This window comes from Prochlorococcus sp. MIT2304 (assembly GCF_059772405.1).
The window spans coordinates 950,795-1,006,923 of record NZ_CM186286.1 but is presented as its reverse complement, the minus strand read 5'-3'; the positions used below and the strand labels follow the sequence as shown (position 1 = coordinate 1,006,923).

Sequence of the window (56,129 nt, the reverse complement as noted above, 5' to 3'; positions counted from 1 at the left end):
GAGAACTATTAGAAAATAAGGGAATTGCTGTAAGTGTTCGTGCAAGTAGAGGTAGGGATCAAGATGCGGCATGTGGACAATTAAGACGGCAATCAATCAATCAATCAAATAAAAATCAATTAAGTAAATAAAAATAGATTAGTTCTCAGTTCTTATGACATTTATTGATTGGTTTATTTTATTTTTATATTTAATTTTTTCCTTGATATTAGGAATTTACTTCTCATTAAAAAATCGTAACGAAGCAGATTACTTTGTTGCTGGTCGTCGCCTAAGTGGCTTGCTTGCAGGTATGTCTATGGCTGCTACAACATTTTCAATTGATACACCTCTCTATGTTGCTGGACTGGTTGGGACAAGAGGCTTGGCAGGAAATTGGGAATGGTGGAGCTTCGGTCTAGCACATGTTGCCATGACAGTGATATTCGCTCCTCTTTGGAGGCGTAGCGGGGTATTGACTGATGCAGCCTTCACTGAACTACGGTATGGGGGGAAGGCAGCAGCTTGCTTAAGAGGAATAAAAGCTTTTTTACTATCTGTTCCAATCAATTGTATTGGAATTGGTTATGCCTTTTTGGCAATGCGCAAGGTTGCTGAAGCATTGGGAGTAGTAGATGGACATGTTGTATTTGGGGGATTTACTGACACGATGATTTTAATGATTTGTGTTGCTTTATTTTTACTTGTTTATACTGTTTTGGGTGGACTTTTGGCAGTAGTAATTAATGATTTTGTACAACTAGTATTAGCTCTTCTTGGCGCTTTTGCTGTTTCCTATGTAGCACTTGATGCTTCAGGTGGCATGACGGATTTGTTGATAAAGTTAAAAGCATTAAATCGACCTGAGCTGCTTTCTGTATTCCCGTGGACATTTAATAAAGATGGTTTCAATTGGCTAGATAGTTCAGGAATAAGCGTTACTACTTTTTTCGCTTTTATTTCTTTGCAGTGGTGGAGTTTTAGGCGTAGTGATGGTGGTGGCGAGTTTATTCAACGTCTATTGGCTACTAAAGATGAAAAGCAAGCAACTTTGGCTGGAGTAGTATTTTTAATTATTAATTATCTTATTCGTAGTTGGCTTTGGATCTTAGTAGGATTGGCTGGTTTGGTCCTCTTGCCTTATCAAACTGACTGGGAATTAATTTATCCCAATCTCGCAATAAAATATTTGCCTCCTGTTGGACTTGGATTAGTTGTGGTTTCATTGGTTGCTGCATTTATGAGTACCGTAAGCACTTCAATTAATTGGGGGGCAAGTTATCTTTCTCATGATCTGTATAAAAGATTTTTAAGGCCATCAGCTGGTCCCAGAGAAATGATTCTCATGGGACAACTCGCAAGTATTTTGTTGCTTCTAGTTGGAATCGCCACCGCCTTCTTTAGTAACAGCATTGGTTCAATGTTTAGACTTGTAATCGCGATAGGTACAGGCCCAGGTGCTGTGCTGGTCCTTAGATGGTTTTGGTGGCGAGTTAATGCTCAAGCAGAACTTTCGGCAATGCTTGGTGGTTTCTTTATAGGGGTAATTACCTCTATTTCGCCTTATTTCATGATTGATGATTTTGGGGTAAGACTTATGGTTAATACTGCAGTCACAGCTGTAATTTGGTTGGTTACTTTATTTTGTACTGAGCCAGAGTCAGAGGAGACACTTAACACGTTTGTGAAGCAGGTGAAACCGCCAGGTCCTGGTTGGAAAAAAATAAGAAATAAATTGAATATTGATCCGGTTGACTCTTTTTTCATTCTTGGCTCGAGATTCATCCTAGGCTCAGGAATTCTCTATGGTGGCTTGATATGTATTGGGTCTTTCTTGTTACATCAAGAAAGCCATGGTTGGATTGCGCTTCTGATTGCAGTCAGTTGTGTATTTTTAATGAAGAAAACAAGACTAATAACTCAATAAATTGACCCTTCATAGCCAAATGGACAAAATTTAGAGCAGAATGAATATCTAATTCATTTGCAACTTTGGGTTTTTTACGCACAACGCTTTTCCCTATTTTGATTGTTGCGCTTTTTGGTATCGCTTTGTTTGCAGTCAGTGCGCGGATATGGCTGCCTGGGGATATGCTTGCACCAGCACCAATTAATTAAACTTGCTCTTCCTATGTCAGAGCTATGAATGATGCAAATCAAAAATTAAGTAATGAAGGGTTGGCTAATTTAGCCATAGACCCTGATCTCTTGGCTAGAGAATTAGCAGCTCAGATAGCGGGAGATCCTTTAGATGAAATCGAACTTGATAAAACCGATGATGATCTAGTTAATTCATCAAAAGAATGTGATCTTGCGTTGAAATGGCTTCAATCTGGAAATGAAGAAAGACTTCAAGGTCTAAGAGTCTTTTGTGAACATAGAGATTCCAGAGCTCTCCCACTTTTGGTGCCTTTACTTGACGAACCATCTCCAGTTGTGAGGATGAGCGCTGTTTATGCTTTAGGCAGAAATCCTTGTCCACAGGCTATCCACCTTCTTTTGCATTTATTGCGTTTTGACAGTAATGCTTATGTGCGAAAAGCTACTGCTTGGAGTCTTGGAAATTACTCAGATGCCCCTGTTCTTGAACCTTTGGTTAATGCATTAAAACAAGATGTCGCTGCCGTTCGATTGTGGGCATCAAGTTCTTTAGCGGAGGTTGGACTCAATTCATTAGAGAGCTCCTTGCCAGCGGCTAAGCAATTACTTGAAAGTTTGCAAATTGATGGTGAACCCATAGTTAGAAGCAACTGTATTTGGTCTCTTGGTCGTCTTTACAGCATTTTGAGTGAGGAAATCAAAATCCACGTAGAAGAGGCTTTCATTTCTGTTTTATTGAATGATCGTGAGCCCTCTGTTAGGTATGAAGCAAGGATAGCTTTGGAACAATTGGATAATCCGGAGGTACAAATAAAACTAAAATCATTAATTGATGATGGTCAATTGGTTTGATTATTTGTTTAGAATCACATCTTTATAATATCTAACTCGCTTTTTAGGTGTTTTTTCTATATCATCAGTGACTTAAAGCTCTTTAATATGTCTTTACGCACTTTGCGATTTAAGATTCGACAAGATGGACGGGTTGAAGAAACCGTCGAAGGAATCGTTGGTGAAGGATGTATTGATTTAACAGAAAAGCTTGAAGCTGCACTTGGCAGTGTTGAACAGAGAAAACCCACCTCTGAGGCTTTTCTTCAAAAAAGGGTTCAAAAACAGACAATTCCAGCCGAAATTAACTGATGTCACATTTCAGCACTGTAAAAACACAACTTCGCAAGAAAGAGTTTTTAAAACAGGCTCTAATTGATTTGGGCTACTTACCTCAAGAAGGTGAAAATCTCGTAAGAGGTTATAGAGGTCAAACTGTAAAAGCGGAAATGACTATAGAAATGAATACAGGAGGAGATATTGGCTTTCGGTGGAATGAAGGTTCCAAATCATATGAACTCGTGACTGATTTGGATCTTTGGAAGCAATCCATACCAGTTGAAAGATTTTTAGCTCAAGTGACTCAAAGATATGCTTTAAACACTGTTCTACAGACAACCTCTCAAGAGGGATTTCAAATTTCCGAGCAAAAACAAAATTTAGATGGTTCTATTGAACTAGTTGTTACTCGCTGGGATTCTTAGAGTTGTATTTGAAAATTGACTTTTGATCCTAGCCCAGCTTTTGAAACTAGGTCTAATGAATATCAGCAATCTGGTGATATTCATAAAACCAATGCTGCCTTCGAAGCTGCTAGTAGCCAAGATTTCAAGCTAAATGGTAGAGATCCTGTATTAGGTGGAAAGTTAAAAGAAAAAGCTGTATGGGTTGATGAAAGGAAATGCATTGGCTGTACCTATTGCAGCTCAGTTGCTACGAACACTTTCGCAATGGAGCCTGAGCAAGGCAGAGCTAGGGCGTTTAGACAAGATGGAGATAGTGAGGAATTAATTCAAGAAGCAATAGATACCTGTCCTGTCGATTGCATAGATTGGGTTTCTTTTGAAGACTTAGTTAAATTGGAAGAAGTTATAAAAAATCATCATTTTAGGAATTTAGGTTTACCACCCAGTACTTGATTTTTAAGTTTAGAAGTGGCACGAATTAAAGATACTAAAAACAATTCAATACCTAGCAGAAGATTTGGGCGTACAGAGATTCAGATGCCAGTCTTATCTCTTGGAGGAATGCGCTTTCAACAAAGCTGGAAGGATTTAGACCCCAATGAGATTAAGAATCAACAACAAGATATCTTGCAAAAAACTATTAAGCATGCATCTCAAAAAGGTATGCACCACATAGAAACTGCTCGTCATTATGGAACATCAGAACGCCAGATAGGTTGGGCTTTCGGTCAAATTGATGACCCAAAAAGAATTGTGCAGACAAAAATACCACCCAACAATAATCCTTCGATATTTGAGAAAGAACTTGAGTTAAGTATGAGTAGATTAGGTTCTAAGAAAATTGATTTATTAGCTATTCATGGTATCAATCTGCCTGAGCACTTAGACATGACTATTCGTCCTAATGGATGTCTAGAGATTGTTCGTCGTTGGCAAAAAAATGGTCTTGTTGGTCATGTTGGCTTCTCAACTCATGCAAATGTTGACCTGATAATTAAAACAATTGAAACAGGACTTTTTGATTATGTTAACTTGCATTGGTATTTTATTCGTCGGGAAAACGAAAGAGCATTACAAGTTGCGAATGCCAATGATATGGGAGTTTTTATTATCAGTCCTACTGACAAGGGAGGCCATTTACATACACCTTCATTGAAACTTATAAATTTATGTAGTCCTTTGCATCCAATAGAATTTAATGATTTGTTTTGCTTGAGTGATAAAAGAGTTCATACATTAAGTGTTGGAGCGTCAAAGCCTGAAGATCTTGATATTCATTTAAGTGCTATTTCTAAAATGGATACCATGCATGCGGTGATCAATAACATACAAAAGCGTCTAATAGATGCCTCATGTGATTCGCTTGGAGAGTCATGGTTGACTACTTGGCATATAGGGTTGCCTAGTTGGGATCAAACGCCAGGAGAGATTAATATACCTATTTTATTGTGGTTAAATAATCTATTAGAGGCTTGGGATATGGAAAGCTTTGCTAAAGATCGTTATAGGCTTCTAGGCAGAGGAGGACATTGGTTCCCAGGCTCAAATGCAGATTGCTTGGATTGTGAAGTAAGCGAGAATGACTTGCAAAAAGTTTTGATTAATAGTCCATGGAGCTCTGAAATACCTTTTTTACTAAGGAAATTGAGAGATAGATTGGGGGGGGAAAGAAGAGATAGATTATGGGGTATTTAGTAACCTAAAGGCTGTTTTGTTGGTTTTCCAATTGATCTTGGATATTGATTAGGACATTTATTAATAGAACTAATTCTAATAATATTCCTAATACCACGATTGTTAGGGAGAACGAATTTATGTGTTTGTTGAATCTTTGCATGTAGTTCAGTTAAAGCTTTTTTTAGCATTAGTTGCTCTGTTGCACTCCAACCTCCTCTGAATATGAGCGCCTGGCCTGTCGAATTTAAAAAAGGCACTAGATATTCTGCTACTACATTTGCAGAAGCAACTGCTCTAGCAATTGCATAGTCAAAATTACTTCGAAGGAATGGATCTCTACCTGCCACCTCAGCCCGCTCAGTTACAACTGTTATCCGTGAATTCAATCCAATTTCTTTAGATACTTCTTTTAAAAAAGTCGTTTTTTTACTTGAAGAATCTAAAAGAGTAATATTTGAATTTGGCATTGCTATAGCTATAGCTAAACCAGGGAATCCACAACCTGAACCAACATCAACATATTTATGAGTGAGCTCTGGGTATTGCAGCTCTTCATGAAGTGGTAACAAGCTATCACATACTTGTGCAGTCCAGAAATCATCTCCATCGACTAAACGAGTAAGATTGGTCTTCTCATTCCATTCTTTAAGTAACTCCTGCAAAAGGATAAATTGAGATAATTGTTTTTCACTTGGAACCCATTTAAGCTTATTCCATATCACATGATGATTTGCTTTTTTGTTGTTTTTATCAGTAGACATTTTGAATTGTTTTTTGAAATAGTCAGCCTTGAGATATTTAGATAAAATCTATACATTATTAGATCATATTTTCTTTAGTTGAATCCTTCTCCTAATTGTTACGAACTGCTTGGTGTCTCTCCCTCTGCTAATAACGCAGAGCTCAGACAAGCCTTCCGTCAATTAAGTAAGCGTCTTCACCCGGATACGACATCTTTGCCACGGGATGAAGCGACACGGCAATTTCAAAATGTTTGCGAGGCTTATGATTTATTAAGCGACCCTGTCCTAAGGGCAAATTATGATTTATTTATAGAGCAAGAGAATAATCTTATAAGTCAGAAAAAAGAATCTTCTTTAAGAAATACACAACCCGTGCAATTTTCTAAATCGATAGGGGTAAGGCGACCGTTATCAGGTGGAGAATTGTTCTCACTACTTTTATTAATTACATCTATTTTCGTTAGCCTGGCTTTAGGTGTGTTTATTGCTTTCTCAAAAGGTGGAAACTTGAATTTTATTCCAAGTTGGTTAATGTGATATTCAATTTTTAGTAATAAGTTTATAACTAAGTGCTTTGAATCCTTATGAAAAAATCTTAGGGTAGAGAATTTAAGCCCTCTTGGATTCCAAAATAGCATTTCTCTAGCTCTTCATCTGTAATACATAGTGGTGGCATTAGATAAACTACATCTCCTAATGGCCTGATGAACACGCCAACTTTGAATGCACTTGCTTTGATCATTTTTCCAACTGAACTTAAATACCCTTTTTTACCATTTACTTTAATATTAAAAGCTGCAATGGTTCCTGTAATCCTTGGATACTCAATCCTCGGATCATTAACTATTTTTTGTAGATGTGGTAGGTGACGTGACTCAAAATCTATATATTTTTTTGGGGATCTTTCTAAAAGATCTAAGCTGGCATTGGCCGCTGCGCAGCCTAATGGGTTGGCCGTGAAACTATGACCGTGCCAGAAAGTTTTCTTGGGATCTGCCCCAAGAAATCCTTCTGAAATCCTTTTGCTGGACATTGTTACTCCCATTGGAAGGAATCCACCGGTTAATCCCTTGGAGAGCGAAATAAGGTCTGGCTTTAATCCTGCTCTTTGAAAAGCAAATAGTTCTCCACACCTTCCAAAGCCAGTTAATACTTCATCGGCAATAAGTAAAGAATTAGCCTGGCGAATTTTTTTTTCAACTTCTACTAAAAATTCTGAACGAACCATTCGCATCCCTCCAGCACCTTGCACTAATGGCTCAAGAATTACCGCAATAGTTGGTGTCTTCAAAAGATGATCAAGAGTCGCTAAAGCCTCCTTTTCTCTTCTCTCAAAATCTTCATCGCCCCACCATGTCTCAGGCCAAGGGGCTCGGCTAACTGGGAATAACATCTGATCAAAAGGCTCGCTAAATATATTTCGTTCGCCTACTGCCATTGCTCCAAATGTATCTCCATGGTAGGCACCTTCGAATGCAATGATTTGAGACCTATTATCACCTTTGTTTTTCCACCATTGTCGAGCCATTTTTAAAGCTACTTCTACGGCGGTAGATCCATTATCTGAGAAGAATAACTTTTCTAGACCTGTTAATTTACTTAGCCGATCAGCTAACAGCTCAGCTTGAGGATGAGTAAAATCTGCAAAGATAATTTGTTCTAGTTGCTTTGCTTGAGTTGCGATGGCTTTGGCAATATATTCATTCGCATGACCATGCAGAGTGACCCACCAGCTACTTATGCCATCGATTATCGGAGCTTTGTCTTTAGGAAATAAAAGGGCGCCTTTAGCTTTTTCAACTAATAATTGAGGCTTAGAGGATGTGAGTTGTGTGAATGGTGGCCATATATGAGGATTCTGAATAGTTTGATTTGAATTTTCTTTCTCATTCATCAAATTTAGTTTTCCCTCTTGTTTCATTTAACTTGATCGAAGTCAAAATAATCTTTTGAATAAAGAAAAATAAAAATTTAATTTCGAATGTATTTCTTAAGCTTTTGATCTAAATTCTGGTTATTCCATTCTTGTGAAAGTACTTTTGCGTTGACTTCGTCAAAGACAGGAAGACTTGCAAGAATTTGAGTATCTCCAAATTGCTCAAGAGTCTTCGGATTGTCTTTGTGTGGAGGGCCGTTTAAGACTATTCCTAATATATCTACATTTCTATGTTTCAAGGCTTCTAGACTTAATAAGGTGTGATTGAGAGTACCAAGACCGGTCCTGGCTACAAGAATTACAGGAGCTCCCCAAACCTTTAATTGGTCTATTTGTAGCCAATCTCGATTTAAGGGAACCATTAAGCCACCCGCTGTCTCGATGATTATTAATTCATCTAAGTCTGGTAATTTCAAATTGCTTGGTTCAATAAAACTAGACTCTTGTTCGGCAGCCCAATGAGGAGAGACAGGAGCCTTGAATTTATATCTTTCCGAAAGATAGCGGTTAGGTTCAAGGTTTAAGAGATTTCGAACTGTTGTGGTGTCTGTACCCTCTTCTGTCCCACTTTGAATGGGTTTCCAGTAGATACCTTTAAGACCTTGGACGAAAAAACTACTAACGATTGTTTTACCTACATCTGTATCAGTACCACAAATAATAATTTTTTTTGAGAAACTACTCATCGCTTTATTAATAAAAACTGAATTGACCAACTAAGGCTTAATTGCTTATCCTCGTGGGCAATTGGCCAAAAAGACAACAGATGTCGCCAATCTGAAACACTTAATTGTTTCTTTTGACTACTTTGTGCCCCAACCTTGATCATAGGTTTTAATAAGGAGGTCGCGGTATTCGCCGTTTGTGTGATAACTTCAATTTTATTATATATAATACTTTTTTTCGTAACGACTCTGATTAGTGAGTCGTATGATGGTAAATCAAGAGCCGTACATGTTAAATTTGCCTTTTCTGCAGCTTCATACCATTCTGGAAAACTTCCCTTGATTGGAATTGCTAAAGCAATCCATCCATCCAAGCTTAGAGCATTCAACCATTCCTTAAGTTTATTTTGTGGATTATCAAGCCAATGTAAAACAAAACTTGAAGCTAATAAATTTGGTTTTTTGGACCACTTCGGTAACCCATTATTTAAATCCCAAAGTTGTTTAACACTCTTTTCTGAATGTTGATCAAGCATCTTTTTAGAATTATCCAATCTCACTACATGTTGGTTTGGATGTAGATCTTCTAATGACTTGGCGAGTAGTCCAGTGCCAGAACCAAGGTCAACCCAAAGGCCATGTTTAATAGAATGATTAGAACAAATTTTTGCAAGTTTTAAAGCAGTCCTTTTTTGAATTGATGCTGATTCGTTATAACTTAATGCAGCTTCGTTAAAGTTTTTATTAACTTGGCTAGACCATGTTTTTTGCATGATCAAATTCTAACCAGTGTTTGACTTTTTTGATATTTTTTATTTTTGTAATGGAATGCCCTTCGTCTTTAAGATTGATTGTTTTGGGTACGTCCTCTAAGTGGCTTTTTAAATCTTCAGCTAGCTTTTGTTTTGTTTGATTAGTTAAAATATAGTCTTGCTCGCTGTTAACAATGAGTACTTGGGAAGAATTATTTAAGCCATTTGGGAGAGAATCTGAATTTATAAGAAGTTTTAAATCATTTTTTAGTCTCAACCTCCCTGAATGGGATATATGAAGGAGCTTTGATTCTGATGACTCAAGATCAATGTAATTAGGTTTATAAGCTTTTATTTGGAATTTTCTTAACATGGCATCTTCATTAGGCGAATCAATTGCATTCATCATCCTATTGAGGGCCAGTTTTATAGGGCGATTCTCTTTGCCACTTGGAATAAAACGACTAAAACTATTGATTAATACAACATGAGTGGCCGAGTGTAAGATATTTTTATCTATCAAATGTGAACCAAGTGAGTGACATATAGCAACTCTTTTAAGTTCGACATGATTTGAGTTGTGATTCCATTTAGATGTATGAGGACTTATATCTTTATAACCGCGTTCAGAAGTTTGCCATTCCCAATCACAACTTTTAAATATCTTTTCCCAATTTGACCATTGATGACTATCACCAGCCCAGCCATGCATAGCAATTATTTCTTTCATTTATTTTTAAGAATTTCTACAAGTCTTTCGAAGGCCTGAACGGGAGTATTTCTCCTGATCACCAACCTGAGTCTGGATTCACCTTCTGGGACAGTTGGTGGACGGATCGCAACAGCTAGAAGGCCTCGTGCCTCAAGTCTCTTCTGATAATCCATTGCTAATTCGTCCGAACCTAAAATTATTGAGATAATTGGACCTTCCCCAACAGGCCGTTGCCACCCAATTTGAGACAATCTGTCCCGTAAAGCTATTGATTTCTTTTTCAGTTCGCTACCCCAACTAGGGTTACTTTCAATTAAATTTAATGCGGCTAAAGCACTTGCACAAAGTGGAGGAGCTAAAGCGGTTGTATAGCGAAATGCCCCACAGTTTTGTATCAAATTTTCTCCTGTCATCTTGTCTGTTGCTAAAAATGCCCCCCCACTTCCAAAAGCTTTACCGAAGGTCCCACTGATAATTGATATTGAGTCTTTGACTCCAAAAGATTCTCCTTTTCCTTCAGGGCCCATAATGCCAAAAGCATGAGCTTCGTCTATAAATAACTTTGAATCATACTTAATGCATAGCTTTGAAATTTCTTTTATGGGGGCTGTTGTACCCTCCATACTAAAAAGGCTTTCTGTAATTACTAAAGGTTTTTTTTGAGGATTTCTTTGCCTAGATTTTTTTAAAAGTCTTTCTAGTTCAGATAAATTATTGTGCTTGAATCTAATGAGCTTTGCTCCACTCGCTTTGACTCCAACGAGCAGGGAATGATGTATCAGACGATCGCAAATCACAGGAGTGTGGCGATCAGCAAGTGCTAAGACCGCAGCTAGATTTGCTTGGAAACCACTCGGGTAAAGCAGGACAATCTCACGATCAAGCCATTCGGCGAGCTTTGTTTCAAGTTTTTGATGAATATTTCTACTACCAGTAATAAATCTTGATCCCCCTGAGCCAACACCATCAGTTTCTAAGGTTTGTCTGGCGGCCTCAATTAATAATGGGTGTCTTGAAAGATCTAGATAATCATTACTTGCTAGGTCAATTAAGGTGATTTGATTTTTATTTTCATCTACACCAATCAATTCTGATGATCTTTGCCCTGGGATCCAAATCCTGAGTTTACGAATTCTAGAGTTAGGGATTTCATGCATATTTTTTTGTTTTCAGTGGTTAAAGATTTGGGAACTGGCTTAAGATTATTTCTTTGGTTTCTTAATTTTATTATGTATCCACGTCAAAAATCATGTGGGCTTAGAATAATCCTCTAGGATTTAATAATGACTTCATCAGAAAGAGATACGTCTGAGAACGAAATCCTCCAAAACAATTTAAATCCAAAGGAAATCTTTCCTTTTGCGTTGGATGAGTTTCAACTTAAAGCAATTGATTCACTCAATCAAGGGCATTCAGTAGTTGTCAGTGCACCTACAGGATCAGGAAAGACATTAATAGGAGAGTATGCAATTTATAGAGCTATTTCAAATGGGAATAAGGTGTTTTACACGACTCCCTTAAAAGCTTTATCTAACCAAAAACTAAGAGACTTTCGAAATCAATTTGGTTCAAGCAATGTGGGCCTTTTAACAGGTGATTTAAGCCTGAATAGAGAGGCTTCCATCCTTGTGATGACTACTGAAATTTTTAGAAATATGCTTTACGCAGCAGCAGACAGAAATGATGACCCTCTAATGGATATAGAAACTGTTGTCCTTGATGAATGTCATTACATGAATGATGCTCATAGAGGAACTGTGTGGGAGGAATCAATTATTCATTGTCCTAAATCCGTTCAATTTGTTGGTCTATCGGCAACAGTCGCAAATGCTGGCCAATTAACCGATTGGATTGAGCAAGTACATGGACCCACAGATTTAATATCTAGTGATTTAAGGCCAGTTCCTCTGGAGTTCAATTTTTGCAGCGCTAAAGGACTTCACCCATTACTGAACGATAAAGGAACTGGTTTACATCCAAATTGTAAGATTTGGCGTCCAATAAAAACACATAAGAGGAGAGGACGCTTATCCAAGCCTATTCAACCTGAATCTCCTTCAATTGGCTTTGTGATATCGAAGTTGGCTGAGAGAAATATGTTACCCGCTATTTATTTCATTTTTAGTCGTCGTGGTTGTGATAAAGCTGTGAAAACAATTGCCAACACCTGTTTAGTTAATCAAGAAGAAAGGAATTCAATTCAAGATCGATTTGAAAAATATTCAATTTTAAATTCAGAAGGGCTCAGAGATGATCTACATATCAGAGCTTTATTTAATGGAATCGCCTCTCATCATGCGGGAGTTCTTCCTGCATGGAAGGAATTGATTGAGGAATTATTTCAAGAAGGATTGATTAAGGTTGTTTTTGCAACTGAAACATTAGCCGCAGGAATCAATATGCCTGCAAGAACTACAATTATATCTACTTTATCGAAGAGATCAGATAATGGACATCGTCAATTGATGGGGAGTGAGTTTTTGCAAATGGCTGGTCGAGCAGGAAGAAGAGGTCTTGATTCTAGAGGCTATGTTGTTACTGTACAAACTAGATTTGAAGGTGTACGAGAAGCTGGACAATTGGCAATCAGTCCAGCGGACCCCCTGATTAGTCAATTCACGCCCAGCTATGGCATGGTTCTGAATTTATTACAGCGTTATGATTTAGATAAATCAAAAGAATTGATAGAAAGAAGCTTTAGTAGATACTTAGCTAGCTTAGACTTAGTTCAAGAGGAAGAAGAGCTTTCTAGATTAAAAGATGACTTAAAAGAATATAAAACCTTTTCCGAAGATATACCATGGTCAGCTTTTGAAAGATATGAAAAAATAAAAAGTCATTTAAAAGAAGAAAGAAGACTATTAAAAATTCTTCAAAAACAATCTGCCGAGACTTTATCTGATGAATTAAATTTAGCATTAGAATTTGCAAATAATGGAACTCTGATAAGTCTAAAAACTTCGCAGCTAAAAGGTAAAGTAATACCTGCTGTGATTATTAAAAAATTACAAAAAGTAGATAGACCATCTCAATTGCTCTGCTTAACAGATGAAAATATTTGGATACTGATCTCTTGTAAGGATGTCGTTAGTCTTCATGCTGACCTTACATGCTTAGACGTATCAAATATTATACCTCCTGAAATTAGTAGACTAGGTGAAAAACTTCATGGCGATAAGATAAGTAACGAAATATCATTAATGATATCAAATTTGGCCAAGAAAAATAACATGAGAATTGCGCAATATGATCTTGCTAGTGAAGTTTTGTCTCAAGCTCAATTAGTTAGCTCTCTAGAAGATGAATTGTTGATTCAGCCAGCCCATCGATGGGGAGATAAAAAAAAATTAAAGAAGCATAGGCGTAAAATGAATGAATTAGAGATTGAAATTCATGAACGTGAGCAGATACTTTATGACAGGTCGAATCGTCACTGGGAAACTTTTTTATCACTGATTAAAGTATTAAACCACTTCGGATGCTTGGATGATTTAAGTCCTACTGAAATAGGTAGAGGTATTGGATCCTTAAGAGGGGAAAATGAATTGTGGTTAGGTTTGGTTTTGATGAGTGGACATCTTGACGAATTGACTCCGATTGAATTAGCCGGAGTGATTCAGTCAATTGTGACAGAAGTTAATCGTCCTGATTTATGGACTGGATTTATTCCAAGTGCAGTTGCAGATGAAGCTTTTAATGATTTATCAAATATACGAAGAGAATTATTTAGAGTACAAGAACGTTTTGGTATTGAAGTTCCAATTCTATGGAGTTCAGAATTAATGGGTTTAGTAGAGGCATGGGCAAGAGGAAGTACTTGGACGGATTTAATTTCAAATACTTCTTTAGATGAGGGAGATGTTGTAAGAATTCTAAGAAGAACAAATGATTTGCTTTCACAGATTCCCTATTGCGAGGCTGTGAGTAGGCAACTTAGGAATAATGCTAGAGCAGCTATAAAACTAATGGATAGATTTCCAGTTTGTGAAGCTGAAGATATTAATCAATCTAAAGAAAAAAATCATGAGGTTATTAATCCGGCAACTGAAAGAAAAAATTGAGATTAGAAATTTATTTTTTCAATCATTCCCAATCATAAATTTTGGATTAATGAGATTATCAAATTCTTCTGGATCGATATGGTTTAGTTGACTTGAGGCTTCTCTTAAACTGAGATTCTTTTCATGTGCTAATTGGGCAATTTGACTTGCTTTTTCGTATCCGATTGATGGAGCTAATGCAGTGACAAGCATTAAAGAATTATCTAGATATTGCTTGATTTTTGGTTCATTTGCTTGAAGGCCCTCAATCATATTTTCTCTGCAACTTTTACATGCGGTTTGAATAAGATTAATACTTTTTAAAATGTTGTATCCAATTAGTGGTTTATAAACGTTCATTTGTAGATGTCCACCACTTCCTGCTATGGAGACTGAGACATCCATACCAATTATTTGTGTACATACCATTGCCATAGCTTCGCATTGAGTAGGATTGATTTTCCCTGGCATTATTGAGCTGCCAGGCTCATTGGCGGGTAGCTGTAGCTCTGATAATCCAGCTCTTGGTCCACAAGATAAAAGTCGCAGATCATTAACGATTTTGAGAAAAGTTACGGCTAATAATTTTAGTTGGGACATTATATTTACAAGGCCATCATGACTAGCCATGATGGCGAATTTATTAGCTGCGGTTTCAAAGGGTAAATTTGTTTTTCTAGAGATATCAAGAGCAATGAGATTATCGAAATTCTCTGGAGCATTTATTCCTGTTCCAATAGCAGTTCCTCCCAGTGGAAGTGAATAAAGTTCTTCTAGGTTGATTTCAATGCGTCCTAATGCAGTCTCTAACTGACTTGACCATGCGGAAACTTCTTGTCCAAGAGTCAGGGGTACTGCATCTTGAAGATGAGTACGTCCTATTTTTATAAGATCCTTCCATTCGTGACTTTTTTGATGAAACAAATCTATGAGCTTTTTTAATTCGGGTATTAAGGCCTTTTTCAAATTAAGTATTGTGGCTATCTGTATAGCTGCTGGGAAAACGTCATTAGTAGATTGAGAGCGATTGACATGATCATTAGGATGAAGTGGATCATGACTACCTAAAGGCTTATTTAAACGTTTTGAAGCTATGTTGCTAATTACCTCATTTACGTTCATATTCGTTTGGGTACCACTTCCTGTTTGCCATATTTTTAAAGGAAATTGATCATTGTATTTACCTTCAATAATTTCCAAACTTGCTTCGGTGATCAATTGTGCGATTTCTGTATCAATAAGACCTAAATGATTGTTTACACGAGCAGCAGAGGCTTTTATTTGAGCAATTGCATGAATGATTTCAAGAGGTACGATTTCATCGCCAATAGCAAAATTTAATATTGATCGTTGAGTTTGAGCTCCCCATAGCGCATTTTCTGGAACAGAAATCGAACCTAGACTATCTTTTTCAAGTCGTTTCATATTAGACATAGCTGTTGGTTTGAAAATTTAAATTTCCTGGGAATAAAAATTATAGCTATTGATTTTAGTTGAATCTATAGCTATAGTTATTGTTTAGTCTACTAATAAATATTAATTGATTTAGATTTAGCATTTACATTTATATTCCAAGTCTATCCCAGATAACCTTCAAATTCGATTGATGTAATTCAGTTGAGAAGCATTCAGACAGTTTAGTGAGAGAGAGAATATTCATTACCTCTGGATCATTCTCAAGGTTATTTTTGAAATTACCTTCAGGTTGATTCCATGCGGAATGAGCATGTTTTTGTACTAATCGATAAGAATCTTCGCGACTCATTCCATTCTCAACTAGTGCCAAAAGAACTCTTTGACTAAAAACTACTCCTCCATAAATGTTTAAATTATTCAGCATATTCTTCGGGTAAATACCAAGCCCTTTAATAATCGCTGTCATTTCAGTGATCATAAAATGAAGTGTAATAGACGTGTCAGGCAACATTAATCTTTCATTGGAACTGTGGCTAATGTCCCTTTCATGCCATAGAGCTACATTTTCGAGAGCTGCAACTACATAACTTCTTAAAACTCTTGAAAGACCGCTGACTCTCTCACTCCTTATGGGATTTCTTTTGTGAGGCATAGCAGAGCTTCCTTTTTGACCTTTGGCAAAGTTTTCCTCTACCTCAAGGACATCTGTTCTTTGAAGGTTTCTAATTTCTGTAGAAAAACGATCTAATGATGATCCAATCAAAGCAAGAGTTTGTACATAATTAGCATGCCTATCCCTTGAGATCACTTGAGTACTAGCTGTATCAAAATGAAGTCCTAAAAGTTCACAAGTAATTTTTTCTATTTCGGGATCGGTGTTCGCATAAGTTCCCATGGCACCACTGATTTGGCCAACGGAGATATCTTCCTCGAGACTGTTAAGCCTTTCTTTGTTTCTCAGAGTTTCTGCTAGCCATCCTGCAAGCTTAAATCCAAAAGTAATAGGTTCTCCATGAATTGCATGAGAACGGCCAATCATTACGGTACTCTTGTGTTCTCTTGCTAAATCTCTGATAGCGTCCTCAAGCAATAAAAGCTCTTTTTTTAAAAGTTTTACTGATGACTTTAATTGAAGTGCTAGTCCTGTATCTAGGACATCGCTACTTGTCATCCCAACATGTATGTATCGACCTGCATCCCCAACATATTCATTCACATTCGTTAGAAAAGCAATTACGTCATGTCGAACTTCGGCTTCTATTTCGAGTATTCGCTCGGGTGTGAATTTTGCCTTTGATCGAATGGTTTGCATTGCATTAAGTGGGATTTTCCCTAGTTTGCAATTAGCCTCACATGCGGCTATTTCAACATCAAGCCAAGTTTGGTATTTGGCTTGTTCAGACCAAATACTTCCCATCTCTGGGTTTGTGTAACGCTCAATCAAAGTGCTACAAAGTTAAAGGTTACTTTAATTTAGGTCGTCAAGGTCAAGCTGACTTGAGTCTATTGTGTTCAACTTCCCAATGCACATATCTTCCCCAAGCCTGCTGTCTTACCCTGCATCTACCCCCTTTGCAGTCAATTACTTGGAAGGGAGGCAAGTCATTAGGTTGATTTGCAAATTTTGCAAAACTTCCTGGAGGCAAAAGATCAAGTACTTCTCCAGCTTGCTTCTTTGGGTTTAGATGAAAATGACCATGGCTAGATAGCTCATTTTGATTGGTGGGATGCATGAGCTTTTTAGACAAAAACTTTGGTCAATTGAATAGATTCTCTATTGAAAACGAGGATTATTACGACTTCTGCGGTTTTTGTTCCGTTTCCTGTTTGTTTTTGTAAACAAATGACTAAAAAATCGCGATTAGATCTTCACTTGCTGACTAAAGGATTAGCTAAATCTCGTCAAGAGGCGCAGAGGCTCATCAGAGCTGGCAAAGTTAGAACAATTAATGGACAAATTCTTGATAAGCCAGGCCATGAAGTTTTAAAAGATCTTCAGATAGAAATTACTCAGCCTTTGAAGTATGTATCTCGTGGAGGTGAAAAGTTGTCTGCAGCCTTTGATCAATTTCCTCTTAATATTAAAAATCGAGTTTGTCTAGATGCTGGGATTTCCACTGGTGGTTTTACAGATTGTCTTTTGCAATTAGGGGCAGCAAAGGTTTATGGAGTTGATGTTGGCTATGGTCAAACTGCATGGAGTATTAGAAATGATCCAAGAGTGGTCCTGTTGGAACGCACTAATATCAGACATTTAACACCTGAAAAATTATTTAATGATGGAGATCCCATACCTGACTTCGCTGTAGCTGACTTATCTTTTATCTCTCTGAAAATTGTTTTGCCTAGCCTTAAATCTCTTCTTAATAATGCCCGGTCTGAATTATTAGTATTAGTGAAACCTCAATTTGAGGTTGGAAAGGACAAAGTTGGGAAGGGAGGGGTCGTTCGGGACCATTCTTTGCATTTCGAGGCTATTCAAGGCGTCATAAATGAATCAAAAAAATACGGATGGTATCCAAAAGGATTGATTGCCTCACCTTTAAAGGGACCTGCGGGTAATCAAGAATATCTATTGTGGATGAACGATAACTCTAGGGGATTCGATAACATAGAAAAATTGATAAATTTTTCGTGAATTTACAGAGCTATTTCGTTTCTATCACCTGTTCTTATCCTTACAACTGAATCAATCGGACTTACGAAAATCTTTCCATCTCCAATCTCTCCAGTTTTTGCTGCTTCAGCAATAGCTTTTAAAACAATGTCAATTTTTTCTTCAGGGACAACAACTTCGATCTTTAGTTTTTGAAGAAATTCAACTGTGAACTCGGAACCTCTGTATCTTTCGACTTGTCCTTTTTGGCGTCCAAAACCTCTTACTTCGCTTACAGTCATTCCGACTATGCCTGCATTTACTAAGGCGATCTTTACGTCTTCTAGTTTAAAAGGGCGTATTATTGCTTCTATCTTTTTCATATCAATTTAAGAGAGTTTTTTTGATATTAGATAATTTTTGATCAAATTTTGTCTATTGGACTTAGAGAATTGATGAAATTTACATTCAGTCCAGCATTTGTTGCATCTTCTAGAAGCATTTGGGCATCCTTGGTAGGAATTATTACTAGGCCATTACTGATTATTTCCCAATGGTTGGATTCAAAATGAGTTTGTAGCCAAAGAATTCCGTGAACAGTTTTTGGCTCTATTTGAGTTCCATTTATCTTTTCAGAAAGACTGATGTCCATACAAAATTTTTTCAATACACCTATTAGGGGGGATAGCGTGAATTAGTTTTGTACTCATTGATACATATGTGCTTTTCCCATCATATAAATGCTTTATTTATTAGCAAAATTTATTAGAGGGTTGAATCTTTAATTCAGGTATTATGTAGTGTGTTGTTTAAATCCTATTCAAAATATTCCAATGAGTGAAGAAAATATTAAAGAGGTAATTATGTATGGGGAAAGGGAAATTGCTGCTGGGAGCTTGATATGTTTTCCTAATCCCAATAGTAATAGAGACTATGAGATTTCAATAGATTTCCCTGAATTTACATGTAAGTGTCCTTTTTCGGGTTATCCTGATTTCGCTACTTTAAGGATTTTATATCAACCAGATAAGAAGGTGATTGAACTTAAAGCGATTAAACTTTATTTAAATAGTTTTCGTGAAAAGAAAATATCTCATGAAGAAGTTGCAAATAAAATAATAGATGATTTTGTTGAAGTTTCTGCACCTAAGTGGATGCAATTAGAAGCTGATTTTAATCCTAGAGGAAATGTTCATACTATCATTAGAGTCTGCCATGGAAAAAGAAAAGATTTAGATTTAGTTATTTAGAAAACTAATAAATTTCGGCATTTCTTTCGAGAGACCTGAAAGATTTCTATTACTTAATCCACCTATATAGATAATAGATTTCTCCTTTTCATGTAATAACCAAATCTTCTTGGTGGAAATTATACTTAGTGAACCTCCAAGAAGTATTATAGCGAAACTGGTATAAACAAAGGGTACGCCAGGATCACGCTTAAGAAGTAATCCACTACTTGGTATTATATTTATTATTTTAATAAAATTATTTTTCACTTCTGATTCCTTATTTATGCTTAAGTTTGTAAGTCTTATACCATCATTATCATAAATTGTTACAGGTCCCAATTCACTCGAGACTGTTAATAAGATTTGCTCTTCTCCATCTTTTTGGGTTGGTATAATAGTTCCCCAAGTTTGTTCCCCTAGCTCTGGGATAGATTTTATTGGAATTTGTAATTTAGGACTATTATCAATTTGAATTGTTATTGCTGCTAAAGACCAGTCGGCTTGATATATTGTTAATCCTTTGTACCTTAATGGAGAATTAACACTAATCTCCTTCTCTTCATTTTTTCCATTTGGTTCAATAACTTTTACTATCGATCTATACTGCTCAGCTCTTCCTTGAGGGTCTCTTTCTATTTGAAACTTTAGTAATTTAATTGTTAATCCCTTCTCTTCATTATTGTTTAATAAATCTATTGATCTTCCAGGCGCAAGAAATCTTTCTACAGTTTTTCCATTTAATGCTCCATATGTTGCACCTATCATCAATAAGATTAAACCTAGATGGATTAATATAGGTCCTAATCTACCAATTACTCCTTTTCTTGCAGCTATCCTTCCATCTGTTTCTCTCACATTCCAACCCTCCTTCTTTAAATTTATTGAAAGTTTCTCTAAGCTTTTTGAAGGATCATTAGTTTTAATTGTCTGCGCGACAGAAAGTTTAGCTATTTGACGAGGAGATTTGTAATCGATCCAGTTTAATGCTGATTTGAGTATTGGTAATTGTCTTCTAAAACTACAAACTGCAAGAGCTAAACCAAGCCAAGTTAGTAAAATCAAAAACCAGTAACTTGTATAAACATGATTGAATTCAAAAAGTAGTAATATATTTCCATTGATTAGTCCAAGAAAAGGATCCTTATTGAAATTATCATAGTAAAATTGATCTGGTTCTTGTTGTGGAATAAAAGTTCCTGCTGCGCAAGAAATTGCTATTAAAAATAATAGTAAAATAGCAATCTTTAAGCTAGAAAGCCAATTTAAAACTTGGCTGATTTTTTTCATCTAATTCATATCCAAGGAGAAAGAAGGCTTAAAAGACCTACGGTTAACAAAATCATCCCACTAATTGGTGGAACCCATTTTCCAATAGGTCGCAAAGATAATAATTTTGGAACACTCGCTGCAAAAGTACCTGCAATAAATAAAGGAACAATTTGCCCAATCGCAAAGCTTGCAAGAAAAATTGTTCCACTAATAGGATTACCTTCCTTGGCAACCCATGCGAGAAGAACAGCAAGGACAGGAGTTGTACAAGGCGAGGAGGCTAATCCAAAGGCTAACCCTGCTGAAACCGGTGCGAAAGCGGGGGTGACTTTGCTTCTCCAAGCTTCAGGATCAGGTCCAGATGGAAGGGAGATTTTTAAGAGTCCAAGGAGATTAAGACCCATAATTATGGCTAAAAGACTAATAAAAATTGAAAAGAAACCAGGTAATTGGCCATAAATTTTTCCTAAAAAACCGCTTAGACTTCCCAGAACCACTAGTGATATAACTATTCCGCTGCAGAAACTAAAAGTTTTTTGTAAAGGGTTTTGTTTACTTTTAAATCCAGCTAGATATGCAACCGTTATTGGTAATAGTGATAATGAGCAGGGGCCTAAACTGGTTAAAAGGCCTCCAGTGAAAATAATTAGGAGTGATAGAGGGTTTGGATTGTTTAGCCCATTATTAATTATGTGCTCGCCATGACGAGCTAAATCAGAGAAAACCAAACTTATGGAAGAAATGCTCAAAAAAAGATTTGTCACACCAATTTTCCTTTCTAGATTATCTATTTAAGCGTCAATTTGCGGAATTTTTAATTAATAAATCTGAAGATTCAATAGAGGATCTGACCAATAAGGCTGCTATAAGTAAGCTTGAAATTAGTGAGTTTCCCCCATAACTGATCAGAGGGAACGGTAGCCCTGTTGTAGGCATTGCGCCAGAGGAAACTGCGATGTGCATAATTGATTGGCCTACAAGAATAGTTCCTGATCCAATAGAAATTAGTTTAGTATAATTATTTCTACAATTAAGAGATATCTTAAGAGTTAAATATGAAATTACGAGTAAAAATGTTAAAAGTAAAATAGATCCAAAAAATCCAAATTCTTCTGCAAAAACAGCAAATATAAAATCAGTACTTCTATATGGTAGATATTGTAATTTTTGCATTGAAAGACCATATCCTTCTCCAAATAAACCACCCGAACCGATCGCATAAAGACTCTGAATTAATTGATAACCTCCTTCTTGTGGATCTTTCCATGGGTTGATAAAAGATAAAACGCGACTTTGCTGGTAAGCATTAAAAAAAATACTTATTGAACCAATGGCTAAGCCTGATAAGGCCGTATTGAAAAGATGCTGAAAATTAATACCAGCAGCTAAAGCAATCATCCAAAGTAATATTCCTGTTAATGCAGCGGTGCTTAAATTTGGCTGTTTTATAATTAATAAAATAATGGAGGCAAATATGGTTAACCAAAAAATTTTCTTTTCTGAATTTATTCTCTCCCATTGACCAAAAAGTTTTGCACTATGAAGGATAATAAAAGGCTTGATTAATTCCGATGGTTGAACTTGGATAGGACCAATAATCAACCATCTTGTTGAACCATTGACGGTACTACCGAAAAAACTTGTTGATGCAATCAGCAGCATTCCTATAAAAAGGCAAGGGCCTGAAACCCTAAGCCAACTTTTTAATTTGATATTGATTGAGAGATAAAAAATGCTCCAACTAGCGATTAGCCATATTATTTGTCTTTTTATGTAATAAGTACCTTCACCCATTTCTCTGGTGGCTACCCACCAACTAGCTGATCCAAGTATGAAAATTCCTGAAATGCTCCAAAAGGCTATTAATCCCATTATTAAACGCCCTTCCTTAGGCCAAAATGGCCAAGGCAATGGAAGAATCTTATAGTTTATAAAATTACTCAGAAAATCTTTTGATTCATGCTTCTTTTGCGCTTTGGATGCAAATGTTGTTTTTTTATTGGAAATATTACTCAAAGGATATTTTGCTTGTATACCATTGAGCCGTTAAATTGCCATTTTGCCAAGTCTTTAAACTTTAATTAATTTACTTTTTTGGAATTCCACAAAACTAAGAAGTTTTTTACGAGTTAAATTTAATTGTTAATTTCTAGAGATGAAATTAAAGAAATTGGATTAAAAACTAATAACTTAGTTTTACAACCACAGGATTAAATTTTTAACAAACTATATCTTGATTTATATTGTGTAAATAAAAGTTTGTTTGAAAATTCTCCGCAGATTGTTAATTTAACCAACTTTTCAAGCTATTGATAGAGAAAATTTTTTTGTTTTGATGCAAGTCTCGTGATAGATTCCCCGGGCCTTTGCAGAGAGCTTAGGTGTCTTGTTTGCGAAACAACTTCTCGCTATCACAAAGAAACTCCTATGGGAGGATTTTTTGTGGCATCTGAGACCGTTGACAATTGCTCAAGTCATGATCCTCTTCTGGATATTGACTCATTGGACACATTGTCCGGAGTCAAATCAGACGAATATCTTGAACTTCAATTTCGAGTATTCCGTCTGACATTTTTATTGACTATTTTTTCTGTTGGCATAGCAGGTTTCTTTTGGGGAATCCAAGCTAGTGCAAGCCTATTCATTGGTGCTTTATCAGGAATTCTTTATTTTCGCTTGCTTGCTCGCGGGGTTGGAAGGTTAGGTACTTCATCAAAGATCGTCGGTAAAGTCCAGTTGTTAATTCCGGTTCTTTTGGTTTTGATGTCTTCTAGATTTCCTCAACTTGATTTGATACCGGCTTTATTAGGATTTTTGCTTTATAAACCAGCGTTAATTATTCAGTTTCTATCTATGCCTTAATCGCTTGTTAGAAATTAAATTTTTAAGTTTTGTTTGTTTGGCTTTTTTTTTCTACGCAACCTAACTACCAGATAAATGGGTTTTTTACCATTTGTTTTTCCTTTGGCCGAATTAGAGGTGGGTCAACACCTTTATTGGCAAATTGGAAATTTTAGAATTCACGGCCAAGTTTTTATGACTTCATGGCTCCTAATAGGCGCTTTGCTTGCCTTGGTGGTCATTGGAACAAAAAAAATGGAACGTGATCCAAAAGGTGTTCAAAATCTTTTGGAATTTCTGTGGGATTACATACGTGATCTGGCTAGAACACAAATTGGTGAAAAGGTTTATAGAGATTGGATGCCTTTCATCGGAACCCTCTTCCTGTTCATTTTTGTGAGCAATTGGGGCGGAGCATTAGTTCCCTGGAAGCTGATTGAACTACCAAGTGGAGAACTTGGTGCACCTACGGCTGACATAAATACAACTGTTGCTTTAGCACTACTGGTATCTCTTTCATATTTTTACGCGGGGTTGAGCAATAAGGGTTTGCGTTACTTCGAGTATTACGTTCACCCAACGCCAATAATGCTCCCGTTCAAAATTGTTGAAGACTTCACAAAGCCTCTATCTCTCTCATTCCGTTTATTTGGAAACATTCTCGCTGACGAACTTGTTGTAGCGGTACTTGTTTTTCTTGTGCCTCTTGTTCTTCCGGTTCCTGTTATGTTTCTAGGCTTGTTTACTAGTGCTATTCAAGCTCTGATTTTTGCAACTCTTGCTGCTTATTACATCGGGGAAGCAGTTGAAGAGCATCATTAATCATGATTTTTTGCTACTGAATTAACTTTTCAATGGCAAATTTCCTGCTTTGAGGCCTGAAATTCTTTCAGTATCATCTCAAGAACTATGAGATTCACCCCTCGCAGGTATAAACTCCCGTTCACAACTCTATAAGCGTTTAAAGCGCTACACATCTTTAGCAGAATTATGGATTCCATTACCACCGCCGCATCAGTTGTTGCAGCTGGTTTAGCTGTAGGCCTTGGCGCAATAGGCCCTGGTATCGGTCAGGGTAGTGCCGCACAAGGAGCAGTAGAGGGTATAGCCCGTCAACCAGAAGCTGAGGGAAAAATCAGAGGTACTCTGCTTCTCTCTTTCGCTTTCATGGAATCACTTACCATTTATGGCCTTGTGGTTGCATTGGTGCTTCTCTTCGCTAACCCTTTTGCTGGTTGAATATTTCAAAAAAGGGCTGATTGAGGAAATCAATTAATTGATTTCCTTTCATCCTAAATATTTGAAAATTCTTTAGTAAATTTCAATTGCCGTTATTCGGCTCGCTTAATTTCTTGCACCCCTAGCTAATGCCAACTTTGTTTTTGTTTGGTGCCTCTGAGGGAGGTCTGTTTGATTTCGATGCAACGCTTCCGCTTATGGCGGTTCAGGTTGTATTGCTTACTTTCATACTTAATGCTCTTTTCTTCAAACCTGTTGGACGGGTTGTCGAAGAAAGAGAGGATTTTGTAAACACCAGTCGGGCAGAAGCAAAGAAAAAAATCGCTGAAGTCGAACGACTAGAGACTGAACTCAAAGAGCAGCTTAAAGAAGCTCGACTTGAAGCTCAGAAGGTGATTCTTGAGGCAGAGCAGGATTCTGAGAATCTTTATAAAGAAGCTCTTGCTCTTGCTACTTCAGAGGCAAATGCATCAAGAGAAAAAGCCAGGCGTGAGATTGATTCGCAAAGAGATGAAGCTCTTAATCAACTCAAGAGCGAAGCTGAAAATCTTGGTGATTTGATTGTTGAAAGACTATTGGCAAAAAAATGACTACTTTAATTTTCGCTTCCGAGGGCTTTGGCCTCAACTTAAATATTTTTGAGACCAACATTATCAACTTAGCAGTTGTTGTCTTTGGCCTCTATAAGTTCTTACCAGGCTTTTTAGGAAAAATCCTAGAAAGAAGAAGGACTTCAATACTTTCTGACTTAAAAGAAGCAGAAGAGCGTTTTTCTCAAGCGCAAGACTCCCTTTCAAAAGCAAAAGACGAGCTTGCCTCCGCTAAGCAAAAAGCAGAAAAAATCAGAAATGACTGCAAAGCCAGAGCAGAGGCAATTCGTTTGGAGAGTGAAAAAAGGACTGTTCAGGAAATGGCGCGAATTAAACAAGGTGCTGCCTCTGATTTAAATGCTGAAGCTGCAAGAGTGACTTCCCAATTAAGGAAAGAGGCTGCAGAACTTGCTATAGAAAAAGCATTAACAATGCTTCCTAAAAAGTTAGATTCTAATACTCAAGATAATTTTCTTAAACAGTCAATTAAAAATATTGGAGATAACTAATGCCACTACTTAATACAATTACTACTCCTTATGCAGAAGCTTTCCTTCAAGTCGCTGAGAGCCGTAACGAGGTGGATGAAGTAGTAAATCAAGCTAAATCTATTCTAGAACTTTGGAATTCTTGCCCTGAATTTAGTGATGCAATGTCATCACCAGTTTTAGAGGTTAATCAGAAGAAAGCAGCTTTAGAAAAACTTTTTTCTAGTCAGGTCACTCCCTCTTTCTTAAATCTTCTAAAACTTTTAGCAGATCGACAGAGAATAGGTTTGTTGAATTCTGTTCTTGAAAGATTATTGGAAATCTATCGAGAACAAAGAAATATTGCCTTGGCAACAATTACCTCAGCTACAGCTTTAAGTGAAGATCAACAATCTGAGCTACTTAAGAAAGTACAATCCATAGCTGGTACAGATAATTTGGAAATCGATCTCAAAGTCGACTCTGAATTGTTAGGTGGCTTTGTGGTCAATGTTGGATCAAAGGTCATTGATGCCAGCATCGCAGGGCAAGTCAGACGACTTGGTCTTGCTTTGGCCAAGGTCAGCTAATTCTCTTCTGACTTTATTCCTCTTCCCCCTCCCTTCTATCTTCCCCACTTTAAGTAAATCCCATGGTTTCTATACGTCCCGACGAGATCAGTTCAATTCTTAAACAGCAAATTGCTGATTACGATAAATCAGTATCTGTAAGCAATGTAGGTACTGTTTTACAAATTGGAGATGGTATCGCAAGAGTTTATGGACTTGAAAAGGTCATGGCAGGTGAGCTTGTTGAATTCGAGGATGGAACAGAAGGTATTGCATTAAACCTTGAAGATGACAATGTCGGTGTCGTTTTGATGGGTGAAGCTTTAGGAGTACAAGAGGGAAGCACAGTTAAAGCAACTGGAAAGATTGCCTCGGTTCCAGTTGGTGAGGCAATGCTTGGAAGAGTTGTTAACCCTCTTGGACAGCAAATAGATGGCAAAGGTGAGATGGCTACAAATGACTCAAGACTAATTGAGTCAATAGCTCCTGGAATTATTAAGAGGAAGTCAGTACATGAGCCTATGCAGACGGGCATAACATCCATTGATGCGATGATTCCTATTGGAAGAGGTCAGAGAGAGTTGATTATTGGAGATCGTCAAACAGGAAAAACTGCAATAGCAATCGATACAATAATCAATCAAAAAGGTCAAGATGTTGTTTGTGTCTATGTGGCAGTTGGTCAAAAACAAGCATCAGTGGCAAATGTAGTTGAAGTGCTGAAAGAAAAAGGAGCTTTGGAATACACAATTATTGTTAATGCAGGAGCATCTGAAGCTGCAGCTTTGCAATATTTAGCTCCTTACACAGGAGCAGCAATTGCAGAACACTTTATGTATCAAGGTAAGGCGACACTAGTTATTTATGACGACTTAACCAAGCAAGCTCAGGCTTACAGGCAAATGTCATTACTTTTACGTCGTCCACCAGGTCGTGAAGCATATCCAGGAGATGTTTTTTATTGCCATAGTCGTTTACTCGAGAGGGCCGCAAAACTTTCTGATTCGATGGGTGCAGGATCAATGACCTCTTTGCCCATTATTGAAACGCAAGCAGGAGATGTTTCTGCTTATATCCCCACCAATGTTATTTCAATTACTGATGGTCAAATTTTCTTGAGCTCAGACTTATTTAACTCTGGATTAAGACCTGCAATTAACGTTGGTATTTCAGTTAGCCGAGTGGGAGGAGCTGCTCAAACTAAAGCTATTAAGAAAATTGCTGGTACTTTAAAACTTGAGTTAGCTCAGTTTGATGAACTTGCGGCATTCTCTCAATTTGCATCTGATCTAGATGAGGCTACTCAAAAGCAATTAGGTAGGGGAAAAAGACTAAGAGAACTACTTAAACAACCTCAATTTGATCCTCTGAATTTAGCTGAGCAAGTAGCTATTGTTTATGCAGGGGTTAAAGGATTAATTGATGAAGTGCCTGAAGAGGAAGTCACAAAATTTGCTCGTGAATTGCGTGATTATCTAAAAACAAACAAGGCTGATTTTATCAAGAATGTTCTCTCGGAAAAAGTATTAAGTGAAGCATCTGAATCAATGCTTAAAGACGCTATTAACGAGGTTAAATCCTCAATGCTTGCGGCTTAAACGCTAAGTCTATCTAAGAGAGACAATTACCTATGGCTAACCTCAAGGACATACGAGACAGAATTGTATCTGTCAAAAATACAAGAAAAATCACAGAAGCGATGAGACTCGTTGCTGCTGCAAAAGTTCGGAGAGCACAAGATCAGGTCCTAAGGAGTAGACCTTTTGCTGATCGATTGGCAAGGGTTTTAGAAAATATACAATCAAGGATGCAGTTTGAAGCTGCTGACTCTCCTTTGTTAAATAGGCGTGAAGTTAAGACAATCACTCTCTTGGCTGTTACTGGTGATAGAGGATTATGTGGAGGTTACAATGCAAATATTATTAAACGAACAGAGAAACGCTATGCCGAATTAAAAAGTCAAGGATATAGTCCTGACCTAGTATTAATCGGTAAGAAAGCAATAGGTTATTTCGAGAATAGATCTAGCCTTTATAATATAAGAGCTACTTTTAAAGAATTAGAACAAGTACCGACCTCTGAGGATGCTAGCTCTATTACGAGTGAAGTATTAGCAGAATTCCTCTCCGAAAGTACTGATCGAGTAGAGGTAATTTTTACTAAGTTCGTTAGCTTGGTTAGTTGTAACCCAACAATACAAACTCTTTTACCTTTAGATCCTCAAGGAATAGCTGATTCAGAAGATGAGATTTTTAGATTAACTACAAAAGATAGCCAACTAATTATTGAAAAAGATGCGGCTCCTTCGAATGAAGAGCCGAAATTACCATCGGATATTGTTTTTGAACAAAGTCCTGATCAACTTTTGAATGCTCTTTTGCCTCTTTATTTACAGAATCAATTACTACGTGCATTACAGGAGTCGGCTGCTTCAGAGTTGGCGAGTAGAATGACTGCAATGAATAACGCTAGTGATAACGCTAAGGAATTGGCTAAAAACCTTACTATTGATTACAACAAGGCGAGACAAGCAGCAATTACGCAAGAAATTTTAGAAGTTGTTGGTGGAGCTGCAGCATAGTTTCTCATTTTTATCTAATTTTGCAAATTGCAAAGTATAAGTAATTAATAAAGTGAATCTTGAATTTATAGAATTGGATATTGATTGGCCTTATGAATTGAGCATAGTTGACTTAAAAAAATATATTTTATCTAAGCTAAGAAAATTTGGTGATCCACTAAGGTGGGCAATTACTTCAGTTACTACTCGTTCTGAAAAAGAAATCCAGGTAATATCGCTGGAAGTTGTGTTGATTATTAATCAGGATAAGGAGAAAGGCGTTAATCCCTGAATTGAATTGATTTTTTATGACTAATACTGATCCTTTCCCAACATTATTGATTATTCCTACAGGTATAGGGTGCAGTGTCGGTGGCTATGCAGGAGATGCAATACCCGTTGCGAGATTACTGGCTTCTGCGAGTGACTGTTTAATAACTCATCCCAATGTTATGAATGGTGGATCTTTGTATTGGCCAGATACTTGTATCCAATATGTAGAGGGGTATAGTTTAAATCTTTTTGCCGCTGGAGAAGTGTTTCTTAAGCCAGTAAGACAACAAAAAGTAGGTTTGCTATTAGATGCTGGTTTAGAGCCTGACTTAAAAAAAAGACATTTACAAGTTGCTGATGGCTGTATCGCAACCTTGGGTCTAGATATTGGCCCTGTAATTACAACTGAAAGAGCTATAAGAATGAATCTGAGGAAAGGTTTAAGTGGTTCAAGTTGGGGGAGTATAGAAGATCCAGATGTTCTTTTAAGAGCTGCCGAAAAACTGAAGAAAGCTGGTGCAACAGCAATTGCTGTGGTAACGCGTTTTCCTGATGATAGTGATGAATTAGAAACTCAACTTTATAGACAAGGTAATGGTGTTGATGTCATTGCGGGACTCGAGGCTGTCATTAGTCATTTTCTCGTAAAACATTTACTGATTCCTTGTGCACATGCGCCGGGGTTAGCTCCATTGCCAATTGATTATGATCTAGACCCTCGAACCTCGGGAGAGGAGATTGGGTATACATTTTTGCAAAGTGTTTTAGTTGGTCTTAGTCGTGCACCCGATCTGATCGGTAAGTCAGCTATGAATACCAAAGAAAATGCTTTTTCACAGGTGAAAACTTTATTAAGGAATAGTGATTTGGGAGCTGTTGTTGTTCCACAGGGTGCATTGGGTGGCGAAGCAGTTATGTCTTGCATCGAAAGATTTATTCCTTTAATAGTAGTTTCTAATCAAGGAGTATTAAATGTAAGCTCCAAAAAGATGAGGCTAGATTGCGTAACTGGCGATAAAGATAAATATATTTTGTATGCTGAGAATTATTTAGAGGCTGCGGGATTAATAACAGCTTTACGTAATGGGATTAATATTAAGTCTCTACGAAGACCAATTGATTGCTTAAAAGAAATTAATGACGAAAAGAAGTAGATTCAAAGATTTATCTTGAGGCTATTGGCTTTTTCCACCCACTTCCAAAAGCTTGATGACTGATTTTCAACAAAGGAGGGGCTTGATAACGTTTGAATTCAGCCTTTTTTAATAAATTGGCGACTTGGAGAACTATCTTCTTATTAAATCCTTTTTCTATTAAAACTTCAGTTGGTAAATGCTGTTCAATCAACCCTTTTAGTATTGGATCAAGAATGAAATAATCTGGTAAAGAGTCGCTATCTAGTTGCTCTGGTCTTAATTCAGCACTTGGAGGCTTGCTTCTTATTTCAGAGCTTATAATTTCTCCTGTTTTAGGGAGGCAGAAATCATTTCTACAAGTGGATGATGACTCGCTATCTATCCAATCACATAGATCAAATACACTTGTCTTGTAGAGATCTCCAATTACAGATAAACCTCCGTTCATGTCTCCGTAAAGGGTGCAATAACCTACAGCCAGTTCTGATTTATTTCCTGTAGATAGAAGTAAATGCCTCCTTTGATTTGCTAGAGCCATCAATATTGTTCCTCTAATACGAGATTGGAGATTTTCAGCTGTTATACCGGTTGGTATACCCCATGTTGAATTAGATAAAACATCGTTAAAACTATTCATTACAGCTGAGATCGGGATCCTTTGATGATTTATCCCAAGTCGATTAGCTAACGCCGTGGCATCTTTTACAGACCCTGCTGAACTCCATGGAGATGGCATTAAAATTGCATGAACTTTAGACTTACCTAAAGCTGCAACTGCAATAGCGGCTACTAGTGCTGAGTCGATACCCCCACTTAATCCAATAACCGCACTTTTGAAATTACATTTCCTTGCATAATCGTTAACTCCAAGAACTAAAGCTCTGAAAAGAATTTCTTGTGATGTTGGATTTTTGCTCGATATCGAGGTTTTTTGTTTGAGGGAAGATATGTCACAAAGACTAATTGACTCTATGAAGGCAGGAAGTTCATGCCGTAATCTCCCATCGTTGTTAAGAGCAAAACTAGAACCGTCAAAAATTAATTCATCATTCCCTCCTACTTGATTTACATAGATCACGGGGCATGAAAGACGTATAGCTGCTTTGGCTGCTATGCGTTGGCGTAGGAAACTTTTAGCTTCAATAAATGGAGAAGCTGAGAGATTGATCAGTAAATCTAATTTTTCTTGTTCAAAGGAACTTAAAGGGTCTTTCCCTTGGATCTTCTCATTTTGTAAGTTTTTCTCAACCCATATATCTTCACAAATAGTTATTCCAATCTTCCAGAGTTTTTCTTGGTGATTAAAATTTAAAATACTACTATTTTCCGCAGAACGAAAATAGCGTTTTTCATCAAACACATCGTATGTGGGTAGGAGTTGCTTCCTAGCAACGATTCTCCAAGTACCTTTTTCTAGAATAACAACTGAATTATAAAGTTTAGGAATTTCTTTATCTGGAGTTGGTTCTGCAATACCAATTAATACAGATAAGTCTCGACTAAGATTACTTAATCTTTCGCTTAATTTGTTTAGGACATCTTTTTCCTCTTCGAATAGTCGTGGATTAAATAGTAAGTCTTTTGGAGGGTAGCCGATTAAAGAAAGCTCTGGTGTTATTACTAGATCAACATCTTCGTCTTTAATCTCTTTACACATCTCAAATATTTTTTCTGCATTACCATCAAGATCTCCAACGACTGGATTTAGTTGGGCTAAGGCTAATTTCATTATTTGTTATCTGCCAGACCGTATAGATTTTCTTCAATTAGTAATGGAACAAGCTCTTGAGGGACAAGAACTTCTTGAGGTCTCTCTCTAAATTTCGAACTTGATGATTCAGGTATATTAAAAGGCAATAGATCAATTTCACCACCAAGATTTTTAATTTCATCTAATTGATTATCGCTAATTGGCCATCCATCTCTCATTGTAATAGCTATTGCTGCTTTACTGAGAATAGACCTAGCATTGAGCCACTTTGGAATTTGTGCAGCCAAATCACTACCAATTACAAAACTTAACTTCGCTTCGGGCCATAGTTGAGAAGCTTTTTTTAGGGTATGAATCGTCCTAGGACTACTCAATTCTTGAACTAGCTCTAATTTAGGATGTGAAATTTTTTGTACAAGAATTCTTAAAAGCTGAGTTCTTTTTAGAAGTGGAATTTGATGTGTTTTATCAGGGTTATCACTTGCCCATGTTATGACTTTTGGAAAGATTTTTGTTAATTCATTCAATAAGGCTTCGTGACCTAAGGTAGGCGGATCAGCACTTGTCCCGAATAAGGCTATTTTGTTTAATTTGTCTTTCATGGCAACAAATAATTCTTATTTTTTGTAGTACTTGATGTAAGAAATTTAAAGTCACCAAGCATTATTCGAAAGTCTGTATTTTTTTTGAGAAGATAGTTCAACATTAATCGAGGTCGCCCATCTTTTTTATTTGTACTGCTTAAAAATTTATAAGCTGCGAGACGACCTATGATTTTTGTTGAATGAATCGCAAGAGTTGCTTGTGCAATGGCTATTAGAGCAGTGGGTGCAAGGCTTAATCCTCCCGTAAGAGGTGCAGCTAGTAACAGTATTTTCTTGAAAATGTTTAGAGTAATTTGTATGCCTATTTGTGCCCCCCCAAGTAATGAATTTTGAAAACCAAGCTTTTTAACTAATTGTCTAGCAGATGGACCACCTACCTCTAAACCATATAATTTACTTAATTGGATAACAAGGGCACTATCAAAAGCAAGACCAGTAAGAAGATCAATCATTAAAAAGGGATTAATTGCTACTCCTGAGGCTTTTAAGGTTGCATATTTGCCGATTAAGCTTTGTGCTTCTGCTTTGTTTTTGAGTAGTCGACTCTCCTTAAGTGATTTGTATAAATAGTCTGCAATTCTGAGACTATTTACACAAATTAGTAATTCCCCGCTTTGATCGAGAATATCTTTAAGTTCATTCCTAAGAATATCAACTTTAGGTGTTGTTTGTTCACTTCTAACAGTTCCGTTTGGTTTTATTTTTGCTTCCCTTGGAGACGATGATACTAGAGAAATTTTAATTTTCTGTTTGCAAAATGATAATTTTTTGTGAATACTAGAGAGTATTAGCTTTGTCTCTTTTGCATTCCATTGATCACAACGATTTAAGACTATTAGTATGGGTTTTTTATGCCTTAAAAGCTGTTCAATAGAATTCAATTCGATTCGAGTTAGATCACTATCAATTACAAAGAGAATTAAATCTGTATCTAATATGTAATTAAAATGTATTTCTTCTTGATTAATATTATTTATTTCATCTATGCCAGGGGAGTCTATTATTTCAACTTTGTTTAAGCTGCTAAATTTTTTCTCCAACGTATAAGATTTAATAGTCTTTGTATTTCCGTTGAGTACATCGGTTGGAAAGATTTGCTTTCCAATTAATGCATTTAACAAGCTTGATTTCCCAACTCCAACTCGTCCATATGCTGATATACGTAGTTCTCTTTTTTCTAATTTGTTTATTTGAACTTCTAGCTGATTTAAAATATCAGCGAACTTAGTTCTCTCGTAATTAGTAAGATTTAGGTTCTCTTTCCATTTATCAATGGAAAACTTGCATTTTGTAGGTATATCTGTTTTGTTAATCATTTATTTGATTTTCTCCACCAACCAGCTAAAACCGCCAATACCGCTTCTGCTCCTATTAAACCAACAAATCCACCAAATTCATCTACCACAACTCTGACTCCGTTTTTGTCTTCATTAAAACCAATCAGTAGTCTATCTACTCGAATCATTTCTGGCACAAATTCTACATTTTCGCTTAGGTCGTAAGGAGTTAAATGAGAGTCTCCTTGAAGTAAAGAGGCTAGGAGCTTTTCACGGTTAGCGACACCAACAACCTTGTCTACTTCCTCCCCTAATACTACCCACCATGTGGCATTATTTTCTAATAAGTTTGATTTAACAGATTGCAAAGAAACTCTTCCTGGAAGTGTTGGAGCAGCAACTCGTGGAGTCATTAAATCTTTAGCAGTAAGATCATTAAGCTGAAAAACTTTGGATATCATTGCAGCCTCATCTGCTTCTATTTGACCTATTTGAGATCCTAGCCTAGCCATCTGTCTTATTTCTTCTTCGTCTGTTGTTAGCTCGCTCTTGGCAGTGATAATTGGTAGTAGACGTTCAAGAATTATTAGCAATGGACGCATAACTATACTTAAGAAATCGAGCACAGGTGCACTCGTTAAACTTATTTGCAATGCAAGCCTTGTGCCGAGTGCTTTGGGTACGATTTCTCCAAGAAGTAAGACGAGAATGGTTAGGCCAATAAAAAATATTGGCTTTACATTTCCGATCCTATTTTGAAAAATAAAACTTGCGTAGCTACCAACCATTAAACTTCCAAAAATATTGAAACTATTATTAGCAATGGTCACTACAGTTAGAGTCCTTCCAATTCGGTGACGTAATTTTTCTAATCTTCTAGCTCCCAGTACTTTTGGTTTTCTTCTAGCAAGCTCATGCACGTGTAATGGGTTGACAGCCAGTAATGCTGCTTCTATCCCTGAGCACATTGCAGAACCCATTAAAATAACCGCAATAAGAGCAGTTAAGAGCAGAATGTCTTGGCTCATCCCCTAAAGATTTTTTAAAGAGTAAGGATCTTTTGCTTTTATTTTTCCACTAAGTCAGTTCTCTTGCCATCCTAAAGAGTAAATAGGGTTATTTTTGTGGCTGATTCAAGCGTTTTTCGTCGCCGTAGAGACATATTTCTGTCACATTTAGGTGAATATGCGGCCATTATCCCCGCTGCAGAACTCGTGATTCATCATGCAGATTGTGAATATCCTTTCAGGCAAAATAGTGATTTTTGGTACTTAACTGGTTTTGATGAGCCAAATGCAGTGGCATTGTTTTTACCTCATAAACCCAAGGGAGAGCAATATATATTGTTCGTATTGCCAAAAGAGTCTGCAGCAGAAGTTTGGACAGGCTTTAGGTGGGGAACAAAAGGAGTTCTAGATAATTTCGATGTTGATATATCTCATCCTTTAAATGAATTACCAAACCTATTGCCTCATTATTTAAAAGGGGCTGAAGGGATTGCGTTTCGAGTTGGGAAACATCCACATTTGGAACCTTTAGTTTTGAAAACTTGGTCTGAGCATTTACAAAAACTTCCTAGAAGTGGCTTCGCTCCGTTTTCAATGATTGCACCTTGCCCAATACTTCATAACCTGAGACTTCGTAAGGATGAGTTTGAAATAGAAAGGATGCGTATTGCATCAAAAATTTCTGCAGAGGGTCATGAAATAGTTAGAGAATATGCACGCCCTGGGATGAATGAGAGAGATTTGCAAGCTCAAATAGAAAAATACTTTCTTGAAAAGGGGACAAGAGGTCCTGCTTATGGCTCAATAGTTGCTTCAGGTGACAATGCATGTGTACTTCATTACACGGAAAATAATTCACCAATTAGAGATGGAGAGCTTGTTTTGATAGACGCTGGTTGCTCTTTGGATGATTATTACAATGGCGACATAACAAGAACCTTTCCTGCTAATGGCAGATTTTCTGGAGAACAAAAAGTTTTATATGAAATTACTCTCACAGCTCAAGAAGCCGCAATTCAATGTGTGCAACCAGGTGGTAACGCCGAAAATGTACATTTGACTGCCTTGAAGCATCTTGTTACAGGTTTGGTTGATATTGGCCTGCTTGTTGGTGAAGTGGATTCGATCATTGAACAAGAAGCTTACTCTCATTTGTATATGCATCGAACAGGTCATTGGTTAGGTCTTGATGTTCATGATGTTGGGGCATATCGACTTGGTGATTATCATATGAAGCTTGAGCCTGGAATGGTTTTAACAGTTGAACCTGGTATTTACATAAGTGACCGTTTAGCAGTACCGGAGGGGCAGCCTGAGATAGATGAGAGGTGGAAGGGTATTGGGATTCGAATTGAAGATGATGTTTTAGTAACAAAAAATTCTGTGGAAGTATTGAGTCGTAGTGCGACTAAGAATATGAATGATTTGGAAGAATGATTGAATTAATTGAGAAAATTCCAATAAAATTTGTTTAATTGAATGTCAATGAGGAATTAATCTTCACAAATATTTTTCTACTTTCATAATCCTATCATTATCAAATAATAGAAAACCTTTTGAATTCCTAATCTAGTAATTCAAATAGGTCCTACTGCCTGTTAGGTTATTATCTTGTTAGCAAGTAGAAAACTTAGAGATGATGGTTTCTGAAGAGGCTGGTACTGTGCAAGAAGATGTAACAAGTACTGAGGCGATCCCACAATCTGAAAACCAAGGGAAAGTTAGCTCTGAAGAGACAAAATCCGGTCGACCAAGTGCCCTTGGAGGTGCTGCAGCATTAGCAACTGCAACTATAGATGCAGATGGAGTACCGTCAGGACATACACCAAAAGCAGATGAGGGAAGATTTTTATTAAAAATTCTTTGGTTGCCAGACAATGTCGCTTTGGCCGTTGATCAAATTGTTGGAGGAGGACCTAGCCCACTTACAGCCTATTTCTTTTGGCCAAGAGAGGACGCATGGGAAACACTAAAGTCTCAATTAGAAGAAAAAAGTTGGATTACTGATAATGAAAGAGTGGAAGTTCTAAACAAAGCGACAGAGGTGATTAATTATTGGCAAGAGGAAGGAAAAGGAAAGACCTTAGAACAAGCCAAAATTAAATTCCCTGATGTAACTTTCTGCGGTACGGCATAAAAATTTTTTTTTAAAATTTAGTCAGATTTTGAAGCACTAAACCATGTTTTAGCTTTTTTCAATGCTTCTTGAGCTTTGATTTTTTCAGGGGAGGTTTCTTTATCCAGAGTTTGACTTAGTAGATTTTTAGCTTGTTCTAATTCGGCCTCAGCTTTGGCAGAATCAATATTTTTACCCATCTCAGCTTTATTTACTAAAACTGTAACTTCATTAGATTCCACTTCCGCGAAACCCCCACTTAGTGCGATTGAATCCCAAGTACCGTTTTTAAAAACCCTCAAAACACCAAAATCAATAGCAGTAACCATTGAAATGTGACCAGGTAGTACTCCCAATAGCCCTGTGGTGCTTGGAAGTATTATTTCATCAGCAGTATCATCGAACACGCTTTGATCAGGAGCAAGAACTCGAAGAGTTAAAGACATATCTTTGGGGTTTAGAAAAACGTTGACTTAGATGTAATTGTATGTAGAAAAGATTTTTAGCCTTTTGCTTCAGATTCTATTTTTTCTGCTTTAGCCTTTACTTCCTCAATGCTTCCAACAAGATAGAAGGCTTGCTCAGGTAAGTTGTCTAGTTCTCCTGAAAGAATCATGTTAAAGCCTTTGATTGTATCTTCTAATTTCACATATTTACCAGACATGCCAGTGAATATTTCGGCAACAAAGAATGGCTGAGATAGGAATTTCTCGATTTTGCGTGCACGGTCAACTGTCTTTCTATCTTCTTCTGAAAGCTCGTCCAATCCCAATATGGCAATGATGTCTTGCAATTCTTTGTATCTCTGAAGTGTTGATTGAACTGCTCTGGCAGTGCGGTAATGCTCATCACCTACAACAGATGGCTGTAGCATGGTACTGGTTGAGTCAAGTGGGTCGACAGCAGGATAGATGCCTTTAGCTGCAAGAGCTCTCGCCAGAACAGTAGTCGCATCTAAATGAGCAAAAGTAGTAGCAGGAGCAGGATCTGTTAAGTCGTCAGCAGGAACATAAACAGCTTGAATTGAGGTAATAGATCCTTCAAGAGTGGAGGTGATCCTCTCTTGAAGCTCCCCTACGTCAGTGCCTAAAGTTGGCTGATATCCAACAGCAGATGGCATACGACCTAATAATGCAGATACTTCTGATCCAGCCTGAACAAATCTGAAAATATTATCAATGAACAAGAGAACATCTTGTTTATTTACATCACGAAAGTGCTCAGCCATCGTTAAAGCTGATAGGCCTACTCTCATTCTTGCCCCAGGGGGCTCATTCATTTGACCAAAGCATAAGGCTACTTTTGACTTGGTTAGATCTTCTGAATTGATGACCCCAGATTCTTTGAATTCTTCGTATAAATCGTTACCTTCTCTTGTCCTTTCTCCTACTCCACCAAAAACTGATACTCCCCCATGTTCTTTTGCAATATTGTTAATAAGCTCTTGGATTAAAACTGTTTTTCCTACACCTGCACCTCCAAACAACCCAACTTTTCCTCCTTGGCGGTAGGGAGCAAGCAAATCAATAACTTTAATACCAGTCTCGAATACTTTTGGCTTTGTTTCCAGGTCTGTGAGGCTTGGGGCTGAACGATGAATTGGCGAAGTTGTTACGTTCTTAAGGTCTCCCTGCTCATCAACTGGTTCTCCAAGAACATTGAAAATTCTTCCAAGGGTAGCTTCACCAACAGGTACTGAAATGGGAGCTCCTGTATCTATAGCTTCCATTCCTCTAACTAATCCGTCAGTTCCACTCATGGCAACGGCTCTGACCCGATGATCACCCAGTAATTGTTGAACCTCTGCAGTTAATGCAACATCTTGCCCTGCAGGATTCTTGCCTTCAATCCTTAATGCATTGAGAATTGAAGGGAGTTTGCCAGCTGGAAATTCAACATCTAAAACTGGACCAATTACTTGGCGAACAATACCCTTAGTTCCAACAGTAGTTGTAGCAGAAGCGGCCATAAGATAACTAGAAACTTTGTGAGCATGCTCTGATTTGCATACTCTTATCAGCGGCTTAGACTACCACTTCACAGGCGTTTTTTTTCAGTGTTCGGTCAACCGCACAGAATATATGTGGTCTTGAGAGTGTTTAGATGCATAAATTAATACCGTTGGTAATGAGTAATACTCTTTATCGAGTCAGCGCTAAGCGCTTTGTTTTTTTGCTACTGCACTAATCTATGGCAGCTGTATCTCTCAGCGTCTCCACTGTCAAGCCACTTGGAGACCGTGTATTTGTAAAAGTTTCTGAATCAGAAGAGAAGACTGCGGGGGGTATATTGCTTCCCGACACTGCTAAAGAAAAACCTCAAGTCGGTGAAGTTGCTCAGGTTGGTCCTGGAAAACGTAACGAAGATGGTTCACGTCAATCTCCAGAAGTAAGTGTTGGAGACAAGGTTCTCTACAGTAAGTACGCAGGTACTGATATCAAGCTTGGCAGCGATGAATACGTACTTCTCTCTGAGAAAGATATTCTTGCTGTCGTCAATTAGATCTCAGCTTTTGCTGAAGTCAAAACCCAAAACTTTTCGAAACTAAAGGAAATCGCCTCTTATGGCCAAGCGCATCATTTACAACGAGCAAGCCCGCCGAGCACTCGAGCGTGGTATTGACATTTTGGCTGAATCAGTCGCCGTCACTTTGGGACCTAAAGGTCGGAATGTTGTTCTCGAGAAAAAGTTTGGTGCACCTCAAATAATTAATGATGGTGTAACAATCGCAAAAGAAATAGAGCTCGAAGATCACATTGAAAACACCGGTGTTGCTCTAATTCGTCAAGCTGCTTCAAAAACTAATGATGCGGCTGGAGATGGCACCACCACTGCAACTGTTCTTGCTCATGCAATGGTTAAAGCTGGTTTGAAAAATGTTGCAGCAGGAGCTAATGCAATCACTTTGAAAAAAGGAATTGATAAGGCAACCGAATTTTTGGTTGAAAAAATCAAAGATCATTCCAAGCCCATCAGTGACAGCAATGCAATTGCTCAATGCGGAACCATAGCTGCGGGTAATGACGAAGAAGTTGGCAAGATGATTGCTGATGCAATGGATAAAGTTGGTAAAGAAGGTGTTATCTCCCTTGAAGAAGGCAAGTCAATGACCACTGAATTAGAGGTCACTGAAGGAATGCGTTTTGATAAGGGATATATCTCCCCTTACTTTGCAACTGACACTGAAAGAATGGAAGCAGTGTTGGATGAACCTTACATACTTTTAACTGATAAAAAAATTGGTTTAGTTCAAGATCTTGTTCCTGTATTAGAGCAAGTTGCTAAAACTGGTAAACCTCTCCTAATAATTGCTGAAGATATAGAAAAAGAAGCTTTAGCTACATTGGTAGTTAATAGACTTAGAGGGGTATTAAATGTTGCAGCTGTTAAAGCTCCTGGTTTTGGAGATCGCAGAAAAGCAATGCTTGAAGATATGGCTGTTCTGACAAATGGTCAGCTTATAACTGAGGATGCAGGTTTAAAACTTGAAAATACCACTCTTGATATGCTTGGTACTTCAAGGCGGGTAACAATTAATAAGGATACATCCACAATTGTTGCTGAAGGTAATGAAGTGGCTGTTAATGCCAGATGTGAACAAATCAAGAAGCAGATGGATGAGACCGATTCAACCTACGATAAAGAAAAGCTTCAAGAAAGATTAGCTAAACTCTCTGGTGGAGTTGCTGTAGTAAAGGTTGGTGCTGCGACAGAAACTGAGATGAAAGACAAAAAACTACGTTTAGAGGATGCAATTAACGCAACTAAAGCTGCAGTTGAAGAAGGAATTGTTCCTGGTGGTGGAACAACACTCGCTCATTTGGCTCCTGCTCTGGGAGATTGGTCTTCCTCCAACCTCTCTGGAGAAGAATTAATTGGAGCAAATATTGTTGAAGCGGCTCTTACGTCTCCATTAATGCGTATTGCTGAGAATGCTGGGGCTAATGGAGCTGTTGTTGCAGAGAACGTTAAATCGAAACCAGTCAATGATGGCTACAATGCTGCAACGGGTCAATATGTAGATATGCTTTCTGCTGGAATTGTTGATCCAGCCAAAGTAACCCGCTCAGGTTTGCAAAATGCTGCTTCAATAGCAGGAATGGTTCTTACTACTGAGTGCATAGTTGCTGATTTACCTGAGAAAAAAGAGGCTTCTCCAGCAGCTGGTGGTATGGGTGGTGATTTTGATTATTGATTAACTTCTCAATCAAAGAAACTTTAATGAGGGTCAGGGCTTATACCTTGCCCCTTTTTTGTTGCTTTCTAGTAAATGGTTTTGGCAAATGTCAGAAAAATACCTTAAGCAAAAATTGGAACAGGTTTTGCTTGTTTTGCCTAGTTAGTATTGGGATATTTTATTAATTTCTCTTTTTTGTTTAAAAACAAATATTTTTTAGATAGGTGTTTCGGTAGGGAAATAGTTCTTTTTAAAGTCTATTAAATAATAATATTTAGAAGGCTAAAAAATATTGAAAGATTAAGTCTTGAATTTATTTTAACCAACCTGCGCTAAGAATAACTGCAAGGGCTAAAAATGAGATAAGGCATGTCCAGGTCGCTCTATTTAGAGTAGATTCTGCGCTACTTGCACTCGTGAACATAGAACTTCCGCTAGATGCAAGGCCACCCATACCATCGCCTTTTGGGCTATGAAGAAGAACTAATATTATAAGAAAAACCCCTAAAATGGCCCAAGCCCAGGATAAAAGTGGAATGATCATTTTTGTTTTTAATTATGCAGGTTGAGGAATAAGATTTGTTTTTTTAGGTAAGTTAATTGGCTCAATAAGTGTTGTGCCAGTCATTGCTTTTGGTTTTGGTAAATTTAGCAAGTGTAAAAGAGTAGGAGCCAAGTCAGATAATCCTCCTCCAGACTCTCTCAGTTTTATGTCATTTCCGTATCCACTCAATTTACGTTTTTCACCTTCAACAAGTATGACAGGGACAGGATTTGTTGTGTGGGCGGTCCATGGTTGGCCATCCGGGCCAACCATTACCTCAGAATTACCATGATCAGCTGTTATCAAAATAGATCCTCCTAGCTTCCCTATTGAATTTAATAATCTTCCAAGGCAGCTATCAACTTTTTCATTAGCTTTTATTGCAGCTGAAATTATTCCGGAATGTCCAACCATATCTGGATTAGCAAAATTAATTACCACTAAAGAGTAAATTCCAGTTTCAATTGCTTTGATGCAACTTTCGGTCAGCTCATCAGCTGACATCTCAGGCTGAAGATCGTATGTTGCAACTCTTGGAGATGGCACAAGGTGTCTTACTTCTCCTTTTAGTGGTTTCTCAATTCCTCCATTTAAAAAATATGTTACGTGTGGATATTTTTCAGTTTCAGCTGTTCGATATTGATTTAAGCCGTTATCAGAAACTACTTGTCCTAATAAATCATTTAATGGCTCAGGCGGAAAAGCAACTGATACAGGAAGACCCGATTCGTATTGTGTAAAGGTAAGGACGTCAATATCTATTTTTTTCTTTCTTTCAAATCCGTCAAAATCATTTAACTTAATCGCCTTTACTAATTGCCTAGCTCTATCAGGGCGGAAATTAAAAAAAACTATTCCATCTCCATCTTTTAAGAAAGAGGAAGACAGTCTAGTTGGTTCAATAAATTCATCTGTAATTCCTTCTTCATAGCTTTTATTTAAACTTTCTTCTGCTGAAAGATCGCTAATTATGAAGTCTGGATCTGTAAGTAATTCATAGGCTTTTAAAGTTCTTTCCCATCGATTATCTCGATCCATAGCCCAATATCTACCGCATATAGATGCAATCTCGCCTACCCCTGTTGATTTGATTTTGCTTTCTATTGTTTTTATATATTTAGAGGCACTCTTTGCAGAGGTATCTCTACCATCAGTGAATAAGTGCAATGAGAGGTTTTGCAGCCCCTTTTTGGCAGCCCATTCAATTAAGCCGCATAAATGAGTGATGTGGCTGTGAACCCCTCCATCAGAACAAAGTCCCATGATATGGAGAGTGCCTTTTTTCCTTTTTAAATTTTTAGAAAAATCATTAAGAGCAAGATTTTCAATTAATTTATTTTCTTTGACTGTATTGGATATTCGAACCAATTCTTGTTGAATTATTCTTCCTGCTCCAATAGTTAGATGCCCAACCTCAGAGTTGCCCATTTGCTCATCTGGTAGCCCAACATCTCCACCACTGGCTTCGATAAGAGTATGAGGATAAGCATGCCATAAGGCATCAAAGACTGGCGTTGAGGCCAGTTTTACTGCATTATTTTCAATTTCTTCTCTATGACCCCAACCGTCAAGTATCGCCAGCACGACTGGTGCTACTTTCCCTTTGTTCATTGAAACAGCGGTGTTTCTGCTTGGCATTCAAAGAAATTTGTTTCTTTTGATGGTTTTCTTTCGTATTAAATTACTTCCTAATAGGTAAACAGGCTAATTCTTTGATGTTTGGTTAGCTTTTCCCTATTAGATTAAAAAAGTATTTAAGTTATTCCTAAGAAAAAATAAAATTTTTAGGACTTTAAAATATGCCAGATAAAGCCATAAGAAAAGAGAAAGAAATCCTTTCAGAGAAAGAACTTGATAGAACCATCAAAAGATTGGCTTCTCAAATTTTGGAAAAGATCCCAAGTATTAGTTCATTATTGCTAGTTGGAATTCCAACTAGAGGGGTTTATTTGTCTAGATTGTTAGCAAAATCTTTAGAGGAATTATCTGGCCAGCCAGTCGAAAATGGATGTTTAGACCCGACTTTTCATAGAGATGATCTTCCTAGAGTTGGGGCTCGAATAGCTCAAGTGACAGATTTACCCACCTCTGTTGATGATAGAGAGGTCGTTTTAATAGATGATGTGATTTATACCGGTAGAACTATCAAAGCAGCATTAGAAGCTCTACATTTATGGGGCCGAGCAAAAAGAGTTACGCTTCTTGCGATGGTTGATAGAGGCCATAGGGAAGTTCCCATTCAACCAGATTTTTGTGGGCGTGTGGTTCCCACTAGTAATGATGAGACTATTGAACTCAGATTAAGAGAGGTTGACGGAGAAGCAGGTATTTTTTTATGTAAAAAACTTTAAATGATTAATATTAAACATATAAGATGTTTATCTGATTTCCCCAAGATTTTGACTTGTGATTTTATTGTTATTTCGTAAATCAATCCCTTCAACCTCAAGTTGACAATTTTCATTAATGTTAAAATTTAATTTAATACAATCTTGATCGATTTTACCTGGAGGATCTAACGGAATGGAAATAATACTATTATTGATCTTTTTGATTTCTTCTTTAGATTCTATAGTTGTCAAAGTTGGTAATCCATTAATATAAACAATCTCATTAGATCCTTCTTCTTGAGGTTCTCCAATTATTAAATCTATGCTTAATTGATCATTTATACTTGCAGATAAAATTATTTCTAAAGGTTTATTTGTTGGCCATGTTTGACCTGCTAAGAAAAGAGGGTGCCATATGTGCTTTTCATTTTTTTTGTTCCAGCATCTTAAACTTACCCCTTTATTTAGTACATCTTTTACTTGAACACCTGGCGTTAGATTTAAGGCTCCCAATGCAATTGCCTCAATAGGTGGAGGAGTCAAAAAAGGGATCGAATTACAGATATTACTTAAATAGTTTTTAATTAAAGGTATTCGAGATCCTCCTCCGACTAAGACAACACTATCAAGATCTTTTAATTCAAATGAATTTCTTTTTGCGATATTAATTGTTTGCTTGAAAAGCTTTTCAATACTTTTTAAGAGCCCTTTTTCTATAAGTAATTCTTCAAGTCCTTTTTTAGAAAGTCTTAAAATCTTTTCCTCATTCTCATCATTTTTTACTTGTTTAGTGATAGTAAATGTCTCTTTTATATTGACATTGCTTAATTCACATTTCAGCTCCTCGGCCTTTCTCAAGATTGAGTTAGTTGCTTTCTCTTCTGGTAACAAATGATTAGATATCCATCTATCTATATCTTTGCCACCTAACCGAAGTCCTGATTTCCCAAGAACTTTTGCGGCTCGAAGAATTTGTGTGCTTTTTCCCTCTAAATTATTTCCATCAAATCTTACAAGTTGAGCAATTGGTGAAGCTTGTCCCTCTCCACCCTCTAAAGCAACAATTGACATGTCAATTGTGCTCCCTCCAAAATCTAAAACAAGTAATGTGGATCCAGGTTCAAGTCCAGCTCCCATTGCGGCAGCTGTAGGTTCATCAACTAAGGCGATTTCTTTTACTTCTAGGGAATCACATACATTGACTAACCAGGTTCTATATTCTCGATATGTATCTACTGGAGCAGTTAATACAAGTCTTTTGATACTTACCTTCTCCGAGACTTTTTCCCAAATATTGTGAATTAAAACTTCTCCTGCTCTTTCTGGAGAGATTTTTGAATCATATATATCCTCAATTTCTTGAGATCCTATCCATCTTTTAAAATCTTGACTTAAGTTATTTTCTTTTTCATTAATTACATTTGAATTGATAACTTCTTGACCAATTAAATAGGAATTTTCTTTTTCTGATGATTTCCAAATTAAGCTCGGTATTTCTCCTGGAGCTCGACTAATGGGGGGTAAATCTAAGAGTTCAGGAGGTTCTCCATTTTCTTTTTGAAAAACAACTACCGTTGTTGAACTACCTAAATCGATGGCTAATGTTCCAAAATTATTTGTATTGATTTCAGTTGGAAGGATGTTTTCGAATTGATCGATTTTATTTTTTACCATCTTTACTCGTTGAATTTTTAATAGGAGCAGAAAAATCTATAAATAGCAAGTGAGTCTAGAAAAACTAACACCAGGGTTATTATTTCGCGAAAAATATAGAAATGAGCAATTCTCTCCTAGAATAAATCAAAATTGAAGTTTTAAGTGTGATTAAGTCAGGTTCAGGTGTTAATTCAAAGGATTTAGCAAAAAGAGGTGAGAGTCTCATAAGGCAATCCACTAACCGCTACCTCACTACTGTTCGGATTGCTTTTAGAGCAAAGCAAAGAAGATTTGATGATTTTGATGGCCTTTTAGAAGAATCAACGGTTAAGCCAGTACAAAGAGCCATAATTGAATTAAGTGATGAACAAGATCAGCCTGATCTATTGCCTGGTTAGGTGATTAAAAAAGAAGGTCCGGGTTGGAGAATAATTAGAGACTCATCGAGAGATAACTTTTCTACGCTTATAGGAGGAGAAAATTGGGCTATAGAGTTGAATAAATTTGAGTGGGAAAATCTAGTTAAGCTAGTAATAGATTTGTCTGATCAATACAAATCAGTTAGAGAACAATTAATGGGTGACGAGGATATTACTTTGGAATTAGAGCGTAGCCCTTGGTTGGCAATTTTAAAAGGTGATCAAAATGGATGGAACCTTAGATTGATCTTGAGTGCTAGTGGTCTATTAAATCGAGGAGCAGAAGTCTATTGGCCTAGAAATGTGACTAATCACGTTACTAATGCAATGAGAATAATGTGGGATTCAGACTATTTGTGAGAGAACTTAACTAAAAGTTTTTCAATTTTTCCCCAAATCCAACTGGATTTAACTCACATTTTTTCCACAGGATTGATCCCATTAATTTGGCTCCAACTAATTGCTGTGGAAAAAGACTGAGTTTGATTCTTTGGATTTGGTTGTTAAATAATACTAATACTTAGGATAAATAATACTTATGGTTTCTTTCGGAAAGTAGTTGAGTGCTTGATCTGAGGATGAGACGGCTCGAGAAAGCGTTTAGTCGTATTTGATTTTGATAGTAGTTTGATTGTGGATCTAATATTTTCAAAAGCCTCTTAAATGAAAGATATTGATTTTATGGAAGAAACCAGCTTGACCAAGAGTTCTGAGAGTTTGGAATCTGAGAATACAATTAGTTTTCAAACAAAAATACCCAAGCAGATTCAACAAGCGATGAGAGTTTATATTGAGAAACATCCAAATTGGGATCAATACAGGCTTTTACAAGCAGCGCTTGCAGGATTCTTAATCCAAAATGGTATCAGTTCTAGATTGATAACTCGTCTTTATATTGGAAATATGTTTGGGTCTCATTCTTTTTGAATTAATTTCTTCGGAGTTTTTTGAGAAGTTCTATAGCGATTTCTTTTTTTATGGGCATGATTGATAGCCTATTGCCTTTGCGGACTAAAGTTAGTTCTTCAGACGTATAATCTTCTGATAGCTCCTTTAAAGTAATCATATTTTTAAATTCACAGATATATTTTGTCTTGACACAATCCCAACGAGGGTTTTCTCTCTTTGATTTTTTGTCAAAGTATTTTGAACTTTCATCAAATTGAAATGGGTCAATTAAATTGGTTTCAATGATTTCCATTAAACCAACTATTCCAGGAGGTTTAGTATTTGAATGATAAAAAAAAGCTTGATCACCAATTTCCATTGACCTCATGAAGTTTCTTGCTTGATAATTTCGTATTCCATCCCAGAGGGTTTCTCCTTCCTTTTGCAAATCTTTAATGCTGTAAGCATCTGGCTCACTTTTCATTAGCCAATAGTTGATTTTCTTTGCTGCCATGGGATCTCAGCGAAAATGCAGTGTGTGGACTGAGCGTTGACGGATTTATTCTATTCCGCTTGCCTCTCTCCGAACATTACCTAACTTTTGAAACTAATAAAACTTATCGCTAGACATAGACTTATAAATTTTTGAAGAGTCAGTCTTACTAGACTCTTTTAGGCGAATCAAATGATCTTTATAACATTTATTTGCTTGTTAATTATAAGGAAGTATAAAATCTACTTCTTTTAGATGTTTAATTTTAATGGTCTACTTTTTTCTCTGCTTTAATCAAAAGACAATTATTTATAATTTCTTTTGATGGTAAAAACTTCCCACACTTTGAATCCTTTACTCTGTCACGCTTTGTTTAGATCTTCCTTTTCGTTTTTTTATGATTTGGCAATTGCTAATGTTTATCAAGTTGATTTAGAAATTTTCTACTTCTTTCGTGTCTTGCATTAGAAAAGAAAATATTTGGAGGAGATGTTTCTATGACTTTACCTGAATCCATAAATAAAACTTGATCACTTACGTCTTTAGCAAAACCAATTTCATGTGTTACTACAATCATTGTCATTCCTTGCTCAGCAAGTCTTCTCATTGCATCGAGCACCTCGTTGATTCTCTCTGGATCTAGAGCGCTAGTGGGTTCATCAAATAGAAGCAACTCCGGCTTTAATGCTAACGCTCTAGCTATGGCTACTCGTTGCTGTTCTCCTCCACTAAGTTGACTTGGGTATTTTTTTGCATGTGAATCTATTCCCATTTGATTTAAGAGATACATCCCATATTCTTCCGCTTCAATTTGACGACGTTTTTGCACATTTATTGGAGCGAGAGTGATATTTTCAAGGATTGATAGATGAGGGAATAAATTGAATTGTTGAAAAACCATACCTACTCTTCTTCTTATTTTTTGGATTTTCTTTTCATCATGAGTGGAATTAACTGTTATTCCTAAAACATTCAGTTCTCCTGTGTCAAAAGTCTCAAGACCATTAAAGGTTCGAATCAGAGTACTTTTCCCTGAGCCAGAGGGACCCATTACCACTAGGACTTTTCCTTGATTAACTGTCAGAGAAACATTGTCAAGAGCTCGTAATCCTTTTGTGTAAGACTTTGTGAGATTCTTTGCAACAACAATAGGTTCCATGAATTATCAAAAATTAGCTTGATTAATGGTCATTCTTTGTTCAAGATGTCTTGCTAGAACAGCCATGATTGTGCAAACGATCCAATAGACACATGCTAGCCAAACATAAACTTCAATATATTGACCAATAAATTCTGGATTAGCAAGGATACTTCTGCCTACACCAAGTAACTCCACTAATCCTAAAATAGCCATTAAAGATGTATTTTGAAAAAGTCCGATGGATTGGTTAGTCAAAGCAGGTAATGCAATACGCAAGGCTTGAGGTATCAATATCAATTGGATGATTTGGAATTGATTAAGGCCAAGACTACTAGCTGCTTCTATTTGGGTGTTAGGAATTGATTGTAATCCGCCACGAATATCTTCTGCTATGTAGGCAGAGACAAAAAGAGTGAATGCAAAGATAGCTCTCCAAACACGATCAACTTCTATCTCTACTGGAAGAAATAAAGGTATTAATAGTTGACCAAAGAAAAGTACAGCAATAAGAGGGACTGCTCTCATTACATCTATATAGAATGAACTTAGCTTCTGAATTAATGGTAATGAACTTTGACGACAAAGTGCTAAGACTATTCCCAATGGTAATGATAACAATGAACTACAAGCAGTTAGTAGAATAGTTAGAGTCAATCCTCCCCAATGTCTACTCATGATAGGAGACAATCCAAATCCCCCATAAAGTAAATAAAGGCCTAGGGGTATAGTGCCTACCCATGCTATTAAAAGATTTTTGCGTAGCCATTTCCACCCAGGGCCAAAAATGGTAATAATGCTGAGTGAAAAGAGAATAATAATCCAAGTTGCAGGCCTCCATCGTTCATTCGGTGGGAAGCTACCAAATGCATACAAAGGAAGATTCGATGTGACCACTACCCAATTAGCTCTAAATATAAGCCATCTAAACGTATTTTGACAAACTATAGTAATAATCAACATGAAGATTAGGCTTATAATGCTATTGGATAAACTTGAAAACAAAGTTTTTCTTAGTCTTTGAAATAGATATATAATTAAAGTCATATTTAGTATGAATTAGTTATGTTTATTAGAGTTGACAATTATCCTATTAATAATTTCCATGCTATTACTTATTAATAGATTTAATAATAAGAAACTTGTAAGCAATATAAGGAAGCATTCGATTGCTCTTCCAGTTTGATTAATAATAGTATCATTTATTGCATAAATATCTGAGTAACCAACTGCTATTGCTAAGGTACTATTCTTTGCAAGATTAAGATATTGACTTGTTAATCCTGGAATGATTGCTGGTAAGGCTTGTGGAATTATGATGCTGATAAGACCTTTTCTTTCAGAGAGCCCTAAGCTTCTATAAGCTTCCCATTGCCCCCTTGGAACAGAAAGTATCCCTCCACGAATTACTTCTGCTATATACGCACTTGCGAATATACTTAGACCAAGTAACAATGCTGAAAACTCCGAAGATAGGTTGAACCCTGATAACTCGATTCCTTGATTTGAAATTATAAATATATCTTTTATCTGGATTAATACATTATCTTTTAAGCCTAAAAAACCAACAAAATACCAAAACATAAGTTGAAGTAAAAGAGGGGTTTGGCGAATAATTGTAATGTACCCAGCTGAAATAAGCCCTAGTAATGAGTTTTTACCAGTTCTTGCAAAGCCTACAAGTATTCCCAATAAAGTAGCTAATAATAATGATGAGACTATTACTTTTAGGCTATTGAGCCAACCTATAAATAATGCCCAAGCATAGCTATCTGAGGAGGTATAAGGTAAGGGGTGTTCCGCTAAAGCAAAACTCGCTGGTTTGAAAAGCCAGCTAAAATTAAAACCAAGACCTGTTCTTATTAGATTTATTGTCAAATTATTAATTAGTATCCCAATCAGACCAAAAAAGATAATAGTTGCCCCTAATTGAAAAAATATTTTTTGATTTATTTTCATTACCTAAACAAATTATTTTTAGTTAAAAGGTGGTGAAATGTGCACACCTCCTTTGTTATATAACTCATTTTGTCCTCTTGGAATAGGCACCTCGCTATTTTGACCTAAATTTCTTTCGTAGATCTCGCCATAATTCCCAGTTGAGCTAATTACTTTAACTACGAAGTCATTGCTAAGACCAATTTTTTCTCCTAGGCCTCCATCTATACCTAGAAATCTTCTTAAAGGTTTTAATTGAGGATTATTCTTTGCTAGTTGTACTTTTTTACCAATGTTTGATTTTGTTATCCCTTGCTCTTCTGCTGATATTAGGGAAAAGATAACCCATCTCATCGCATCAGCTAGTTTCTGATCTTGGCCATCGGAAGCTGGAGCAAGTGGCTCCTTGCTTAATACATCATCTAGAATAATGTGTTCTTTTGGATTCTTAAAACCAGATCTGGCTGCTGCTAATTGTGAACGATCAGAAGTCATGGCTGAACAACGACCCTGTAAATAACCGGCAACTACTTGATTAAGGTCTTGATATTTGATTGGTGTATAAGGCAGCGATGCACTCTCGAATGCATCATTTATATTTTGCTCAGTGGTTGTGCCTGAGCCTACACATATAGATTTATTTGCAAGATCTTTCAGACTGCTAATTTTACTCTCCTTCTTGACCATCAATCCCTGCCCATCATGGAAAACAACTGGTGCAAAAGTTAACCCATTTCCTCCTGAGGAATCTCTACTAAGAGTGAAAGTGGTATTTCTTGATAACAGGTCAATTTCCCCGGTTTTTATAGCTGTAAATCTTTCTGCTGCAGTTAGAGGCCTGTATTGGATTTTTTTCGAATCTCCCATAAATGCAGCAGCAAATGCTTTACATATATCGACATCTAGTCCTTCATAACTACCATCACTTTTCAGAAAACTAAATCCAGGAATCTTCCCACTTACTCCACAAATTAACTCGTTGCGATTTCTTATCAGGTTAAGTCTAGAACTATTGTCTTGATTTGTTGTCGCACAACCAGCTAATAGAGCTGCTAGACCAACTAATCCTGATACCAAAAGACGCATAATTTTTTTGATCAATAAATTTGATTTTCGCCAAATTTTTCTATTTCCTAGGCAATTAAAGAAAATCTTTTACTTTTTCTTCATTCAAAGTTGTGATCTCATAAATAAAGCCGGTTGAAACTTCAAAGAGTATTTTTTGAGTTTAAATATATTTTAAAGATAGAACATTTGTCTTTGATTTATAAATGAATAAGCTTAAATGAACTAGATCAATTTCTGATGATGACTCGGCATTAGGTGCACTCTTAATTATCTAATAGTCAATTGCATCTTTATTAAATGATTTGTCAGTAAGTATAGGAGCTGAAAAAGTTTAGTTACTTTGAAATTTAAAGCAAGGGCTTCTTTTTATTGACTATTTCCCAAAAAAGTTGATGTATTATAAATAGTATGTTCTGTGGCACAAGGTTTTTATTCTTTAAGTTTTGATCCATTCTCTGTATTCTTGATAAATTGCTAACTGATCTTTAGTATTGAGTTTATTTGTTCTTTTAGGCATATGACATATAAGTTCTGAAAACGTTTCTTTGACAGATTGATTAAATGCCATCTGCTAAAGGTAGCTAATCTAAATTACCCTCTGAGATCAGTTTGTAAACTTCCAAAAATTTTGTTTGAGTAGTTTTTATGCTTAGATGAATTACGTAAGCCCCTTTTCTGATTGCTATATTATTATCTAATAGTTGCTTGTTGTATATGTCTACTAAAAATAGTTGATTTTAATTTCTAGTTTTGATCTGTTAATTATATATATAATATAAAGGCTGAATCAACTTTTATTACATTAAAACTCCTTTACTATCCATATTGCTTGAGAATAGAAAATATGGATTCCTAGTAGGATTTTAAACATTTGGGTATGAAAAATTACAATACAAAAAAAATAATCAGAGCATTATCAGTAATGGCTTGTCTGACTTTCTCTTTGTTTATTGGTTTTATAGTTAGTATTAATCTTATAGTTGATCCTATTATCTATTGGCTTGCATCGACTGAAGGGGCAAGGATATTTATAAGTTGTATTCTATCTTGGTTAGGAGTTTCGACACTTTTCGACTTGTTTTATAAGCGTTACAGGCGAAGTAAAAAATTGAAAAGGTTTAATGCCCTTAATATTCCTTATCCTCGGACTTTTAAAGGTAGGAAATGATTATTTTTTAGAGGAAGGCTGAGCAAATATATAAAGATTATAGAAAGGAATAAATGAACAAAAAGCCCATAAAACCAGGTTTTCCTTTCCTATATCTCTGAGCCTTCTGATTAATAAAGCTATAAAAACTAAAAAAGATGGAATGCTATATAAATAACTCCAATCATATCCCTCAGAGATGGTATAAAAATCATTTAGATCATTAGTAAGGGTGTCATTAGATATAATTGAAACCACAGCTCCTATTAATCCATCAAGGATAAAAAAGTGCCAAAAAGGTATTCTACTTGTTCTATCTTTGTAATTAAAAATCTGACTCCAAGCCAGAAAGTAATTTGAAAGAACTCTCTCTAAAAAATTCATCCTTATTCTTACATGTATAAATAGTTATGTAAGATCTTACTCTTAAAAGGCTCTAAAGTTTTTTATTTCATAAATAAAATAATGAACCGTATCTTTTTCATGGCTCTATTTTTTGCTCTTATGTCTCCGATGGCTGTTAAGTCTGATGATCGAATTTATGAAACCAAGAATATTTGTGGACGATACTATGCAGTCGAAATTAACGGTGGTGATTCTGGAAGGGTTAGCTCAAGGGTAGAGCAGTACTGCAATTTCTTTCGCTAAGTTTCTTGTTTATGCGTTATGCTCTTGCAATCAATCATATATTCCTAGCTGAAGTAAGTGTTGAAATTGAATGTATGGTTATTAAGTAATGACAGAATTTATTTATAAATTTCATATTCAAGCTTTGAAAAAGATCATTAGGACTAAGGGGGCTAATATTTATGAGTTGGCTTTAGTTATGGACAAGAGGACGTAAGCTGTGTTGATTAGTCTTGTTAATGCTTCTACAGACTTTGGAATAAAAAATCTTTTTAAAAATTTAGATCTTCATATAAATAAAAAAGAGAGACTTGGTTTGATTGGTCCAAATGGATCTGGAAAGTCAACACTTTTGAGAGTCATTGCAGGAGTAGAACCATTGATGGAGGGAGAAAGGAGATGTTTATCATCTTTGCGGGTATCTTTAGTTGGGCAAGAAACAAGTTACAACAGTGACAAAAGTATTTTGGAAGAAGTTCTTGAAGGGTGTGGAGAAAAAAGAAAATTATTACTTAATTTCAGTCAGCTAAGTAGAAAAATCGCTCAAAACCCGGAAGATGAAGACCTTTTGAAAAAACTTGGTCAGGCAAGTGAACTTATGGATGTCGCTGCGGCATGGAATCTAGAACAACAATGCCAAGATGTTCTAAGAAGACTAGGTATAAAAGATTTAGATAAGCCAGTAAAAGAGCTTTCTGGTGGTTACCGTAAAAGAGTGGGACTTGCCGCTGCACTTGTATCTAAACCAGATGTCTTGCTTCTTGATGAACCTACCAATCACCTTGATGCATCTGCAGTGGAATGGCTTCAAAATTGGTTAGACCATTATGACGGCGCTCTTGTCTTGATAACTCACGATAGATATGTTCTTGATCGTATCACTACTCGGATGGTTGAAATCAATAATGGAGAAGCTCGCAAGTATTCCGGAAATTATCGCCAATTTCTTCAACAAAAAGTTGAACAAGAACAATCAGAGGCATCAACAAAGAAAAAATTTCAGGGTGTTTTAAGAAAGGAATTAGCTTGGTTAAGACAAGGTCCCAAAGCAAGAAGTACAAAACAAAAAGCACGTATTCAAAGGATTGCTGAAATGCAAGCGAAATCTAAAAATCATGTCCAAGCTAAATTAGAAATGAATTCATTGAGTAGAAGAATTGGAAAAATCGCAATTGAAGCTGAAGGTGTAGGACTCTCTTTAAATGATAAAGAAAATAATTTGGACCTTCTACATGATTTCACTTATAGCTTTAGTCCTGAGGATCGTGTAGGTATCATTGGTCCAAATGGAAGTGGCAAATCGACTCTTTTAGATCTCATTGCAGGTAAAAGATTGCCTACAAGTGGGAACATAAAACTTGGAGAAACCGTTCATATTGGCTATCTCGACCAACATACAAATGATTTAAATCAAGGGGAAGGCCAACAGCGCAAAGTTATCGAATTCGTGGAGGAAGCTGCCTTACGAATTGAACATGGGGGAAGACAAATAACTGCATCACAACTCTTAGAAAAATTCCTGTTTCCACCAAGTCAGCAACATAGTCCTCTACTTAAACTTTCAGGAGGAGAAAAAAGAAGACTTGCTCTCTGTAAAATGCTAATACAAGCTCCCAATGTATTGTTGCTTGATGAGCCTACAAATGATTTAGATATACAAACACTAAGCGTGTTAGAGGATTTTCTAGAGGACTTCAAAGGTTGTGTCGTAGTCGTTTCGCATGATAGGTATTTTCTTGATCGAACTATTGATCGAATTTTTCATTTTGAAAACGGTCACTTACGAAGATATGAAGGTAATTACTCTCAATTTTTGGACCAAAAAATATTAGAAGAGCGAAATAAAGAAGCCAAGGAACGAGATCAAATGGTTAATAATTCACATAGCAAGGTTGGATCAGAAAAAAAATCAAATTCTCAACAAACTGTCAGAAAATTGAGTTTTAAAGAAGCTAGAGAATTAAAAGAACTAGATCTTAAACTCCCTATGTTAGAAAAACAGAAAACATTTTTAGAGAAAAAAATAACTGATAGTGATGAAGACATTAGTGAAATTAGTCTTCAGTTAGCAGAGCTTATTGAAGCCATACAAGAGCATGAGGATAGATGGATTGAGTTGAGTGAGTTGTCTTAGCTAGTCTAATAACAACGTAATTTTTCTTTGACGACGAAAAACAGATTTAGACAAAAAAGTCACCATTGATTTTCTTGAGTTTTGATACTGAGAAAGTGATTTAGCTTTTGCTCCTCAATCGTCCGATTTGCATATGTAGAGCGTATCTCGACTAAAGCTACAGGACGGGGATGGGAGTCTATAACTTGGTTAATATGTATTTCAATGGAAGATTTATGTGCAGTAGAATTCTGATTCAAAGTTTCAGAGAAAGCTTACTTATAGGGGCATTGATGATTTAAGGTCAATTCATACCCCTAATAATTCAAGTCATATTAATATATCCAGATTGTTAAAATAAGATTATATTATTTATATGCCTATTAACGTAACTGAATTAGTTAAATACTTGGAGTGATATTTTAAAAGTTTTAAATGACTCATTTTCGTAGCTATTAATTCAATAAAATTGTTATGTTTGACTTCAGTTCGTTAGTCCAAGAACTGTGGAATAGACAAATATCTCGCAAGAATAAGAGATGCAATTGTCCTAAAAAAGGTGTTAT

The 56,129-nt window shown here is 36.6% G+C and carries 62 protein-coding genes and 1 pseudogene (1 of these 63 cut by a window edge); 33 read left to right on the top strand and 30 right to left on the bottom strand.

Annotation, left to right across the window (positions count from 1 at the left end; genetic code table 11):
* The 8 genes from rlmN to AC6EIY_RS06040 all read left to right on the top strand — a co-directional run.
* Positions 1-131 carry the final stretch of a dual-specificity RNA methyltransferase RlmN gene (gene rlmN / locus AC6EIY_RS06075; protein ID WP_498506086.1) on the top strand. Its footprint begins 961 nt before the window's first position, so only the last 131 of its 1,092 coding nucleotides appear in the window; its start codon lies beyond the left edge, outside the window; the stop codon is at positions 129-131.
* Between the two features lie 23 nt (positions 132-154).
* Complete coding sequence (locus AC6EIY_RS06070) at positions 155-1,906, top strand: sodium:solute symporter family protein (RefSeq protein ID WP_498506085.1); 1,752 nt, start codon at positions 155-157, stop codon at positions 1,904-1,906.
* A gap of 65 nt (positions 1,907-1,971) precedes the next feature.
* Complete coding sequence (locus tag AC6EIY_RS06065; RefSeq protein ID WP_011295147.1) at positions 1,972-2,097, top strand: DUF8624 family small hydrophobic protein; 126 nt, start codon at positions 1,972-1,974, stop codon at positions 2,095-2,097.
* Between the two features lie 24 nt (positions 2,098-2,121).
* Positions 2,122-2,931, top strand: coding sequence for a HEAT repeat domain-containing protein (locus AC6EIY_RS06060; RefSeq protein ID WP_498506084.1), 810 nt, complete (start codon positions 2,122-2,124; stop codon positions 2,929-2,931).
* Between the two features lie 87 nt (positions 2,932-3,018).
* On the top strand, positions 3,019-3,222 hold the full coding sequence (locus AC6EIY_RS06055) for a DUF2997 domain-containing protein (protein WP_498461482.1): 204 nt from the start codon (positions 3,019-3,021) through the stop codon (positions 3,220-3,222).
* Positions 3,222-3,614 (top strand): DUF1257 domain-containing protein, encoded by a 393-nt coding sequence (locus AC6EIY_RS06050; protein WP_498461481.1) that lies wholly within the window; start codon positions 3,222-3,224, stop codon positions 3,612-3,614. The genes AC6EIY_RS06055 and AC6EIY_RS06050 overlap by 1 nt, the downstream gene beginning before the upstream one ends.
* Positions 3,615-3,629: 15 nt before the next feature.
* Positions 3,630-4,049: a ferredoxin gene (locus tag AC6EIY_RS06045; RefSeq protein WP_498506083.1), complete on the top strand. Its 420-nt coding sequence runs from the start codon at positions 3,630-3,632 to the stop codon at positions 4,047-4,049.
* An 84-nt stretch (positions 4,050-4,133) separates the two neighbouring features.
* A complete protein-coding gene (locus AC6EIY_RS06040; protein WP_498508162.1) occupies positions 4,134-5,291 on the top strand; it encodes an aldo/keto reductase in 1,158 nt (385 codons plus the stop codon).
* On the opposite strand, the gene rsmG is transcribed toward AC6EIY_RS06040, so the two are convergent.
* Positions 5,288-6,034 (bottom strand): 16S rRNA (guanine(527)-N(7))-methyltransferase RsmG, encoded by a 747-nt coding sequence (gene rsmG, locus AC6EIY_RS06035; RefSeq protein WP_498506082.1) that lies wholly within the window; start codon positions 6,032-6,034, stop codon positions 5,288-5,290. The genes AC6EIY_RS06040 and rsmG overlap by 4 nt on opposite strands.
* A 78-nt stretch (positions 6,035-6,112) precedes the next feature.
* On the opposite strand from rsmG, the gene AC6EIY_RS06030 reads away from it, so the two are divergent.
* Complete coding sequence (locus tag AC6EIY_RS06030) at positions 6,113-6,553, top strand: J domain-containing protein (protein WP_498506081.1); 441 nt, start codon at positions 6,113-6,115, stop codon at positions 6,551-6,553.
* Positions 6,554-6,611: 58 nt separating this feature from the next.
* Here the strand turns inward: AC6EIY_RS06030 and bioA are convergent, their stop codons facing one another.
* The 5 genes from bioA to AC6EIY_RS06005 all read right to left on the bottom strand — a co-directional run bounded on the left by bioA (position 6,612) and on the right by AC6EIY_RS06005 (position 11,238).
* Positions 6,612-7,910, bottom strand: a complete 1,299-nt coding sequence (gene bioA, locus AC6EIY_RS06025; RefSeq protein ID WP_498506080.1) for an adenosylmethionine--8-amino-7-oxononanoate transaminase — start codon at positions 7,908-7,910, stop codon at positions 6,612-6,614.
* A 77-nt stretch (positions 7,911-7,987) separates the two neighbouring features.
* The gene (gene bioD, locus AC6EIY_RS06020) at positions 7,988-8,638 is read right to left on the bottom strand and encodes a dethiobiotin synthase (RefSeq protein ID WP_498506079.1); all 651 of its coding nucleotides are present in this window, start codon (positions 8,636-8,638) and stop codon (positions 7,988-7,990) included.
* On the bottom strand, positions 8,635-9,390 hold the full coding sequence (locus AC6EIY_RS06015; RefSeq protein WP_498506078.1) for a methyltransferase domain-containing protein: 756 nt from the start codon (positions 9,388-9,390) through the stop codon (positions 8,635-8,637). The genes bioD and AC6EIY_RS06015 overlap by 4 nt, the downstream gene beginning before the upstream one ends.
* The gene (locus AC6EIY_RS06010; RefSeq protein WP_498506077.1) at positions 9,371-10,099 is read right to left on the bottom strand and encodes an alpha/beta hydrolase; all 729 of its coding nucleotides are present in this window, start codon (positions 10,097-10,099) and stop codon (positions 9,371-9,373) included. Before AC6EIY_RS06010 ends, AC6EIY_RS06015 begins: the two co-directional genes overlap by 20 nt.
* Complete coding sequence (locus AC6EIY_RS06005; RefSeq protein WP_498506076.1) at positions 10,096-11,238, bottom strand: aminotransferase class I/II-fold pyridoxal phosphate-dependent enzyme; 1,143 nt, start codon at positions 11,236-11,238, stop codon at positions 10,096-10,098. The genes AC6EIY_RS06010 and AC6EIY_RS06005 overlap by 4 nt, the downstream gene beginning before the upstream one ends.
* A 126-nt stretch (positions 11,239-11,364) precedes the next feature.
* Between AC6EIY_RS06005 and AC6EIY_RS06000 the strand changes: the two genes are divergently transcribed.
* Positions 11,365-14,142: a DEAD/DEAH box helicase gene (locus AC6EIY_RS06000; protein WP_498506075.1), complete on the top strand. Its 2,778-nt coding sequence runs from the start codon at positions 11,365-11,367 to the stop codon at positions 14,140-14,142.
* Positions 14,143-14,160: 18 nt separating this feature from the next.
* On the opposite strand, the gene AC6EIY_RS05995 is transcribed toward AC6EIY_RS06000, so the two are convergent.
* From AC6EIY_RS05995 to AC6EIY_RS05985, 3 genes are all read right to left on the bottom strand, one after another.
* On the bottom strand, positions 14,161-15,555 hold the full coding sequence (locus tag AC6EIY_RS05995) for a class II fumarate hydratase (protein ID WP_498506074.1): 1,395 nt from the start codon (positions 15,553-15,555) through the stop codon (positions 14,161-14,163).
* Positions 15,556-15,685: 130 nt separating this feature from the next.
* Entirely contained in the window at positions 15,686-16,981 is a 1,296-nt protein-coding gene (gene purB / locus AC6EIY_RS05990; RefSeq protein WP_498506073.1) for an adenylosuccinate lyase, read from the bottom strand.
* 43 nt (positions 16,982-17,024) lie between these two features.
* The gene (locus tag AC6EIY_RS05985) at positions 17,025-17,270 is read right to left on the bottom strand and encodes a hypothetical protein (RefSeq protein ID WP_498506072.1); all 246 of its coding nucleotides are present in this window, start codon (positions 17,268-17,270) and stop codon (positions 17,025-17,027) included.
* A 110-nt stretch (positions 17,271-17,380) separates the two neighbouring features.
* Between AC6EIY_RS05985 and AC6EIY_RS05980 the strand changes: the two genes are divergently transcribed.
* Positions 17,381-18,175 carry a TlyA family RNA methyltransferase gene (locus tag AC6EIY_RS05980; RefSeq protein ID WP_498506071.1) on the top strand — a complete coding sequence of 265 codons (795 nt, stop codon included), beginning with the start codon at positions 17,381-17,383 and terminating at the stop codon, positions 18,173-18,175.
* 2 nt (positions 18,176-18,177) lie between these two features.
* On the opposite strand, the gene AC6EIY_RS05975 is transcribed toward AC6EIY_RS05980, so the two are convergent.
* Together AC6EIY_RS05975 and AC6EIY_RS05970 are read right to left on the bottom strand one after the other, a co-directional pair.
* Positions 18,178-18,516, bottom strand: coding sequence for a P-II family nitrogen regulator (locus tag AC6EIY_RS05975; protein ID WP_498506070.1), 339 nt, complete (start codon positions 18,514-18,516; stop codon positions 18,178-18,180).
* 41 nt (positions 18,517-18,557) lie between these two features.
* The gene (locus AC6EIY_RS05970; protein WP_498506069.1) at positions 18,558-18,785 is read right to left on the bottom strand and encodes a hypothetical protein; all 228 of its coding nucleotides are present in this window, start codon (positions 18,783-18,785) and stop codon (positions 18,558-18,560) included.
* 181 nt (positions 18,786-18,966) lie between these two features.
* Between AC6EIY_RS05970 and queF the strand changes: the two genes are divergently transcribed.
* Entirely contained in the window at positions 18,967-19,383 is a 417-nt protein-coding gene (gene queF, locus AC6EIY_RS05965) for a preQ(1) synthase (protein WP_498506068.1), read from the top strand.
* Here the strand turns inward: queF and AC6EIY_RS05960 are convergent.
* From AC6EIY_RS05960 to AC6EIY_RS05950, 3 genes are read right to left on the bottom strand one after another with little or no spacing between them, the layout of a single operon-like run.
* A complete protein-coding gene (locus AC6EIY_RS05960; RefSeq protein WP_498506067.1) occupies positions 19,372-20,652 on the bottom strand; it encodes a cytochrome c biogenesis ResB family protein in 1,281 nt (426 codons plus the stop codon). The genes queF and AC6EIY_RS05960 overlap by 12 nt on opposite strands.
* 5 nt (positions 20,653-20,657) lie before the next feature.
* Positions 20,658-21,398, bottom strand: a complete 741-nt coding sequence (locus AC6EIY_RS05955; RefSeq protein WP_498506066.1) for a cytochrome c biogenesis CcdA family protein — start codon at positions 21,396-21,398, stop codon at positions 20,658-20,660.
* A gap of 34 nt (positions 21,399-21,432) precedes the next feature.
* Positions 21,433-22,650, bottom strand: coding sequence for an FtsW/RodA/SpoVE family cell cycle protein (locus tag AC6EIY_RS05950; RefSeq protein ID WP_498506065.1), 1,218 nt, complete (start codon positions 22,648-22,650; stop codon positions 21,433-21,435).
* A 330-nt stretch (positions 22,651-22,980) separates the two neighbouring features.
* On the opposite strand from AC6EIY_RS05950, the gene AC6EIY_RS05945 reads away from it, so the two are divergent.
* The 10 genes from AC6EIY_RS05945 (at position 22,981) to AC6EIY_RS05900 (ending at position 30,327) form a co-directional block, all read left to right on the top strand.
* Complete coding sequence (locus tag AC6EIY_RS05945) at positions 22,981-23,496, top strand: ATP synthase subunit I (RefSeq protein WP_498506064.1); 516 nt, start codon at positions 22,981-22,983, stop codon at positions 23,494-23,496.
* Positions 23,497-23,571: 75 nt separating this feature from the next.
* Positions 23,572-24,297 (top strand): F0F1 ATP synthase subunit A, encoded by a 726-nt coding sequence (atpB, locus tag AC6EIY_RS05940; protein WP_269606848.1) that lies wholly within the window; start codon positions 23,572-23,574, stop codon positions 24,295-24,297.
* Between the two features lie 168 nt (positions 24,298-24,465).
* Positions 24,466-24,714 (top strand): ATP synthase F0 subunit C, encoded by a 249-nt coding sequence (gene atpE / locus AC6EIY_RS05935; protein WP_011125758.1) that lies wholly within the window; start codon positions 24,466-24,468, stop codon positions 24,712-24,714.
* A gap of 128 nt (positions 24,715-24,842) precedes the next feature.
* Positions 24,843-25,304, top strand: coding sequence for a F0F1 ATP synthase subunit B' (locus AC6EIY_RS05930; RefSeq protein ID WP_498506063.1), 462 nt, complete (start codon positions 24,843-24,845; stop codon positions 25,302-25,304).
* Entirely contained in the window at positions 25,301-25,813 is a 513-nt protein-coding gene (locus AC6EIY_RS05925; RefSeq protein WP_498506062.1) for a F0F1 ATP synthase subunit B, read from the top strand. The genes AC6EIY_RS05930 and AC6EIY_RS05925 overlap by 4 nt, the downstream gene beginning before the upstream one ends.
* Complete coding sequence (gene atpH, locus AC6EIY_RS05920; RefSeq protein ID WP_498506061.1) at positions 25,813-26,361, top strand: ATP synthase F1 subunit delta; 549 nt, start codon at positions 25,813-25,815, stop codon at positions 26,359-26,361. Before AC6EIY_RS05925 ends, atpH begins: the two co-directional genes overlap by 1 nt.
* Positions 26,362-26,423: 62 nt before the next feature.
* Positions 26,424-27,938, top strand: a complete 1,515-nt coding sequence (gene atpA / locus AC6EIY_RS05915) for a F0F1 ATP synthase subunit alpha (RefSeq protein WP_498506060.1) — start codon at positions 26,424-26,426, stop codon at positions 27,936-27,938.
* Positions 27,939-27,970: 32 nt separating this feature from the next.
* Positions 27,971-28,921: a F0F1 ATP synthase subunit gamma gene (locus AC6EIY_RS05910; protein WP_498506059.1), complete on the top strand. Its 951-nt coding sequence runs from the start codon at positions 27,971-27,973 to the stop codon at positions 28,919-28,921.
* A 52-nt stretch (positions 28,922-28,973) separates the two neighbouring features.
* Positions 28,974-29,192: a DUF8621 family protein gene (locus tag AC6EIY_RS05905; protein WP_498506058.1), complete on the top strand. Its 219-nt coding sequence runs from the start codon at positions 28,974-28,976 to the stop codon at positions 29,190-29,192.
* A gap of 16 nt (positions 29,193-29,208) precedes the next feature.
* The gene (locus AC6EIY_RS05900; RefSeq protein WP_498506057.1) at positions 29,209-30,327 is read left to right on the top strand and encodes a DUF3326 domain-containing protein; all 1,119 of its coding nucleotides are present in this window, start codon (positions 29,209-29,211) and stop codon (positions 30,325-30,327) included.
* 10 nt (positions 30,328-30,337) lie between these two features.
* Here the strand turns inward: AC6EIY_RS05900 and AC6EIY_RS05895 are convergent, their stop codons facing one another.
* From AC6EIY_RS05895 to AC6EIY_RS05880, 4 genes are read right to left on the bottom strand one after another with little or no spacing between them, the layout of a single operon-like run.
* Positions 30,338-32,038, bottom strand: a complete 1,701-nt coding sequence (locus tag AC6EIY_RS05895) for an NAD+ synthase (protein WP_498506056.1) — start codon at positions 32,036-32,038, stop codon at positions 30,338-30,340.
* Positions 32,038-32,622 (bottom strand): nicotinate-nucleotide adenylyltransferase, encoded by a 585-nt coding sequence (locus AC6EIY_RS05890; RefSeq protein ID WP_498506055.1) that lies wholly within the window; start codon positions 32,620-32,622, stop codon positions 32,038-32,040. The genes AC6EIY_RS05895 and AC6EIY_RS05890 overlap by 1 nt, the downstream gene beginning before the upstream one ends.
* Positions 32,619-33,941, bottom strand: coding sequence for a GTP-binding protein (locus AC6EIY_RS05885; protein ID WP_498506054.1), 1,323 nt, complete (start codon positions 33,939-33,941; stop codon positions 32,619-32,621). The genes AC6EIY_RS05890 and AC6EIY_RS05885 overlap by 4 nt, the downstream gene beginning before the upstream one ends.
* Entirely contained in the window at positions 33,938-34,930 is a 993-nt protein-coding gene (locus AC6EIY_RS05880; protein ID WP_498506053.1) for a CNNM domain-containing protein, read from the bottom strand. The genes AC6EIY_RS05885 and AC6EIY_RS05880 overlap by 4 nt, the downstream gene beginning before the upstream one ends.
* A gap of 96 nt (positions 34,931-35,026) precedes the next feature.
* Between AC6EIY_RS05880 and AC6EIY_RS05875 the strand changes: the two genes are divergently transcribed.
* Together AC6EIY_RS05875 and AC6EIY_RS05870 are read left to right on the top strand one after the other, a co-directional pair.
* Entirely contained in the window at positions 35,027-36,346 is a 1,320-nt protein-coding gene (locus AC6EIY_RS05875; RefSeq protein ID WP_498506052.1) for an aminopeptidase P N-terminal domain-containing protein, read from the top strand.
* Positions 36,347-36,545: 199 nt separating this feature from the next.
* Complete coding sequence (locus AC6EIY_RS05870; protein WP_498506051.1) at positions 36,546-37,046, top strand: 30S ribosomal protein PSRP-3; 501 nt, start codon at positions 36,546-36,548, stop codon at positions 37,044-37,046.
* 17 nt (positions 37,047-37,063) lie between these two features.
* Here the strand turns inward: AC6EIY_RS05870 and atpC are convergent, their stop codons facing one another.
* Both atpC and atpD read right to left on the bottom strand, forming a co-directional pair.
* Positions 37,064-37,471, bottom strand: coding sequence for an ATP synthase F1 subunit epsilon (atpC, locus tag AC6EIY_RS05865; RefSeq protein ID WP_498506050.1), 408 nt, complete (start codon positions 37,469-37,471; stop codon positions 37,064-37,066).
* A gap of 56 nt (positions 37,472-37,527) precedes the next feature.
* The gene (atpD, locus tag AC6EIY_RS05860) at positions 37,528-38,994 is read right to left on the bottom strand and encodes a F0F1 ATP synthase subunit beta (protein ID WP_498506049.1); all 1,467 of its coding nucleotides are present in this window, start codon (positions 38,992-38,994) and stop codon (positions 37,528-37,530) included.
* A gap of 221 nt (positions 38,995-39,215) precedes the next feature.
* Between atpD and groES the strand changes: the two genes are divergently transcribed.
* Together groES and groL are read left to right on the top strand one after the other, a co-directional pair.
* Positions 39,216-39,527 carry a co-chaperone GroES gene (gene groES / locus AC6EIY_RS05855; RefSeq protein WP_011295315.1) on the top strand — a complete coding sequence of 104 codons (312 nt, stop codon included), beginning with the start codon at positions 39,216-39,218 and terminating at the stop codon, positions 39,525-39,527.
* A gap of 61 nt (positions 39,528-39,588) precedes the next feature.
* Positions 39,589-41,220 carry a chaperonin GroEL gene (gene groL, locus AC6EIY_RS05850; RefSeq protein ID WP_498506048.1) on the top strand — a complete coding sequence of 544 codons (1,632 nt, stop codon included), beginning with the start codon at positions 39,589-39,591 and terminating at the stop codon, positions 41,218-41,220.
* 295 nt (positions 41,221-41,515) lie between these two features.
* On the opposite strand, the gene secG is transcribed toward groL, so the two are convergent.
* Complete coding sequence (gene secG, locus AC6EIY_RS05845) at positions 41,516-41,746, bottom strand: preprotein translocase subunit SecG (RefSeq protein WP_498506047.1); 231 nt, start codon at positions 41,744-41,746, stop codon at positions 41,516-41,518.
* A 12-nt stretch (positions 41,747-41,758) separates the two neighbouring features.
* Positions 41,759-43,384, bottom strand: coding sequence for a 2,3-bisphosphoglycerate-independent phosphoglycerate mutase (gene gpmI / locus AC6EIY_RS05840; RefSeq protein ID WP_498506046.1), 1,626 nt, complete (start codon positions 43,382-43,384; stop codon positions 41,759-41,761).
* A gap of 161 nt (positions 43,385-43,545) precedes the next feature.
* Between gpmI and pyrR the strand changes: the two genes are divergently transcribed.
* Entirely contained in the window at positions 43,546-44,097 is a 552-nt protein-coding gene (gene pyrR, locus AC6EIY_RS05835) for a bifunctional pyr operon transcriptional regulator/uracil phosphoribosyltransferase PyrR (protein ID WP_498506045.1), read from the top strand.
* Positions 44,098-44,124: 27 nt separating this feature from the next.
* Here the strand turns inward: pyrR and AC6EIY_RS05830 are convergent, their stop codons facing one another.
* Entirely contained in the window at positions 44,125-45,750 is a 1,626-nt protein-coding gene (locus tag AC6EIY_RS05830) for an Hsp70 family protein (RefSeq protein WP_498508127.1), read from the bottom strand.
* Between the two features lie 146 nt (positions 45,751-45,896).
* Here AC6EIY_RS05830 and AC6EIY_RS05825 point away from each other — a divergent pair, with 146 nt between their 5' ends.
* From AC6EIY_RS05825 to AC6EIY_RS05815, 3 genes are all read left to right on the top strand, one after another.
* Positions 45,897-46,130, top strand: coding sequence for a DNA-directed RNA polymerase subunit omega (locus tag AC6EIY_RS05825; protein WP_498461439.1), 234 nt, complete (start codon positions 45,897-45,899; stop codon positions 46,128-46,130).
* Entirely contained in the window at positions 46,131-46,511 is a 381-nt protein-coding gene (locus tag AC6EIY_RS05820; RefSeq protein ID WP_498508125.1) for a DUF1818 family protein, read from the top strand. It abuts the gene before it with no gap.
* Positions 46,512-46,814: 303 nt separating this feature from the next.
* A complete protein-coding gene (locus AC6EIY_RS05815; protein ID WP_498508124.1) occupies positions 46,815-47,078 on the top strand; it encodes a DUF2811 domain-containing protein in 264 nt (87 codons plus the stop codon).
* Position 47,079: 1 nt separating this feature from the next.
* On the opposite strand, the gene AC6EIY_RS05810 is transcribed toward AC6EIY_RS05815, so the two are convergent.
* The 7 genes from AC6EIY_RS05810 to AC6EIY_RS05780 form a co-directional block, all read right to left on the bottom strand.
* The gene (locus AC6EIY_RS05810) at positions 47,080-47,553 is read right to left on the bottom strand and encodes an EVE domain-containing protein (RefSeq protein ID WP_498508123.1); all 474 of its coding nucleotides are present in this window, start codon (positions 47,551-47,553) and stop codon (positions 47,080-47,082) included.
* A gap of 391 nt (positions 47,554-47,944) precedes the next feature.
* Positions 47,945-48,691, bottom strand: coding sequence for an amino acid ABC transporter ATP-binding protein (locus AC6EIY_RS05805; RefSeq protein ID WP_498508121.1), 747 nt, complete (start codon positions 48,689-48,691; stop codon positions 47,945-47,947).
* Positions 48,692-48,697: 6 nt separating this feature from the next.
* The gene (locus tag AC6EIY_RS05800) at positions 48,698-49,633 is read right to left on the bottom strand and encodes an amino acid ABC transporter permease (protein ID WP_498508119.1); all 936 of its coding nucleotides are present in this window, start codon (positions 49,631-49,633) and stop codon (positions 48,698-48,700) included.
* Between the two features lie 96 nt (positions 49,634-49,729).
* Positions 49,730-50,629: an ABC transporter permease subunit gene (locus tag AC6EIY_RS05795; RefSeq protein ID WP_498508118.1), complete on the bottom strand. Its 900-nt coding sequence runs from the start codon at positions 50,627-50,629 to the stop codon at positions 49,730-49,732.
* A gap of 18 nt (positions 50,630-50,647) precedes the next feature.
* On the bottom strand, positions 50,648-51,694 hold the full coding sequence (locus AC6EIY_RS05790) for an amino acid ABC transporter substrate-binding protein (RefSeq protein ID WP_498508116.1): 1,047 nt from the start codon (positions 51,692-51,694) through the stop codon (positions 50,648-50,650).
* 418 nt (positions 51,695-52,112) lie between these two features.
* Positions 52,113-52,244 (bottom strand): hypothetical protein, encoded by a 132-nt coding sequence (locus tag AC6EIY_RS05785; RefSeq protein ID WP_498508115.1) that lies wholly within the window; start codon positions 52,242-52,244, stop codon positions 52,113-52,115.
* Between the two features lie 600 nt (positions 52,245-52,844).
* The gene (locus tag AC6EIY_RS05780; RefSeq protein WP_498508114.1) at positions 52,845-53,207 is read right to left on the bottom strand and encodes a DUF805 domain-containing protein; all 363 of its coding nucleotides are present in this window, start codon (positions 53,205-53,207) and stop codon (positions 52,845-52,847) included.
* A 99-nt stretch (positions 53,208-53,306) separates the two neighbouring features.
* On the opposite strand from AC6EIY_RS05780, the gene AC6EIY_RS05775 reads away from it, so the two are divergent.
* The 3 genes and pseudogenes from AC6EIY_RS05775 (at position 53,307) to AC6EIY_RS05765 (ending at position 55,584) form a co-directional block, all read left to right on the top strand.
* Positions 53,307-53,471 carry a hypothetical protein gene (locus tag AC6EIY_RS05775; protein ID WP_498508113.1) on the top strand — a complete coding sequence of 55 codons (165 nt, stop codon included), beginning with the start codon at positions 53,307-53,309 and terminating at the stop codon, positions 53,469-53,471.
* A gap of 265 nt (positions 53,472-53,736) precedes the next feature.
* A pseudogene (locus AC6EIY_RS05770) lies at positions 53,737-54,168 on the top strand (ATP-binding cassette domain-containing protein); the annotation flags it as partial.
* A gap of 171 nt (positions 54,169-54,339) precedes the next feature.
* Positions 54,340-55,584 carry an ABC-F family ATP-binding cassette domain-containing protein gene (locus AC6EIY_RS05765; protein WP_498508160.1) on the top strand — a complete coding sequence of 415 codons (1,245 nt, stop codon included), beginning with the start codon at positions 54,340-54,342 and terminating at the stop codon, positions 55,582-55,584.
* The last annotated feature ends 545 nt before the right edge of the window (positions 55,585-56,129 follow it).

Bases quoted from the DNA above. Each gene is read 5' to 3' on its own strand.
- bioD (WP_498506079.1), bottom strand. From the start codon at position 8,638: ATGAGTAGTTTCTCAAAAAAAATTATTATTTGTGGTACTGATACAGAT.
- AC6EIY_RS05790 (WP_498508116.1), bottom strand. From the start codon at position 51,694: ATGCGTCTTTTGGTATCAGGATTAGTTGGTCTAGCAGCTCTATTAGCT.
- AC6EIY_RS05900 (WP_498506057.1), top strand. From the start codon at position 29,209: ATGACTAATACTGATCCTTTCCCAACATTATTGATTATTCCTACAGGT.
- AC6EIY_RS05815 (WP_498508124.1), top strand. From the start codon at position 46,815: ATGAAAGATATTGATTTTATGGAAGAAACCAGCTTGACCAAGAGTTCT.
- AC6EIY_RS06010 (WP_498506077.1), bottom strand. From the start codon at position 10,099: ATGAAAGAAATAATTGCTATGCATGGCTGGGCTGGTGATAGTCATCAA.
- AC6EIY_RS06050 (WP_498461481.1), top strand. From the start codon at position 3,222: ATGTCACATTTCAGCACTGTAAAAACACAACTTCGCAAGAAAGAGTTT.
- pyrR (WP_498506045.1), top strand. From the start codon at position 43,546: ATGCCAGATAAAGCCATAAGAAAAGAGAAAGAAATCCTTTCAGAGAAA.
- AC6EIY_RS05925 (WP_498506062.1), top strand. From the start codon at position 25,301: ATGACTACTTTAATTTTCGCTTCCGAGGGCTTTGGCCTCAACTTAAAT.
- gpmI (WP_498506046.1), bottom strand. From the start codon at position 43,384: ATGCCAAGCAGAAACACCGCTGTTTCAATGAACAAAGGGAAAGTAGCA.
- rsmG (WP_498506082.1), bottom strand. From the start codon at position 6,034: ATGTCTACTGATAAAAACAACAAAAAAGCAAATCATCATGTGATATGG.
- atpE (WP_011125758.1), top strand. From the start codon at position 24,466: ATGGATTCCATTACCACCGCCGCATCAGTTGTTGCAGCTGGTTTAGCT.
- atpA (WP_498506060.1), top strand. From the start codon at position 26,424: ATGGTTTCTATACGTCCCGACGAGATCAGTTCAATTCTTAAACAGCAA.
- AC6EIY_RS05795 (WP_498508118.1), bottom strand. From the start codon at position 50,629: ATGAAAATAAATCAAAAAATATTTTTTCAATTAGGGGCAACTATTATC.
- AC6EIY_RS05775 (WP_498508113.1), top strand. From the start codon at position 53,307: ATGGCTCTATTTTTTGCTCTTATGTCTCCGATGGCTGTTAAGTCTGAT.
- AC6EIY_RS05800 (WP_498508119.1), bottom strand. From the start codon at position 49,633: ATGTTGATTATTACTATAGTTTGTCAAAATACGTTTAGATGGCTTATA.
- secG (WP_498506047.1), bottom strand. From the start codon at position 41,746: ATGATCATTCCACTTTTATCCTGGGCTTGGGCCATTTTAGGGGTTTTT.
- AC6EIY_RS06000 (WP_498506075.1), top strand. From the start codon at position 11,365: ATGACTTCATCAGAAAGAGATACGTCTGAGAACGAAATCCTCCAAAAC.
- AC6EIY_RS05810 (WP_498508123.1), bottom strand. From the start codon at position 47,553: ATGGCAGCAAAGAAAATCAACTATTGGCTAATGAAAAGTGAGCCAGAT.
- AC6EIY_RS05970 (WP_498506069.1), bottom strand. From the start codon at position 18,785: ATGGACATCAGTCTTTCTGAAAAGATAAATGGAACTCAAATAGAGCCA.
- AC6EIY_RS06055 (WP_498461482.1), top strand. From the start codon at position 3,019: ATGTCTTTACGCACTTTGCGATTTAAGATTCGACAAGATGGACGGGTT.
- AC6EIY_RS05885 (WP_498506054.1), bottom strand. From the start codon at position 33,941: ATGATTAACAAAACAGATATACCTACAAAATGCAAGTTTTCCATTGAT.
- AC6EIY_RS05985 (WP_498506072.1), bottom strand. From the start codon at position 17,270: ATGCATCCCACCAATCAAAATGAGCTATCTAGCCATGGTCATTTTCAT.
- AC6EIY_RS05870 (WP_498506051.1), top strand. From the start codon at position 36,546: ATGATGGTTTCTGAAGAGGCTGGTACTGTGCAAGAAGATGTAACAAGT.
- atpC (WP_498506050.1), bottom strand. From the start codon at position 37,471: ATGTCTTTAACTCTTCGAGTTCTTGCTCCTGATCAAAGCGTGTTCGAT.
- atpD (WP_498506049.1), bottom strand. From the start codon at position 38,994: ATGGCCGCTTCTGCTACAACTACTGTTGGAACTAAGGGTATTGTTCGC.
- AC6EIY_RS05880 (WP_498506053.1), bottom strand. From the start codon at position 34,930: ATGAGCCAAGACATTCTGCTCTTAACTGCTCTTATTGCGGTTATTTTA.
- groES (WP_011295315.1), top strand. From the start codon at position 39,216: ATGGCAGCTGTATCTCTCAGCGTCTCCACTGTCAAGCCACTTGGAGAC.
- AC6EIY_RS05930 (WP_498506063.1), top strand. From the start codon at position 24,843: ATGCCAACTTTGTTTTTGTTTGGTGCCTCTGAGGGAGGTCTGTTTGAT.
- atpH (WP_498506061.1), top strand. From the start codon at position 25,813: ATGCCACTACTTAATACAATTACTACTCCTTATGCAGAAGCTTTCCTT.
- AC6EIY_RS06005 (WP_498506076.1), bottom strand. From the start codon at position 11,238: ATGCATGAAATCCCTAACTCTAGAATTCGTAAACTCAGGATTTGGATC.
- AC6EIY_RS06040 (WP_498508162.1), top strand. From the start codon at position 4,134: ATGCCAGTCTTATCTCTTGGAGGAATGCGCTTTCAACAAAGCTGGAAG.
- AC6EIY_RS05890 (WP_498506055.1), bottom strand. From the start codon at position 32,622: ATGAAAGACAAATTAAACAAAATAGCCTTATTCGGGACAAGTGCTGAT.
- groL (WP_498506048.1), top strand. From the start codon at position 39,589: ATGGCCAAGCGCATCATTTACAACGAGCAAGCCCGCCGAGCACTCGAG.
- AC6EIY_RS05995 (WP_498506074.1), bottom strand. From the start codon at position 15,555: ATGTCTAATATGAAACGACTTGAAAAAGATAGTCTAGGTTCGATTTCT.
- AC6EIY_RS05975 (WP_498506070.1), bottom strand. From the start codon at position 18,516: ATGAAAAAGATAGAAGCAATAATACGCCCTTTTAAACTAGAAGACGTA.
- atpB (WP_269606848.1), top strand. From the start codon at position 23,572: ATGGGTTTTTTACCATTTGTTTTTCCTTTGGCCGAATTAGAGGTGGGT.
- AC6EIY_RS05785 (WP_498508115.1), bottom strand. From the start codon at position 52,244: ATGGCATTTAATCAATCTGTCAAAGAAACGTTTTCAGAACTTATATGT.
- AC6EIY_RS05805 (WP_498508121.1), bottom strand. From the start codon at position 48,691: ATGGAACCTATTGTTGTTGCAAAGAATCTCACAAAGTCTTACACAAAA.
- AC6EIY_RS05895 (WP_498506056.1), bottom strand. From the start codon at position 32,038: ATGAAATTAGCCTTAGCCCAACTAAATCCAGTCGTTGGAGATCTTGAT.
- AC6EIY_RS05780 (WP_498508114.1), bottom strand. From the start codon at position 53,207: ATGAATTTTTTAGAGAGAGTTCTTTCAAATTACTTTCTGGCTTGGAGT.
- AC6EIY_RS05830 (WP_498508127.1), bottom strand. From the start codon at position 45,750: ATGGTAAAAAATAAAATCGATCAATTCGAAAACATCCTTCCAACTGAA.
- AC6EIY_RS06015 (WP_498506078.1), bottom strand. From the start codon at position 9,390: ATGCAAAAAACATGGTCTAGCCAAGTTAATAAAAACTTTAACGAAGCT.
- AC6EIY_RS06070 (WP_498506085.1), top strand. From the start codon at position 155: ATGACATTTATTGATTGGTTTATTTTATTTTTATATTTAATTTTTTCC.
- AC6EIY_RS05980 (WP_498506071.1), top strand. From the start codon at position 17,381: ATGACTAAAAAATCGCGATTAGATCTTCACTTGCTGACTAAAGGATTA.
- AC6EIY_RS05910 (WP_498506059.1), top strand. From the start codon at position 27,971: ATGGCTAACCTCAAGGACATACGAGACAGAATTGTATCTGTCAAAAAT.
- AC6EIY_RS06060 (WP_498506084.1), top strand. From the start codon at position 2,122: ATGAATGATGCAAATCAAAAATTAAGTAATGAAGGGTTGGCTAATTTA.
- queF (WP_498506068.1), top strand. From the start codon at position 18,967: ATGAGTGAAGAAAATATTAAAGAGGTAATTATGTATGGGGAAAGGGAA.
- bioA (WP_498506080.1), bottom strand. From the start codon at position 7,910: ATGAATGAGAAAGAAAATTCAAATCAAACTATTCAGAATCCTCATATA.
- AC6EIY_RS05960 (WP_498506067.1), bottom strand. From the start codon at position 20,652: ATGAAAAAAATCAGCCAAGTTTTAAATTGGCTTTCTAGCTTAAAGATT.
- AC6EIY_RS05765 (WP_498508160.1), top strand. From the start codon at position 54,340: ATGGTTGAAATCAATAATGGAGAAGCTCGCAAGTATTCCGGAAATTAT.